The 55,707-nt window shown below is 63.6% G+C and carries 54 protein-coding genes and 1 tRNA gene (2 of these 55 running past the window's edge); 23 read left to right on the forward strand and 32 right to left on the reverse strand.

Annotation, left to right across the window (positions count from 1 at the left end; translation table 11 throughout):
• The 3 genes in view from O0880_RS24745 to O0880_RS24755 are tightly spaced (at most 5 nt apart) and all read right to left on the reverse strand, a layout consistent with a single transcriptional unit that may run on beyond the window.
• On the reverse strand, window positions 1-483 hold the 5' portion of the coding sequence (locus O0880_RS24745; RefSeq protein WP_071324632.1) for a metallophosphoesterase. Its footprint begins 336 nt before the window's first position; 483 of the gene's 819 nt are visible here — the first part of the coding sequence; it begins with the start codon at window positions 481-483; its stop codon lies beyond the left edge, outside the window.
• Between the two features lie 3 nt (window positions 484-486).
• Window positions 487-1,413: a diacylglycerol kinase family protein gene (locus O0880_RS24750; protein WP_289889360.1), complete on the reverse strand. Its 927-nt coding sequence runs from the start codon at window positions 1,411-1,413 to the stop codon at window positions 487-489.
• Window positions 1,414-1,418: 5 nt separating this feature from the next.
• Complete coding sequence (locus O0880_RS24755; RefSeq protein WP_289889224.1) at window positions 1,419-2,135, reverse strand: phosphatase PAP2 family protein; 717 nt, start codon at window positions 2,133-2,135, stop codon at window positions 1,419-1,421.
• Window positions 2,136-2,305: 170 nt separating this feature from the next.
• Between O0880_RS24755 and O0880_RS24760 the strand changes: the two genes are divergently transcribed.
• Window positions 2,306-2,530: a hypothetical protein gene (locus O0880_RS24760; RefSeq protein WP_010396348.1), complete on the forward strand. Its 225-nt coding sequence runs from the start codon at window positions 2,306-2,308 to the stop codon at window positions 2,528-2,530.
• A gap of 210 nt (window positions 2,531-2,740) precedes the next feature.
• Here O0880_RS24760 and O0880_RS24765 read toward each other — a convergent pair whose 3' ends face one another.
• From O0880_RS24765 to O0880_RS24780, 4 genes are all read right to left on the reverse strand, one after another.
• Window positions 2,741-3,865 carry an AI-2E family transporter gene (locus O0880_RS24765; RefSeq protein WP_289889225.1) on the reverse strand — a complete coding sequence of 375 codons (1,125 nt, stop codon included), beginning with the start codon at window positions 3,863-3,865 and terminating at the stop codon, window positions 2,741-2,743.
• Window positions 3,866-3,957: 92 nt separating this feature from the next.
• Window positions 3,958-5,148, reverse strand: coding sequence for a DUF1501 domain-containing protein (locus tag O0880_RS24770; protein WP_289889226.1), 1,191 nt, complete (start codon window positions 5,146-5,148; stop codon window positions 3,958-3,960).
• A gap of 131 nt (window positions 5,149-5,279) precedes the next feature.
• Complete coding sequence (locus O0880_RS24775; protein ID WP_289889227.1) at window positions 5,280-6,809, reverse strand: DUF1800 domain-containing protein; 1,530 nt, start codon at window positions 6,807-6,809, stop codon at window positions 5,280-5,282.
• A 99-nt stretch (window positions 6,810-6,908) separates the two neighbouring features.
• The gene (locus O0880_RS24780) at window positions 6,909-7,811 is read right to left on the reverse strand and encodes a LysR family transcriptional regulator (RefSeq protein ID WP_071324635.1); all 903 of its coding nucleotides are present in this window, start codon (window positions 7,809-7,811) and stop codon (window positions 6,909-6,911) included.
• A gap of 105 nt (window positions 7,812-7,916) precedes the next feature.
• Here O0880_RS24780 and O0880_RS24785 point away from each other — a divergent pair, with 105 nt between their 5' ends.
• On the forward strand, window positions 7,917-8,933 hold the full coding sequence (locus tag O0880_RS24785; protein ID WP_289889228.1) for a zinc-binding alcohol dehydrogenase family protein: 1,017 nt from the start codon (window positions 7,917-7,919) through the stop codon (window positions 8,931-8,933).
• Here the strand turns inward: O0880_RS24785 and O0880_RS24790 are convergent, their stop codons facing one another.
• Window positions 8,934-10,202 (reverse strand): glycerate kinase, encoded by a 1,269-nt coding sequence (locus O0880_RS24790; protein WP_289889229.1) that lies wholly within the window; start codon window positions 10,200-10,202, stop codon window positions 8,934-8,936.
• Between the two features lie 113 nt (window positions 10,203-10,315).
• Between O0880_RS24790 and O0880_RS24795 the strand changes: the two genes are divergently transcribed.
• Entirely contained in the window at window positions 10,316-10,669 is a 354-nt protein-coding gene (locus tag O0880_RS24795; RefSeq protein WP_071324638.1) for a YnfA family protein, read from the forward strand.
• A 6-nt stretch (window positions 10,670-10,675) separates the two neighbouring features.
• On the opposite strand, the gene O0880_RS24800 is transcribed toward O0880_RS24795, so the two are convergent.
• Both O0880_RS24800 and O0880_RS24805 read right to left on the reverse strand, forming a co-directional pair.
• Window positions 10,676-11,077, reverse strand: coding sequence for a TerB family tellurite resistance protein (locus tag O0880_RS24800; protein WP_071324639.1), 402 nt, complete (start codon window positions 11,075-11,077; stop codon window positions 10,676-10,678).
• A 66-nt stretch (window positions 11,078-11,143) separates the two neighbouring features.
• Window positions 11,144-12,106, reverse strand: coding sequence for a TerC family protein (locus O0880_RS24805; RefSeq protein ID WP_071324640.1), 963 nt, complete (start codon window positions 12,104-12,106; stop codon window positions 11,144-11,146).
• 157 nt (window positions 12,107-12,263) lie between these two features.
• On the opposite strand from O0880_RS24805, the gene nhaR reads away from it, so the two are divergent.
• Window positions 12,264-13,163, forward strand: coding sequence for a transcriptional activator NhaR (nhaR, locus tag O0880_RS24810; RefSeq protein ID WP_071324641.1), 900 nt, complete (start codon window positions 12,264-12,266; stop codon window positions 13,161-13,163).
• Window positions 13,164-13,166: 3 nt separating this feature from the next.
• Here nhaR and O0880_RS24815 read toward each other — a convergent pair whose 3' ends face one another.
• A complete protein-coding gene (locus O0880_RS24815) occupies window positions 13,167-14,180 on the reverse strand; it encodes a zinc-binding alcohol dehydrogenase family protein (protein ID WP_289889230.1) in 1,014 nt (337 codons plus the stop codon).
• Window positions 14,181-14,278: 98 nt separating this feature from the next.
• Between O0880_RS24815 and O0880_RS24820 the strand changes: the two genes are divergently transcribed.
• Together O0880_RS24820 and O0880_RS24825 are read left to right on the forward strand one after the other, a co-directional pair.
• The gene (locus tag O0880_RS24820) at window positions 14,279-15,202 is read left to right on the forward strand and encodes a LysR family transcriptional regulator (RefSeq protein ID WP_289889231.1); all 924 of its coding nucleotides are present in this window, start codon (window positions 14,279-14,281) and stop codon (window positions 15,200-15,202) included.
• An 86-nt stretch (window positions 15,203-15,288) separates the two neighbouring features.
• Complete coding sequence (locus tag O0880_RS24825; RefSeq protein ID WP_071324644.1) at window positions 15,289-16,623, forward strand: chloride channel protein; 1,335 nt, start codon at window positions 15,289-15,291, stop codon at window positions 16,621-16,623.
• Here O0880_RS24825 and O0880_RS24830 read toward each other — a convergent pair.
• The 5 genes from O0880_RS24830 to O0880_RS24850 all read right to left on the reverse strand — a co-directional run bounded on the left by O0880_RS24830 (window position 16,613) and on the right by O0880_RS24850 (window position 21,844).
• Window positions 16,613-17,107 (reverse strand): MarR family transcriptional regulator, encoded by a 495-nt coding sequence (locus O0880_RS24830; RefSeq protein WP_071324645.1) that lies wholly within the window; start codon window positions 17,105-17,107, stop codon window positions 16,613-16,615. The genes O0880_RS24825 and O0880_RS24830 overlap by 11 nt on opposite strands.
• A gap of 70 nt (window positions 17,108-17,177) precedes the next feature.
• Window positions 17,178-18,329 carry a toxin-antitoxin system YwqK family antitoxin gene (locus tag O0880_RS24835; RefSeq protein ID WP_289889232.1) on the reverse strand — a complete coding sequence of 384 codons (1,152 nt, stop codon included), beginning with the start codon at window positions 18,327-18,329 and terminating at the stop codon, window positions 17,178-17,180.
• Window positions 18,330-18,486: 157 nt separating this feature from the next.
• Window positions 18,487-20,322, reverse strand: a complete 1,836-nt coding sequence (gene msbA, locus O0880_RS24840; RefSeq protein ID WP_289889233.1) for a lipid A export permease/ATP-binding protein MsbA — start codon at window positions 20,320-20,322, stop codon at window positions 18,487-18,489.
• Between the two features lie 117 nt (window positions 20,323-20,439).
• Complete coding sequence (locus O0880_RS24845) at window positions 20,440-20,823, reverse strand: hypothetical protein (RefSeq protein WP_289889234.1); 384 nt, start codon at window positions 20,821-20,823, stop codon at window positions 20,440-20,442.
• Between the two features lie 58 nt (window positions 20,824-20,881).
• Entirely contained in the window at window positions 20,882-21,844 is a 963-nt protein-coding gene (locus O0880_RS24850; RefSeq protein ID WP_289889235.1) for a Dyp-type peroxidase, read from the reverse strand.
• Between the two features lie 192 nt (window positions 21,845-22,036).
• On the opposite strand from O0880_RS24850, the gene O0880_RS24855 reads away from it, so the two are divergent.
• Window positions 22,037-23,458 (forward strand): PLP-dependent aminotransferase family protein, encoded by a 1,422-nt coding sequence (locus O0880_RS24855; RefSeq protein WP_289889236.1) that lies wholly within the window; start codon window positions 22,037-22,039, stop codon window positions 23,456-23,458.
• A 14-nt stretch (window positions 23,459-23,472) separates the two neighbouring features.
• On the opposite strand, the gene moaA is transcribed toward O0880_RS24855, so the two are convergent.
• Together moaA and O0880_RS24865 are read right to left on the reverse strand one after the other, a co-directional pair.
• Entirely contained in the window at window positions 23,473-24,489 is a 1,017-nt protein-coding gene (gene moaA, locus O0880_RS24860) for a GTP 3',8-cyclase MoaA (RefSeq protein ID WP_289889361.1), read from the reverse strand.
• A gap of 223 nt (window positions 24,490-24,712) precedes the next feature.
• Window positions 24,713-24,991, reverse strand: coding sequence for a helix-turn-helix domain-containing protein (locus O0880_RS24865; RefSeq protein WP_289889237.1), 279 nt, complete (start codon window positions 24,989-24,991; stop codon window positions 24,713-24,715).
• Between the two features lie 197 nt (window positions 24,992-25,188).
• Here O0880_RS24865 and O0880_RS24870 point away from each other — a divergent pair, with 197 nt between their 5' ends.
• The 7 genes from O0880_RS24870 to O0880_RS24900 all read left to right on the forward strand — a co-directional run bounded on the left by O0880_RS24870 (window position 25,189) and on the right by O0880_RS24900 (window position 34,378).
• Window positions 25,189-27,501: an FdhF/YdeP family oxidoreductase gene (locus O0880_RS24870; protein ID WP_289889238.1), complete on the forward strand. Its 2,313-nt coding sequence runs from the start codon at window positions 25,189-25,191 to the stop codon at window positions 27,499-27,501.
• 13 nt (window positions 27,502-27,514) lie between these two features.
• Window positions 27,515-28,912 (forward strand): cytochrome ubiquinol oxidase subunit I, encoded by a 1,398-nt coding sequence (locus O0880_RS24875; protein ID WP_289889239.1) that lies wholly within the window; start codon window positions 27,515-27,517, stop codon window positions 28,910-28,912.
• Between the two features lie 30 nt (window positions 28,913-28,942).
• Window positions 28,943-29,923: a cytochrome d ubiquinol oxidase subunit II gene (locus O0880_RS24880; RefSeq protein WP_289889240.1), complete on the forward strand. Its 981-nt coding sequence runs from the start codon at window positions 28,943-28,945 to the stop codon at window positions 29,921-29,923.
• 13 nt (window positions 29,924-29,936) lie between these two features.
• A complete protein-coding gene (locus tag O0880_RS24885; protein WP_289889241.1) occupies window positions 29,937-30,857 on the forward strand; it encodes a bestrophin family ion channel in 921 nt (306 codons plus the stop codon).
• A 12-nt stretch (window positions 30,858-30,869) separates the two neighbouring features.
• On the forward strand, window positions 30,870-31,715 hold the full coding sequence (gene fdhD / locus O0880_RS24890) for a formate dehydrogenase accessory sulfurtransferase FdhD (RefSeq protein WP_289889242.1): 846 nt from the start codon (window positions 30,870-30,872) through the stop codon (window positions 31,713-31,715).
• Window positions 31,716-31,853: 138 nt separating this feature from the next.
• Window positions 31,854-33,347 (forward strand): amidohydrolase family protein, encoded by a 1,494-nt coding sequence (locus tag O0880_RS24895; protein WP_289889243.1) that lies wholly within the window; start codon window positions 31,854-31,856, stop codon window positions 33,345-33,347.
• 59 nt (window positions 33,348-33,406) lie between these two features.
• Complete coding sequence (locus O0880_RS24900) at window positions 33,407-34,378, forward strand: ribonuclease Z (RefSeq protein WP_289889244.1); 972 nt, start codon at window positions 33,407-33,409, stop codon at window positions 34,376-34,378.
• 19 nt (window positions 34,379-34,397) lie between these two features.
• On the opposite strand, the gene O0880_RS24905 is transcribed toward O0880_RS24900, so the two are convergent.
• Window positions 34,398-35,348, reverse strand: a complete 951-nt coding sequence (locus O0880_RS24905; RefSeq protein WP_289889245.1) for a hypothetical protein — start codon at window positions 35,346-35,348, stop codon at window positions 34,398-34,400.
• The gene (locus O0880_RS24910) at window positions 35,317-35,973 is read right to left on the reverse strand and encodes a tetratricopeptide repeat protein (RefSeq protein ID WP_289889246.1); all 657 of its coding nucleotides are present in this window, start codon (window positions 35,971-35,973) and stop codon (window positions 35,317-35,319) included. Before O0880_RS24910 ends, O0880_RS24905 begins: the two co-directional genes overlap by 32 nt.
• A 164-nt stretch (window positions 35,974-36,137) precedes the next feature.
• Here O0880_RS24910 and O0880_RS24915 point away from each other — a divergent pair, with 164 nt between their 5' ends.
• The gene (locus O0880_RS24915) at window positions 36,138-36,797 is read left to right on the forward strand and encodes a hypothetical protein (RefSeq protein WP_289889248.1); all 660 of its coding nucleotides are present in this window, start codon (window positions 36,138-36,140) and stop codon (window positions 36,795-36,797) included.
• 34 nt (window positions 36,798-36,831) lie between these two features.
• Entirely contained in the window at window positions 36,832-37,302 is a 471-nt protein-coding gene (locus tag O0880_RS24920) for a GNAT family N-acetyltransferase (protein ID WP_289889249.1), read from the forward strand.
• A gap of 3 nt (window positions 37,303-37,305) precedes the next feature.
• Here the strand turns inward: O0880_RS24920 and O0880_RS24925 are convergent, their stop codons facing one another.
• Window positions 37,306-37,923, reverse strand: coding sequence for a TetR/AcrR family transcriptional regulator (locus tag O0880_RS24925; RefSeq protein ID WP_289889250.1), 618 nt, complete (start codon window positions 37,921-37,923; stop codon window positions 37,306-37,308).
• A gap of 248 nt (window positions 37,924-38,171) precedes the next feature.
• On the opposite strand from O0880_RS24925, the gene O0880_RS24930 reads away from it, so the two are divergent.
• The gene (locus O0880_RS24930; protein WP_198043991.1) at window positions 38,172-39,317 is read left to right on the forward strand and encodes an MFS transporter; all 1,146 of its coding nucleotides are present in this window, start codon (window positions 38,172-38,174) and stop codon (window positions 39,315-39,317) included.
• Between the two features lie 10 nt (window positions 39,318-39,327).
• On the opposite strand, the gene O0880_RS24935 is transcribed toward O0880_RS24930, so the two are convergent.
• The 5 genes from O0880_RS24935 to O0880_RS24955 all read right to left on the reverse strand — a co-directional run bounded on the left by O0880_RS24935 (window position 39,328) and on the right by O0880_RS24955 (window position 41,977).
• On the reverse strand, window positions 39,328-39,822 hold the full coding sequence (locus O0880_RS24935) for a prolyl-tRNA synthetase associated domain-containing protein (protein WP_289889252.1): 495 nt from the start codon (window positions 39,820-39,822) through the stop codon (window positions 39,328-39,330).
• Window positions 39,823-39,893: 71 nt separating this feature from the next.
• Complete coding sequence (locus O0880_RS24940) at window positions 39,894-40,097, reverse strand: DUF3079 domain-containing protein (RefSeq protein WP_289889362.1); 204 nt, start codon at window positions 40,095-40,097, stop codon at window positions 39,894-39,896.
• 142 nt (window positions 40,098-40,239) lie between these two features.
• Window positions 40,240-40,698 (reverse strand): hypothetical protein, encoded by a 459-nt coding sequence (locus O0880_RS24945; protein ID WP_232250939.1) that lies wholly within the window; start codon window positions 40,696-40,698, stop codon window positions 40,240-40,242.
• A 141-nt stretch (window positions 40,699-40,839) separates the two neighbouring features.
• Complete coding sequence (locus tag O0880_RS24950) at window positions 40,840-41,274, reverse strand: GNAT family N-acetyltransferase (RefSeq protein WP_289889254.1); 435 nt, start codon at window positions 41,272-41,274, stop codon at window positions 40,840-40,842.
• Between the two features lie 241 nt (window positions 41,275-41,515).
• Window positions 41,516-41,977: a GNAT family N-acetyltransferase gene (locus O0880_RS24955; RefSeq protein WP_289889255.1), complete on the reverse strand. Its 462-nt coding sequence runs from the start codon at window positions 41,975-41,977 to the stop codon at window positions 41,516-41,518.
• A gap of 369 nt (window positions 41,978-42,346) precedes the next feature.
• Here O0880_RS24955 and O0880_RS24960 point away from each other — a divergent pair, with 369 nt between their 5' ends.
• From O0880_RS24960 to O0880_RS24970, 3 genes are all read left to right on the forward strand, one after another.
• Window positions 42,347-42,712 (forward strand): hypothetical protein, encoded by a 366-nt coding sequence (locus tag O0880_RS24960; RefSeq protein ID WP_289889256.1) that lies wholly within the window; start codon window positions 42,347-42,349, stop codon window positions 42,710-42,712.
• 327 nt (window positions 42,713-43,039) lie between these two features.
• Entirely contained in the window at window positions 43,040-43,333 is a 294-nt protein-coding gene (locus tag O0880_RS24965; RefSeq protein WP_289889257.1) for a hypothetical protein, read from the forward strand.
• A gap of 37 nt (window positions 43,334-43,370) precedes the next feature.
• Window positions 43,371-43,718, forward strand: coding sequence for a hypothetical protein (locus tag O0880_RS24970; protein ID WP_289889258.1), 348 nt, complete (start codon window positions 43,371-43,373; stop codon window positions 43,716-43,718).
• 231 nt (window positions 43,719-43,949) lie between these two features.
• On the opposite strand, the gene O0880_RS24975 is transcribed toward O0880_RS24970, so the two are convergent.
• On the reverse strand, window positions 43,950-44,816 hold the full coding sequence (locus O0880_RS24975) for a helix-turn-helix domain-containing protein (RefSeq protein WP_289889259.1): 867 nt from the start codon (window positions 44,814-44,816) through the stop codon (window positions 43,950-43,952).
• Window positions 44,817-44,905: 89 nt separating this feature from the next.
• Here O0880_RS24975 and O0880_RS24980 point away from each other — a divergent pair, with 89 nt between their 5' ends.
• Complete coding sequence (locus O0880_RS24980) at window positions 44,906-46,336, forward strand: cytochrome P450 (RefSeq protein WP_289889260.1); 1,431 nt, start codon at window positions 44,906-44,908, stop codon at window positions 46,334-46,336.
• A gap of 482 nt (window positions 46,337-46,818) precedes the next feature.
• Window positions 46,819-46,959: a hypothetical protein gene (locus O0880_RS24985; RefSeq protein WP_289889261.1), complete on the forward strand. Its 141-nt coding sequence runs from the start codon at window positions 46,819-46,821 to the stop codon at window positions 46,957-46,959.
• A gap of 1,014 nt (window positions 46,960-47,973) precedes the next feature.
• On the opposite strand, the gene O0880_RS24990 is transcribed toward O0880_RS24985, so the two are convergent.
• From O0880_RS24990 to O0880_RS25010, 5 genes are all read right to left on the reverse strand, one after another.
• A tRNA-Ser gene (locus O0880_RS24990) sits at window positions 47,974-48,063 on the reverse strand.
• A gap of 160 nt (window positions 48,064-48,223) precedes the next feature.
• A complete protein-coding gene (locus O0880_RS24995) occupies window positions 48,224-50,269 on the reverse strand; it encodes a bifunctional diguanylate cyclase/phosphodiesterase (RefSeq protein ID WP_289889262.1) in 2,046 nt (681 codons plus the stop codon).
• A gap of 1 nt (window position 50,270) precedes the next feature.
• Entirely contained in the window at window positions 50,271-51,338 is a 1,068-nt protein-coding gene (locus O0880_RS25000) for an HDOD domain-containing protein (RefSeq protein ID WP_354669905.1), read from the reverse strand.
• Window positions 51,339-51,676: 338 nt separating this feature from the next.
• Window positions 51,677-52,312 (reverse strand): response regulator transcription factor, encoded by a 636-nt coding sequence (locus O0880_RS25005; RefSeq protein ID WP_071324683.1) that lies wholly within the window; start codon window positions 52,310-52,312, stop codon window positions 51,677-51,679.
• An 8-nt stretch (window positions 52,313-52,320) separates the two neighbouring features.
• On the reverse strand, window positions 52,321-53,691 hold the full coding sequence (locus tag O0880_RS25010; RefSeq protein ID WP_289889268.1) for a cache domain-containing protein: 1,371 nt from the start codon (window positions 53,689-53,691) through the stop codon (window positions 52,321-52,323).
• 247 nt (window positions 53,692-53,938) lie between these two features.
• On the opposite strand from O0880_RS25010, the gene O0880_RS25015 reads away from it, so the two are divergent.
• Window positions 53,939-55,707 carry the 5' portion of a carbon starvation CstA family protein gene (locus O0880_RS25015; RefSeq protein WP_071324685.1) on the forward strand. Its footprint extends 292 nt past the window's final position, so 1,769 of the gene's 2,061 nt are visible here — the first part of the coding sequence; the start codon lies at window positions 53,939-53,941; its stop codon lies beyond the right edge, outside the window.

Genomic DNA, 55,707 nt, shown 5'->3' on the forward strand with positions numbered 1-55,707 from the left:
GTCATCGAAATGCTCGGGCAAGTCAAACGGATGATGCGTGACGATGATGCGCGTCAACCCGGGCGGCAAGCTGCCCAGGCGCCGGCGCAGGAAATCGATCTGTTCGTGGCTGATGCGGCCATCCTTGAACGTCAGCGAGCGGGCCGTGTTGATGCCCAGCACGGCGATTTCCTCGTCGATATATTCAGGCGTCAAGTCGTCCGTCACATGGCGCCGGTACTTGACCAGCGGCGTGAGGAAACGGGAAAAGACGTTGTAGAGCGGCACGTCATGGTTGCCCGGCACCACGATCTGCGGCCCCGGCAAGCTGTCGAGAAATTGCCGTGCTTCCTGGAACTGGGCGCTGCGCGCGCGCTGCGTCAGGTCGCCCGAGACCACCACCACGTCCGGTTCCAGGCGCTCGACCAGCGCGCGCAAGGGCGCCAGCAAGGCCGCATCGACCCTGCCGAAATGCAAATCCGATAAGTGCACGAGGGTGCGCATGGGCTACTCCCTGGCCGGGGCCGTGACAGGCGTGGGTGCCGGCACCAGCACCTGCAGCGCGGCGGGATGGATACGGTAATGCAGCGGCGTGTTCATGATGGTCACCTCGCCATCGGTGGCCACGCGCAAGCGCCTGTGCCTGGTCGCAATTTCCAGGTCGGTGGCCGTCAGCACGTCAAAATCCTTGGCCTGCGACAACTTGCCGAACAGCGCATGCAAGGCCAGCTTCAGCAAGCCCAGGCGGCCGGGACGCTGCGCCACGTACAGGCTCAGCTGGCCGCCATCGAGCCGCTCGCGCTCGCCGATATTCAAGCCTTCCATCAGGTATTCATTATTGCCGATGAAGACGAAGGGCGTGCGCCGCGCATGCACGGCATCGTTGAGTTTCAATTGCACGCTGAGAAACGGATAGCGGCGCAAGGCCGCCACCAGGGCCCAGCTGAAGGCCAGCCACTTGCCGCGGCCCAGCCGGCGCTGCTGCTTTTCACGGTCGCGCACGATGTCGGGATACAGGCCGAGGCTGGAATTGTTCAGGAAGATGCGGCCATTGACCTCGCCCACGTCGACCTTGTGCGGCACGCCCTGCGCCACGTTGGCGATGGCCGCATCGAGGTCCAAGGGAATGTTCAAGTCCTTGGCAAAATGGTTCAAGGTCCCCAGCGGCAAGACGCCGAACGGCGTGCCGCTGCCGGTGACGACGGAGGCGACGGCATTGATGGTGCCGTCGCCTCCGCCGGCCACGACGACAGGCGCGCCATCGCGCAAGGCTTGCCCGGCCGTGGCGATCATCTCGGCGCCGCTGGCGGCCAGCGTGATGGCGGCATCGAGCCCCACGGCCGCAAATTTCGCTTCGAGCTGCTGCGCCCAGTCGGGCGCGTAGCCGCAACCGGCTCCCGCATTGATGATGACGGCAATCTTGGACAGGACAATTCCCCTTATTTGGTGAGCCGGATATGCCGGCGGCGGCGCAGGGTCGACACGCCGGCGATGCAGATGGCCAGCCAGCCATAGCTTTCCGCCATCGCCGCCAGCACGTCGCTCAGGTAATGCGCGCCCAGGTAAATGCGGCTGAAACCCACCAGCGCCGCCATGAAAAAGGCGCCCAGCGCGATGGCGATGCGCTTGCCCCACGCACCCGGCGCCGTCTGGCAAATCAGGTAGGCGCCCAGCAAGCCGTACAGCGCCGTCGAGGTCGCCGTGTGGCCGCTGGGGAAGCTGTACGTGCTGAGGGCCGTCTGCAGCAGGGGCTCGTCAAAGCTGGGCCGCGCGCGGACAAAAATGTACTTTAGCAGCAGGTTCAAAAACATGACGCCCGGCATGGTAATCACCAGGGTAAACAGCCAGTAGGTGGCGCCCTTTCGGTACAGATACCAGCCCAGCAAGGTGGCCAGGGTGATGGCGCCGATCACGCCATGCAGGTGCGTGACGACCAGCAGGCCAGCGGTGATCCACGGCACCGCGTGCTGGTTGAACCATTGCGCCACCTGCAGGTCGATCACCGTGATCTGCTGCATGCCCATGACGGCTTCGGCGATCTCGTGGAAGACCACGATGGCCACCAGCATCAGGGCCACGCCCACCGTCATATGCAGGCCCAGCTCGCCTTCGGGCGACAGTCTGGCCTCGACGAAGCGGCGCAGTTTCGTGGTCACGCCCATGTCATTTTTCTCTTGCAAACTGCTTACTCCTCAAATCAGGCGCGGTGATCAAAAAAACCACACCAGTAAAAAAATACTGTTTATTCATACAGTAGCTGTGTATTCATACAGTAGTTATGCTATTCTGATGACTCGTTCAACACATCTCCCTCAAAGGAATTGTCATGGCAACATTGAATAGCGGTTTTGGCTCACGGTTCGGCCTGGAATACGCCCCAAGCTCTTTCCTCGTCCGCATGGGCAAGCGCGAAATCCTCGTCTGCCGCGACTTCCGCAAGCGCTACTACACCGTCAATCCCTTGATCGAGTGCGGTACGGGCATCGAGCCGGGCTATGTTGAAGTGCTGCTGATGCGCCGCTGGTTGTTGATCTTATCTAAAGCGCATTAAATACGCCTTAAAATCGACTGCGCGGCGCGATGCGCGGCCTGCGATGCCCGCTGTCTGCAAGTACAGCTGCGTTTCCTGGCCACAACAGGCTGCCGCCCTCCACGATTTTTTCGGCGTATTCCGGGGCTTTCAACAACCTTTTGAAAGCCTCGCCCGGCCACGCCGGAGACGCCCCGGTACCGGCCAGCGGCAACGCTGGCCGACCCCTCATTACTGTGTGCGTTCCGGTGCGGCCGGGCTGGCAGGTGTATCAGCAAGTGCGCTGGCAGGTGCGCTGCCAGCAGGCGCCTCGCCAAACACATTCGCTTCATACCACAGGGTGACGAACAGCACCATCACGACGGGGCCGATGAACAGGCCCACGAGGCCCAGGGTTTCCACGCCGCCCAGGATGCCGAACAGCACGGCCAGGAAGGGCAAGCGGGTAGCGTTGCCGATCATGCCAGGCCGCACGAAATGGTCGGCCACGAACAGCACGATGGTGCCCCATGCGGCCACGCCGATGGCGGCGCCCACATTGCCCTGGAACACCAGCACGGCGGCGGCGCACAGGTAAGCCAGCGGCGCGCCAAACGGGATGATGGCCAGGATGCCGGTGGCGAACGCCCACAGGGCCGGCGACGGCAAGCCGGCGATGGCGTAGGCAATGCCGATCAGCACGCCTTCGGCCAGCCCCACCAGCACCAGGCCGTTGACGGTGGCGCGTATGGCCGTGGGAATCTTTTGCGCATAGCGGCCCCACCGTTCAGGACGCAGGAAATGGCTGCCGACGGCCGTGATCTGGCGCGTCAGCGCTTCGCCATCCTTGTAAAAGAAAAACAGGCACAGGAAGGCCAGGCCAAAGTCGACGAGGCGATGGAACACGTCCGCGCCGAGGATTTTCAGCATGTCGCGCGCGGAATGAAAACCGCCCACGGCGCTGCCCGCAAAGAAGTGGCTGAGGCCGTGCGGCTGGCTCAGGGTGGCTTGCCACCAGTCGCCGATGGCGCCGCCGGCCAGCGGAATATGCGCCACCCAGTCCGGCACGGGCAAGCCGTCGGCATTCGCATGGACGATGAAATTGGCCAGCACGGGCACTTCGCGCGCGGCCTGCGCCACGCCGAACAGCACGGGGATGATGAAGATGCAGGCAAACGCCAGGGTCAGCGCGGCGGCCGCGACGATGGTGCGCTGCCCCAGCGCCGCGCGCACGCGCAGGTACAGGGGCCAGGTGGCCACGCACAGGATGCCGGCCCACACGAGCGGCAAAAAGAACCGCTGCATGACGAACGCCGTCACGGCGATCAATGCCAGGGAAAAGCCTGCGCTGAGCATATCGCGCTGGGTATCGGTCATACCACTCCATTCGTGCCGCGCACCGGGAACGGTGACGGGGCTTGGCTACGCGCCAGTTGCGCAGGCGTAGCGTAACACGGAGATTCGCTGAGTCACACGAGTCCCAGCTCCGCCGGCTTGACGCCGGCAAACACGTGCTCGAGTTGCGCCGGCGTCAAGCCGAAGGTGCGGCGCAGCAAGCCTCCCAGCACGGCGCGGTATTCGTTCAGCACGGGCATGTCGCGGTTCTGGAACAGCGTCGCCTGCGAAATGGCCACTTGTTCGCCCGCCACCTGCCTGCCGTTGATGCCGCCGCCCAGCACCCAGAACACGCTGCCGTGGCCGTGGTCCGTGCCACGGTTGCCATTTTCGCGGAAGGTGCGGCCAAATTCGCTGACGACGACGACCACGGTCTTGCGCCAGGCGCCGCCCATTTCCTGCGCAAACGCGGCCAGGCCACGCCCCAGCTCGTCGAAGCGCCCCGCTAGGTAGCCATTCGCGCCGCCCTGCCCCACGTGCGTATCCCAGCCGCCCACGTCGACGAAGCCGAGGTTGTATTTGTCCTTCATCAAGCGGGCGATGCGCTGCGCTTCAAGCTCAAAACCCTTGGTGCTGATGGCGTTGCGGTTGGCCGCCTGCATCTCTCCCGTCAATTCCTTCGTCACGTCGTCGCGCACGACAAAGCCCGCGCTGACCGGTTGCTGCAGGGGCGTGCCCCGGTACATGGCGGCGATGATCTGGCTTTGACGCGCATCAATGCCGGACTTGCCCACAGAGCGCAGCGCCATGTTCGGCACTTGCACGCCGCCCTGTAAAATCAGCGGCAGCTGGTCCGTGAAGGCGATGGCATGGCTGGCCTTGTCGCCGTTCAGGCTTTGCGCCAGCCGGTTCAAAAAGCCCGAGCGGAAGTCGCGGCGCTGATTGATTTCTTGCCCCAGCTCTATCGTATCCTGCGTCTCGAAATGGCTGCGCGTTAAATCCGTCGTGCCGGCAAACGGGATGAAGGCCGCCTCGCCGCCTTGAAACAGCGGATAGACGGTCTCGCGCAGCGATGGATGCAGGGCCCAGTCTCCGTTCAGGGCCAGCGCGCCATTTTCCGCGCCAGGCTTCGCGATGGCGATATTCGGCCGCGCCGCATAGTAAAAATCGCTGCCGACCGGCACCAGCAAGTTGTTCGCATCATAGCCGCCGCGCAGGAACACGAACAGCAGCTTCGCATCCGTGGCGGGCGCGGCCAGCAGGCTACCCGCATGGGACAGCAGGGGCGCGGCGGCCAGGGCTTTCAACAGGTCACGACGGTTCATGGCGACTCCTTTCAGTAGTCAAAACCGCAGCGAGCGGCAGTGCCTTGTGGCCAGGAAGCGCAGCTGTGCTTTGGCACAGTGAGCATCGCAGGCCGCAAGTCGCGACGCGCAGCGGGTTTTGGCAGGCGTTTTCAACGGTGCATCATCTCTGGCGAGGACAAGAGGAAAGTATTCCACTCCTGCGGCGAGGCGGCCTGTTCCAGGGCCTGACGCGTGGCGGGGCTCAGGGTCGCTTGCAGCGACTGGTAATACAGGGCGCTGGCCAGTTGCGGAAACGCGACTTTTTCCTGCGGCTGCGGGCCATCCGTCTTGAACAGGCCGGCGCTGCCCGAACCGATGGTGCGGGCGATATCGAAGCGCGTCGTCATCTGGCCGGGGCTGGCCCAGGACGCATCGGCCAGCGGATAGCCGTCCGGCGTCTGGCGCCCGTACAGGGGCTGGCCCATGCGCGACAGCCAGTTCAGCATCGGTCCCGCATTCAGGATGGGCTTGTCGTCATAGCTGAGGCGCACGGCCGACACCACATAATGCATGGGGTCCTTGAATTTCTTCCCCAGCGACAGCCTGAATTCGGGACTGGCAAACAGGGTCTGCAGCACGTCGGCGATCATGCCGTCGCTCTGCTCGAACGTGGCGGCCATGCGCGCCACCAGCGCTTCGGGCGGATTGTCGCCGACGAAATACTGGGCCAGCTTGCCGCTGATAAAGCGCGCCGTGGCGGGGCTGCGGCTCAGGCGGTCCAGCGCTTCATCGAGCTCGGCCAGCCCCCTGCCCTTCACGGTATGCCCCAGGAATTGCTTGTCGCCGTAATCGTGGCGGTTCGGATTGAACTCGAACAAGCCGCGGCGCACGTACTGCGATTGCAGCGCCGGCTTCACTTTCGGCGCCTCCGTGCCCAGGTTCACGCCCACCCCGGTCAGGATGCGCGCCAGTTCCTGGACATCGGCCTGGCTGTAGCCGCCATTCACGCCCAGGGTATGCAGCTCCATCAGCTCGCGCGCATAATTTTCATTGATGCGCTTGACGGCATTGGCTTCATTGTCCAGATAGCGCAGCATGGCCGGATGGTGGACGGTGGCGCCCAGCAAGTCGCGGAATTTCCCCAGAGCATGCGGCGCGATGGCGTTCGCTTCGTAATCGCCGACCATGGCGCGCAAGTTGTGCTTGCCCTGGTGCACGCTGAAATGGTTGAGCCAGAACCAGCTCAGCTGCTGCTGCAACTGGTTAGTCGAATACACGTCGAGCAGCAGCGAGCGCGTGGCCGCCTCGCGCGCCAGGCGGTTCAGTTCCTGCTGATAATCCTTTTGCGCCTGCTGCTTCGCCGCGTCGTCCGGCACGGCGGCCGCATCCCTGCGCTTCTGCTCCATGGCCATGACCAGTTGGTCGAGCGGCACCTGGCTGATGCTCATGGCGTCGATCTGCGCCTGGATGGCGGGCGGCAGGCTGGCCTTGCCTGGATGCAATTGTCCCTGCAGGTAGCGCGGCCAGCCCTCCTTTTGCAGCTGGCGCACGCTGCCCGCATTCACGCCCCAGCTGGCACGCTCGAGCATGGCGATGCCTTGCGCGGCATGCTCGGGCGGGGCGACAGGCGCGGTCGCGGCGCAGCCCGCCAGCAAGAGCAGGGAAATGACGGTCGTTGGCAGCAGTCGATGGTGGAACATGGCGATCCTTCAAGCGATGTCAAGCAGAATGCATGAGGGTACGCCCAGGTTGACCTGCGCATGATTGCCATTTGCAACGAGTTGTAATGAAGCATGTATTTATGCCAAGGCTGCGCACTGTTCCCGCAAGAAATCGCGCAACTGCAGCACCAGCGGCGTCGCCTGCGCCCGGTGCATGCAGACGAGGTGCAGGGGCGTGGCTTCGCCCGCCACCTCGGGCAACAGCACCTGCAGGCGGCCGGCGGCCAGGTCGGCGGACAGGTCCAGCCGCGATTTATAGGCGATGCCCAGGCCCGCCACGGCCCAGCGGCGCACCAGGTCGGCATCGTCGGCGCTGCGGTTGCCGCGCACCTGTACCGTCACCTGCTCGCGCTGCGGCAGGCGGTAAAACGTCCAGCGGTCGTGCAAGCCATCCTCGAGCGCAAAACACAGGCAATTGTGCTGCGACAAGTCTTCCAGCGCCAGCAGGGGGCCGTGCGCGCGCAGGTAATCGGGCGAGGCGACCAGCACGCGGTCGTTGGCCGGCGCGATGGGCATGGCGATCCTCGTCGAATCGTCCTGCTGGCCATAGCGCAGGGCAATATCGACTTGCTGGCGCACCATGTCGGCCACCCGGTCGCTGACGCTGAGCTGGTACTGCAGCTTCGGATGGCGCGACTGGAACTCATCCAGCCAGCCCAGCATCAGGTTGCGGCCGAGATCGGATGGCATGGCAATTTTCAAAGTTCCGCCGAAACTGTCCTTGCCGGCCAGCAGTGCGTCATGGCCCGCGCGCAGCAGGCGCAAGGCTTCCCGCGCATGTTCGAGGTATTGCGCGCCTTCGGCCGTCAGGCTCAGCGAACGCGTCGTGCGGGCCAGCAGGCGCAGGCCCAATTCCCCTTCCAGGCGCTTGACGGCGGCGCTGGCCAGCGCGGGCGAGATGCCGAGCTCGCGCGCGGCGGCCGACAGGCTGCCCCGGTCGGCCGTGCGCACAAACACCTGCAAGTCATCGAGTCGCAGCAATTTTCAGCATTCCTTTGAAAGTGTTTCGGTACGCGCCCTCTTTTTCTCGGGCGGGAAAGCCACCATCATACGTCATCCCCTGTTCACTCTTAGTCAAGGACACCCATGAAAGCCATCGCCTACCGTCACAGCCTGCCCATCGCGGATGCCGACGCCCTGCTCGACATCGAGCTGCCCACGCCCGTCGCCACGGGCCGCGACCTGCTCGTCGCCGTGCACGCCATTTCCGTCAATCCCGTCGACACCAAGGTGCGCAAGAATCGCCAGCCGAAAGAGGGCCAGGCGGAAGTGCTGGGCTGGGATGCGGCCGGCGTCGTCACGGCCGTGGGCCCGGACGTCACCCTGTTCCAGGTCGGCGACAAGGTCTGGTATGCGGGCGCCATCAACCGCCCCGGCAGCAACAGCCAGTTCCAGCTGGTCGACGAGCGCATCGTGGGCCACATGCCGGCCAGCCTCGATTTCGCCCCCGCCGCCGCCCTGCCGCTGACGGCGATCACGGCCTGGGAATTGCTGTTCGACCGCCTGCAGATCAGCCGCGACAAGAATCTCGGCGGCAAGTCGCTGCTGGTGATCGGCGCGGCCGGCGGCGTCGGTTCCGTGCTGGTGCAGCTGGCGCGGCAGCTGACGGGAGTGACCATCATCGGCACGGCGTCGCGCCCGGAAACGACGGACTGGGTCAGGGAACTGGGCGCCCACCACGTGATCGACCACAGCCTGCCGCTGGCCGCCGAAATCACGCGCCTCGGCTTGCCGCCCGTCGACTATGTGATCAGCCTGAACCAGACCGACAAGCACTTCGAGCAGATCGTCGAGCTGATCGCGCCACAAGGCAAGTTCGCCCTGATCGACGACCCCGAGCATATCGACGTGCGCAAGTTCAAGGGCAAGAGCGTGTCCCTGCACTGGGAACTGATGTTTACCCGTTCCCTGTTCCAGACGGCCGACATGATCCAGCAACATGAATTGCTCGAGGAACTGGCGCAGCTGGTGGACGCGGGCGTCATCAAGACCACCCTGGCCGAGCGCTTCGGCACCATCAACGCGGCCAACCTGAAGCGCGCGCATGCCCTGCTGGAAAGCAACACGGCGAAAGGCAAGATTGTGCTGGAAAATTTCCAGTAATCAGGTAATCAGGATGGCCCGGAAATCGTTGACATTCGTCAAGGTCGGGCCCGTGATCACGGAGTCTCCCAGCGCCTGGAAGAAGCCGTGGCCATCGTTGTTGTCCAGGCTGTCGCGGGGATGGATGCCCAGCGCCCAGGCGCGCCGCAGGGTATCGGGGGCGAGATAAGCGCCGGCGATGTCTTCCTGGCCGTCGACGCCATCGGTATCGCCGGCCAGCGCGTGGATTCCCTCCGGCCCTTCCAGCGCGATGCCCAGCGCCAGCAAAAATTCCACGTTGCGCCCGCCGCGGCCGTTGCCGCGCACGGTCACCGTCGTTTCGCCGCCCGACAGCAAGACGCAGGGGGCGGGAAACGGCTGGCCCCGCAAGGCCGTCTGGCGCGCGATGCCGGCCATCACCGTGCCCACGTCGCGCGCCTCGCCTTCCAGGCTGTCGCCCAGTATATACGGCGTGACGCCGGCCGCGCGCGCCACGCTAGCTGCCGCTTCGAGCGCCATCTGCGGCGTGGCGATCAGGGTCGTTCGCGTGCGCGCCAGGCGCGGATCAGCGGGTTTCACGGATTCGCCACGTCCGCTCTCCAGCGCTTTTTGTATGCTGTCCGGCAAGACCAGGCCATAGCGGCGCACGATGGCCAGCGCGTCCGCGCAGCTCGTGGCGTCGCCCACCGTGGGACCGGACGCGATATCGCCTAGCTTGTCGCCGGGCACGTCCGAAATCGCCAAAGTGATGACTTGCGCCGGGTGGCAGGCGGCAGCGAGGCGCCCGCCCTTGATGGCCGACAAGTGGCGGCGCACGCAATTCATTTCGCCGATGGTCGCGCCGGACGCCAGCAGCGCGCGGTTCAGCGCTTGCTTGTCGGCCAAAGTGATGCCGTCCAGCGGCAGGGCCAGCAGGGACGAGCCGCCGCCCGAGATCAGGCACAGCACCGTGTCATCAGGCTGCAAGTTGGCCACCAGATCGAGCATGCGCCGCGCGGCCGCCATGCCGGCCGCATCCGGCACGGGATGCGATGCTTCCACAATGTCGATGCGCGCGCACGGCACAGCATAGCCGTAGCGCGTGACGACGAGGCCCGACAGCGGCCCCGGCCAGTGCTGCTCGACGGCCTGGGCCATGGCGGCAGACGCCTTGCCGGCGCCGATGACGATCAGGCGTCCCTTCGGGACGGGCGGCAGATGGGGTGGCACGCAGTGCGACGGCTGCGCCGCCTCGACGGCGGCATGGAACATGGCTTGCAGCAAGGCGCGCGGCGCTGGGGTCGTCGTCATTTTGTCTCCTCGGGGTGCGAACCCGATCATAGCAGTGCCGGCGCCGTCCGCGCCAGCGGCTGCCAGATTGCCTGGCAGCTACAATGACGGCTTGACCACATCACAGGAATACCATGAACGACGCCATCGAATGGACCAGCCTGGCCCGCACCTTCGGCCTGTTTACCGTCACGGCCGTGGCGGAACTGCTGGGCTGCTACCTGCCCATGCTGTGGCTAAGCAACAAGGGCAGCGCCTGGCTGCTGTTGCCGGCCGCCATCAGCCTGCTGATCTTCGTGTGGCTGCTGACCCTGCATCCAGCCGCCAGCGGCAGAGTCTACGCCACGTATGGCGCCATCTATATCGCCACGGCCCTGGGCTGGCTGTGGCTGGTGGACGGCATCACGCCGGCCTGGACCGACATCGCCGGCGTGGGCCTGGCCCTGGCCGGCGCCGCCGTCATTGCCATGGGACACAAGACGGCGTAAGACCCATCAGGCGGCATGGCGGCGGAAGTTCGTTTCCGCCGACCAGGCCGCACCGGCGCGCGACAGCAGCACGGCTTCGCCATCGGCCAGCCAGTCGTCGGCGTCGGCGATCTTCCACATGGCGTGCAGCAGCTTGCGGCGCAGGTCCGGGTCGCTGATTTCTTCCAGCAGGCTGTCGATCACGCCATGGCCCAGCTGGATGGCGCCATGCACGGTCGAGGTCAGCATGTCGTCGCACAGGTCTTGCAGCAGTTGCTGGAAGGCGGCAGGCTCCAGGTCGATATGCTCGAGGATCTTGCTGCTGTGCAGGGCCTGCAATTCCGAGCTGTCGAGGTTGCCATCGACGATCATCATCAGGGCCAGGATGCGTCCCGCTGCCTGGGGACTGTTTACCGAATACGTACGCATGATTCCATTCTTTCATTGTGAGTTAAGAGGCGCGCCACCGCCATGCGGGGCGCGCGGTACTGCGGTTTACTTTTTATCGCCAGGCTTGATGAACACGCTGGCCACGCAGCTGGCGACGATCAGCACGGCCACCACCAGCAACGATGCTTCGACGGGCACGTGGTACCACGGCATGATCAGCATTTTCGAGCCGATGAACACCAGCACCATCGCCAGGCCATACTTGAGCATATGGAAGCGGTCAGCCACGTCCACCAGCAGGAAGTACAGGGCCCGCAAGCCCATGATGGCGAACAGGTTCGACGTGAACACGATGAACGGATCCGTCGTGATGGCAAAGATGGCCGGGATCGAATCGACGGCGAAAATCAGGTCCGTCACCTCGATCAGGATCAGCACGAGGAACAGCGGCGTGACATAGCGCAAACCGCCCTTGGCCACGAAGAAACGTTCGCCGTGGTCGCCATCGGCCACCCGCAAGTGGCGGCGGGCAAAGCGCAGCACCGGGTTGTTCGCCACGTCCGGCTCGGCATCGGCCGCCACCAGCATGCGCATGCCGGTAATCAACAGGAAGGCGCCAAACAGGTACAGCACCCAGCTGAACTCGCTCACCACCCATGCGCCGGCCAGTATCATCACGGCACGCATGACGATGGCGCCCAGCACGCCGTAGATCAGGACCCGGCGCTGGTACTGGAGCGGCACCTGGAAGGCGCTGAAGATCAGCAGGAAGACGAAGACGTTGTCGACCGACAGCGCTTTCTCGATCAGGTAGCCGGAAAAGAATTCCAGCGCCTTCTGGTTCGCCACCTCGGCGCCGGCCGTGCCGTTCAGATACCACCACAGGCCGCCGTTGAACAGCATGGCCAGGCTGACCCATACCAGCGACCACGTGGCCGCTTCCTTGACGCCGACCTTGTGCGCCTTGTTGCCGCCGAAGACGAACAGGTCCAGCGCCAGCATCAGCAGCACGAAGACGATGAAACCGGCCCACATGGGGGCCGTGGCAATGCTTTCCAGGCCGTTCATCGTTGGCCTCCGCTACAGTCTCTGCCTGTATTCCAGCACATGGTGTTCTCCTTGCATGAATGAAGCAGTCATCATATGCCGAATCAAAACATCGAACAAATCGAATATAATTTACGAATACATCGAAAAATTCGATGTATCAATACAAGGATCCGCGATGTCCGCACTCAACTTCAAGCATTTGCGTTACTTCTGGATGGTGGCCAAGACGGGCAGCATCGCCCGCGCGGCCGAGCAGCTGCACCTGACGCCGCAGTCGATTTCCGGCCAGCTCGGCGACTTCGCCGACAGCCTGGGCGTGGAACTGTTCCGCCGCAGCGGGCGCAAGCTGGAATTGACGGACACGGGCAGGCGCATCCTCAGCCATGCGGAAGAAATCTTCAGCGCCGGCGATGAATTGCTCGAGATCGTGCGCGACCAGTCGCGCACGGCGACGACCACGTTCCGCGTCGGCTGCGCCGATTCCGTGTCGAAGCTGATCGCCTGCCGCCTCGTCGAACCGGCGCTGGGCCTGGCCGAGCCGCTGCGCATGATTTGCCGCGAGGGCCGGCTGGCCAGCCTGCTGGCGGACCTGGCCGTGCACCGGCTGGACCTGATCATCGCCGACCGCCCCATGCCGTCCCACCTGAGCGTGCGCGGCTTCAATCACCTGCTTGGCGAAAGCGGCATGACCGTGTTCGGCACGCCGGCCCTGGCCGCCACCCTGGAAGGCGGCTTCCCCCAGTGCCTGAACCGCGCCCCGCTGCTGCTGCCGGGCGAAGACTTCGCCATCTACGGCCGCCTGCTGCAGTGGCTCGGCGAAAACAATCTGCACCCGCGCATCGTCGGCGAGTTCGACGACAGCGCCATGATGCAGGCCTTCGGCCAGTCCGGCGCCGGCCTGTTCTTCGCCCCCACCGTGATCGCGCCCCAGGTGTGCGAACAGCATGGCGTGGTGGCGCTGGGCCGGGTCGACAGCCTCGTCGAACAAGTGTATGCGATCACCACGGAGCGGCGCCTGAGCCACCCGGCCACCATCGCCATCAGCCAGAGCGCGCGGCACGAACTGTTCGTGTGAGTCCTACTCGTCGCTGAGCACCACCTTGCCCGCCTGCCCGCCCCGCTCCAGCAGCGCATGGGCCTGGCGCAAGGTGGCCGCATCGATGGGCGAGAAGCGCCGCCGCACGGTGTGGCGCAGCACGCCCTCGTCGATCAGCGCCGCCACGCGGTGCAGGATGCGCTGCTGCTCCAGCATGTCGGCCGTGCCGTACAGGGGCCGCGTAAACACCATTTCCCAGTGCAGCGGCACGCTCTTGCCCTTCAGCGGCGCCGCATCGAACACAGCGTGGTCGTCGATGACGGCCAGCTTGCCGTGCGGCGCGATGAGTTCCACCAGTGCCGCGCAGTGCCGTGCCGTGTGCGACAGGGCGGCAACGTGCGCGACCGGCGCCACGTTCAATGCCGCCACCTGCGCCGGCAAGGGCAGCGTGTGGTCGATCACGTGGTGCGCCCCCATGGCGCGGCACCACTCCATGCTGTCGCCGCGCGACGCCGTGGCGATCACCGTCAGGCCCGTCAGCCGGCGCGCCAGCTGGATCAGCATGGAACCGACGCCGCCCGCGCCACCGAGCACCAGCAGGCTGCCGCGCGGCTGCCTGTCGCCAGGCGCGATGGCAAAGCGCTCGAACAGCAGCTGCCACGCCGTCAGCGCCGCCAGCGGCACGCCGGCCGCCTGGGCAAAATCCAGGGTCGCCGGCATGCGCCCCGCGATGCGCTCGTCGACCAGGTGATAGTCGGCGTTCGCGCCCGCGCGGTCGAACGAGCCCGCGTAATACACGGCCTGCCCGGGCGCGAACAGGGTCACGGCGCTGCCCACCGCATGCACGACGCCGGCCGCATCCCAGCCCAGGGTGACGACGCCGTCCGGCACCGGCACCAGCCCGGCGCGCACCTTGACATCGAGCGGGTTGACGCCGACGGCGCGCACACGCACCAGCACGTCGCGCGGGCCGGGCACGGGCATTGCGCCCGTCGTGTCGAACAGGCCATGCTCGTCGTCCACGCCGCTGCCCTTGCTGAAACCGATCATCTTCATTGCATGCTCCTGCAAATTAAAACCGCATGGTAGGCAATCGCGTCACAAAGAAAAATATGCTTCAATACGTTTCACTACTGACCAAACTGTCATGAATCATGAAGATTGAACCCAACGACAAGCTGTCCGGCGTGGCCCTGTTCGTGCAACTGGCGCAGGCGGGCAGCTTTGTCGCCGCCGCGCGCCAGGCCGGCGTCTCGCCATCGGCCGTCAGCAAGAGCCTGGCCCGCCTCGAACACCGGCTGGGCGCGCGCCTGTTCCAGCGCAGCACGCGCCAGCTGAGCCTGACGGCCGAGGGCAAGCTGTTCCTCGCGCGCAGCGAGACCATCCTGGCGGAAATGCAGGCCGCCCAGGAGGAACTGACGGGCAATCTGGCGCCGCAGGGAAGGCTGCGGCTGGGCTTGCCGGAACTGGGCGGCCTGTTCCTGCCCGCGCTGGCCGATTTCGCCGCGCGCTATCCGGCCATCGCGCTCGAGCTGGATTTTTCCGACGCGCTGGCCGATGTCGTCGGCGACGGCTTCGACGCCGTCATCCGCATTGGCGCGCCGCGCGATTCGCGCCTGGCCGCGCGCAAGCTGGGCCAGTTCCGCTCCTGCCTCGTGGCCTCCCCCGCCTACCTGGCGCGCCACGGCACGCCGCAGCATCCCCTTGAGCTGCAACAGCATGCTTGTCTGCACTACCGCTTCCGCCACAGCGGCAAGGTCGAACCATGGCAGCTGCGTCAGGACGATGGCGAGGCAGCGCCGGACTTGCCGCAGTCCATGATCTGCAACAACGTCGAAGCGCGCCGGCACTTCGCCCGGCAAGGCCTGGGCATCGCCTGGCTGCCCGACTTTTATGTGCGCAGCGCCATCGATGACGGTAGCCTGGCCGAGGTGCTGGCCGGGTACGCCATCGTCGGCCATCCGGCCCATAGTTGCTGGCTGCTGTGGCCATCCGGGCCGCACCTGGCGCCGAAGGTGCGGGCGCTCGTCGATTTCCTGGCCGCAGCGGCCATTCTGTCGCCTGCTGCCCACAAATAAGGCACGCGAAATACATTTGAACAAATACATCTATATAATGGGAGGTCTCCCCGACGCCCTGCGCGCCCCTTCCTGGACTTGCCGCAATGAAGCACTTGCACGACATCCCCTCTGCCTTCAAGCATGAATTTGCCAACCCGCGCCTGTGGTGGTCGCGCGCCGTCGTCGTCGGCATGGCCGCCATCGCGGGCCTCGTCGTCGTCGGCTTTACGTGGCTGGCGGAGGAAGCGCTCGAGCTGTTCCTGTTCTTGAATGGCAAGGCCTGGTGGTTCGCCCTGCTGTGGACGCCGGCCTGCGCCGCCCTGCTCGTCTGGCTGACGCGCCGTTACGCGATGGGGGCGGCCGGCTCCGGCATTCCGCAAGTGATGGCCACGCTGGACCCGGCCGTGGCAGCGGAGCAGCGTTCGCTGTTTGTGTCCCTGAAACTCAGCGCCGCGAAGATAGGCCTGACGGCGGGCGGCTTGCTGGGCGGACTGTCGCTGGGGCGCGAAGGGCCTTCCGTGCAGATCGCCGCCGGCGTGATGCTGGCCGCGCGCCGCTGGCTGCCGCGCCATTCCCAGGTGAGCGCCCATTCGCTGCTGGTGGCCGGCGGCGCGGCCGGCATCGCGGCCGCCTTCAATACGCCGCTGGCCGGCGTCATGTTCGCCATCGAGGAACTGTCGCGCTCGCCGGAGCAGCGCAACAGCGGCCTGATCGTGGCAGGCATCGTACTGGCTGGCATGATGGCCGTTTCCATCCACGGCAACGCCACCCATTTCGGCATCATCCATCCGGGCCCCATCGGCCTGGCGCTGGCCCTGCCCGGCTTGCTGGTGACCCTGGTGGCGGGCGTGGCCGGCGGCCTGTTCGCGCGGCTGCTGCTGGCGTCCGCCCGCGGCAACCCGCTGGGCAGGCTGTCCGCCTGGCGCACGAGCCGGCCCGTGCTGTTCGCCGCCGTCTGCGGCCTGGCTGTGGCGGCCATCGGCATCGCCAGCCACGGCGCCACGTTCGGCAGCGGCACCGTGGCCACGCGCGCCATGCTCGACGGCGCCAGCGAGGCCACGCCCGCCTTTGTTGCCTTCAAGTACGTGGCCACGTGGCTGACCGTCTGGTCGGGCGTGCCGGCCGGCATCTTCGCCCCCTCGCTGGCCATCGGCGCCGGTATCGGGCATGACATTGCGCAACTGCTGCACTACCCGCACGCGCCGGCCCTGATCGCGCTGGGCATGGTGGGTTTCCTGGCCGCCGCCACGCAGGCGCCGCTGACGGCCTTCATCATTGTCATGGAAATGGTCGACGGCCACGGCATGGTGCTGAGCCTGATGGCTTGCGCCGTCGTGGCCAGCACGGTGTCGCGCGTGCTCAGCGAGCCGCTGTACGGCGCGCTGGCGCAGCTGCAGCTGCAACGGCTGCCGCAAGCCAGCCGGGACGCTACATCGTAAACGGAAACGGCTGCAGTCCCGCCTTGCGGTCGTCGGGAGCGACCACGGCCAGCAAGGCGTTCAAGCCCTGGTTCAGGTGCGCCAGGCTGTCGGCGTCGAGCTGGCCCAGCGCGCTGGGCAGCAAGCCCCGCGCCGGCTGCGGCGCGCCGGCGATGACGGCCTGGCCCTCGGCCGTCAGGGTCAGGGTCACGACGCGCTGGTCGGGCTGGTCGCGCGCCTTGCGCACATAGCTTTTCTTCACCAGCGCGTCGACGAGGTTGCTGGCCGTCGTCTGGTGGATGGACATCTTGACGGCCAGTTCGCCCATGCGCAGGCCTGGCCGCTCCAGCAGTTCCTGCATCACCCATAATTGCGCGCCCGACACGCCGCACTGCTTCTCGATCTGCGCCGAATGCCGCTGCGCCGCGCGCATGACGACGCGCATGTTTTGCAAGGCCAGGCTTTGCGCCTTGGCCAGCGCCGATACTTCCGCTTCCACCACCATTGCCTCCAGTTATCAGATCCGGCATCGCGCCTGCTGGCGGACCGGAATCCCTACATGATACCTGCATCGGCTAGCGCGCTCCCACTTCCGCCTGGCCGACAGGCAGTAACTGCCCAGCCTGCCAAGCCTGCTCCTGCACCAGCCTGCCATTCCTGTCCCAGTGGCGCTCGATGCCGTGCTTCTTGCCGTGTTCATAGGGCACGATCTGCTGCAGGCTGCCATCGGTGTGCCAGATTTGCAGCAGGCCGTGGCGCTGGCCCGCGACAAACGGGGTCACGCTGGCGCGCACGCCGTTTGCATGCCAATCGGTCGTATCGCCGTGGTCGCGCCCCTGTGCGTCTTTCTGCCACGCAAAATTGGGCCGGCCATTCGGGGCCCATGTTTGCAAGCTGAGCACGGCGCCCTTCCGGTACAGCGTTTTGTTCGACACGACGCCATTGTCATGGCTTTCAAACGACCAGCCGTCGGGCTGGTCGTGCACCCAGACGGTCATCGCCAGCACGCTGCCGTCCTGGGCATACCGGACAAACTCGCCCTCGCGCTTGCCATCGACGAAGCGTCCGCGCCGGTGTAGCTTGCCGTCCGCATAAAACAATTCCTGCACGCCATGCATCTTGCCATTGCGTTGATACGAGCGGCTGCTGACGGCCCCATTCGCGCCATACGACACATGCTCGCCATCGGCCATCTCGTCGCCGTGATACAGCGTGCGGTTCATCAGCTGGCCATTCTCGTGATACGTTTCCGAGATGCTGTCGCGCCCGTTCGGCAGCGGCGTGACCTTTTGCTGCACCTGGCCATTCTCGAAGTACACGCAGCCGCCGAGCAGCTCCTCGCCCTGGGCATTGAAGTAGGTCTCGCGCAGCAGCTGGCCACTCTCGTAGTAATACTTGCGAAAACGCACGAACTTGATCTGGCTCAGGTCCAGGTCGGTGGCATAGGTTTCAAAGGCCGGCACGCCCGGCGTGTCGGGAAATTCGAGCCGCACATGCCAGGCGCCCAGCGCCTCGTCGCGCACGGGCGGCGTGCGCAGCGCGTACGCGGCGCGGCGCTGATTACTCGGTACGAAATTTTCATCCAGATACATGGTCTGTTCTTCCTCTTGCGCCTGATCGGACGCCGTCGCCGGCAATGCTGTCTGCGCCTGCCCCATCAACGGCAAGGCCGTGCTCATGCCCAGCGCGGCGGCCAGCAGCCAGCGCATCGTCTGTCGGTTCTTCATGTTGCTCCATTACTCATATTGCCTTGCGGCTGCCATCATAAAGGCAAGCGCCGTTCGCCACGGGCACGATTGCCGCTCCCGACAAAAAAAAGCCGGAACCGACCTGCTGGTCCGGTTCCGGCCTCGGGACTGGCTGGCGCGGCAGGCGCGCCGCCCGTCAAGCCACGCCGTCCTTGACGGGCGACAACTGGCTCGCATGCAGGCGCGCATACGCGCCGCCCTGCTGCAGCAAGGCCGCATGGCTGCCCGATTCCACCAGCCGCCCGCCCTGCATGACGACGATGCGGTCGGCGCTTTCGATGGTCGACAATCGGTGGGCGATGACGATGGTGGTACGGTTGCGCATCAGCACTTCCAGCGCCGCCTGCACCGAACGTTCCGACTCCGTGTCCAGCGCGCTGGTGGCCTCGTCGAGCAGCAAGATGGGCGCATCCTTGTACAGCGCGCGCGCGATCGCCAGGCGCTGGCGCTGTCCGCCCGACAGGCGCGAACCGTTCTGGCCCGCCTGCGTGGCGTAGCCTTGCGGCAGCTGCATGATGAAGTCGTGCGCATAGGCGGCGCGCGCCGACGCTTCGATCCTGTCCTGGTCCGGCGCCGGGTCGCCATAGGCGATATTCGCCGCCATCGTGTCGTTGAACAGGATCACGTCCTGGCTGACGAGGGCGAACTGGCGCCGCAGGGCCAGCAAGGCGTAGTCGCGCAAGTCGACGCCGTCGAGCAGGATCTGGCCGCCGCTGACGTCATAGAAGCGCGGCAGCAGGCCCAGCAAGGTGGTCTTGCCGCCGCCCGAGCCGCCCACCAGGGCCACCGTTTCGCCAGCGCGGATATCGAGCGAGATATTGCTCAGGGCCGTGGGCGCATCGGGATCGTCGCTGTTGTAGCGGAAGTCCACGTTCCGCAGCGCCAGGTTGCCCTGCACCGTGGCCGGCGCGATGCTGCCCGGGTCCGGTTCCAGCGGCGTGTCGATCAGGCTGAACACGGATTCGGCCGCCGCCAGGCCACGCTGCAGCGGCTCATTGATCTTGGTCAAGTTCTTGATCGGCGACTGCATCGCCATCAGCGCGCCCATGAAGGCGACGAAGGCGCCCGGCGTGATGGCGCCGCTTTGCGCGCGCAGCATGGCGAAATAAATCACGGAGGACAGGGTAATGCCGACCAGCATCATGATGAAGCCGGAATTCATGGCCGAGGTGGCCGCGTGCTTGACGGCCAACTGGCGGTTGCGCTTGACAACGTCGACGAAGCGCGCCTGCTCATAATCCTGCCCGCCGAATATTTTCACGACGCGCTGGCCGCCGATGCTTTCGTCGAGCACGGAAGTCAGCTCGCCCACGGCTTGCTGCGAACTCTTGCTCAGGTGGCGCATGCGCCGTCCCGCCAGGGTCACCACCAGGGCCACGATGGGCATCGACGCCATGCAGAACAGGGCCAGCTTGACGTCTATGCTGAACAGCAAGATCAGGTAGCCGATGGTGGCGACGGAATCGCGCACCATCACGTTGAGCACGTTCAAGCCCGCCTGCGACACCTGGCTGGCGTCGAAGGCCACGCGCGACTGCGTCAGGCTGGTGGTGGTGGTGTCGAAAAAGCGGCTGGGCAGGCGCATGATGGTGGCGAACATCTTTTCGCGCAGGTCGGCCTGCACCCGGCTCGATAGCCATACGGAACCGTAATCGCCGGCAAAGCTCGACACCATGCGCAGCACGGCCAGGCCCAGGATGGTGGCGGGTATCACCCAGATATCCACCTGCCCCGCCTGTGCCGGCAGGAAGCGGTCGACCCAGCCCTGCAACATGCCCATCACGCCGGACACGGGCGCCACCTGTGCACTGGCCGTGTCGCGCATGGCGTCGACGACGTTTTGCAATTGCCGGATCAATAACACATCGGTGGCGGACGCCACGCCCACGGCCAGCAGGGTGCCGGCTACGATGGCGCCATAGCGGCGGAACTGGCTGGCCAGGCGGAAAAACAGGAGGCGACTTTGCTGCATGCGGGGGAAAGATGAAGGTAAAACGTGATTCTAACCGCTGTGTAGCTTGCCTATGAGAAAGTCGCCGCCCTGCCGGGAAAATACACGGCAGGGTGTGGCGCAATCAAAACAAGGGCATCAGACCTTCGCCACTTTCCACGCCTCGGTGCCGCTCTTGCACACTTTCAGCTTCAGGGTCTGTTCCTGGCCCTTGGCGCTCAAGGCTACCTGCACCTTGCGGCATACCTGGGCATCGGTCTTTTCCGTGTCGCTGGCCGTGATGTCGGCGCGGATGCGCACGGAATTGCGCAAGCCTTCATTGCTCCATGGCGTCGTTTCGCCATCCTTTTTCTCGTTCAGCACGGCCGTCACGGCCTTGACGAACACGGGCTTGTCATTCTTGTTCAGATACGCCATCGGCGTGTCGGCGAGAAAGCCCAGGCCGACGGCCGAGGCGCCGGCGCTGACGACGACGCTGCCGACGATCAGGGCGGACAGCAGTTTTTTGGTAGGGATACGCATCGGAAGACTCCTGTGGGGTGACTGGTCAATAATTGGCGATTGTACCGGCAACGGCAGCTTAACCGGGATCCGCAGGCGAAACACCCATCTTCAACAGGGCGTCGATGGCGGGCACGAAATAGATGGCCGACGACAGCGCCGTGGAAAAATCGAGCAGCCGGTCCGTCCTGGCGACGCCGTCGTCGCCGACGCCATACATTTGCCGCAACATGCCCATGGTCACCGTGATGTCCTTGCAAAAACCGACAAACATGATGCCCGCTTCCGTGGCATTGCCGTAATTGGCATTGCGGCGCACGATATCGACTTCCTCGCCGTTGCGCCGGAACTGGTTGCGCCCCACATGGCTATCCTCGGGCTGCGGCGACAATTCGTGGCTGCCGGCCTTGGTGCGGCCCCACACCTGTTCGGCCGCGTGCACGGGCAAGGCGCGCAGGCGCTCCACGTCCATCCGCCATTTCTGGAGCAGCACGGTGGAACCGCCCGCCCCCTGGTCGCCGTCGGCAATGATGGCCACGCCATTGGCGCGAAACGGATTCGGATTGGCGACGCCGTCGGCAAAGCCGTCGAACGTCACATTGTTATGGTACGGGAAACACACCTGCTCGCTGGCCAGGTCGGCGTAAGGACCGAGCAACGTCACGGCCGCGCGCATGCTGTCATACAGGGTGGCCGCGTTCGATTGCGTGATCCACACCCACAGGTCGTGCTGGGTGGCGGGCGCGCGCATGCCGTTGATGCCGACGAGATCGTCGGCAAACGAGTGCAGATTGTCCGGCAGGCAGGCCGCGGACGCGGCGCGCCACAGCTCGGGCTTGAATCCCAGCACGATGTTGGCCGTGCCGCCCGTCAATTGATGATGGCGGTTCAGGGTGGGGTCGGCGATGCCCGTCGTGCCCGCGTCCCACAAGGCGCCCAGGGCCTTGAACAAGGATCCCATGGCGACGCCCGCCTTCAGCGTGAACTGCAAATGCACTTCGTCGCGCGCGACGATGGACAACATGCTCTGTGGAATAGCCATGGCCAGTGTTTCCCTTTCATTCTGTCTATCGATCTTAAACCAGGAAGCGGCAAATGCCCGTTTCATTTCGGCAACATGCGATGCCATGCAGCCGCCTCACCCCCGCCAGCGTCGACAAAAAGCCATTCCCGGCCATGATTTGGCAGATAATGCAATGACGTAGAGCAAGAATACAAACACGGATACCACTGCATGAAACTGTATGAAAAGCTCGTTGGCGACATCGAACAACTGGTGGCCAAGGGCGTGCTGCTGCCCGGCGTACGCATTCCCTCGGTGCGCCAGACCAGCCAGCAGCACAAGCTGAGCATCACCACCGTGCTGCGCGCCTACGTCAAGCTGGAAAGCATGGGCGTGATCGAAAGCCGGCCCCAGTCCGGCTACTTCGTGCGCCAGCGCGCCAGCGACGCGGCCACGCCGGCCATGTGCATGCAGGCGTCGCATCCCAGCCCCGTGCCGGCCGAAGTGCACGTCAGCCGCCTGGTGCTGTCGACGCTGCGCTCGATCGGCCTGAACGACGCCATCCCGCTCGGTTCACCCTACCCCGACCCGTCGCTGTTTCCCTGGGAACGCATCAACCAGTATGCGGGCAGCGTGGCGCGCCGCAACCGCGCCTGGAGCGTGACGGACGACCTGCCGCCGGGCAACCCGCAACTGATACGCGAAATCGCCCGCCGCTACCTGGAAAACGGCCTGGCCGTCGATCCGGATGAAATCATCGTCACCGTGGGCGCCACGGAAGCGATCAACCTGTGCCTGCAAGCCGTGGCCAGGCCGGGCGACACCATCGCCGTCGAGTCGCCCACCTTCTATGCCATGCTGATGGCCGTCGAGCGGCTGGGCATGAAAGTGGTGGAAGTGTCCACCGACCCGTATGAAGGCATCAGCATCGAGGCGCTGGCCGACATCATGGCCCAGCAGCCGATCGCCGCCGTCATGGTGATGCCGAACTTCCAGAACCCGCTCGGTTTCCAGATGTCCGACCAGCGCAAGCTGGCCCTGTACCAGCTGCTGGAGCGGCACGACGTGCCCGCCATCGAGAACGGCGTCTACAACGAACTGTATTTCGGCGACGCCCACCCCTCGTCGCTGAAATCGTTCGACCGCAAGGGCCTGGTGCTGCACTGCGCCTCGTTTTCCAAGAGCCTGAGCGCGGCGCACCGCGTGGGCTGGGCGCTGGCCGGACGCTACCGCGGCAAGGTCGAGGAACTGAAATTCCTCAACACGCTGACCACCTCGTCGTTTCCGCAGCTGGCCATCGCCGAATACCTGCAAAACGATGGCTACGAACAGCACCTGCGCCGCGTGCGCAAGGCCTATGCCCAGCAGGCGCGCATCATGGCGGCCGCCGTGCAGCGCTTCTTTCCTGCCGGTACCAAGATCTCGCACCCGCAGGGCGGCTATGTGCTGTGGGTGGAATTGCCCGGTAATGTGGATTCCATGCAACTGTACCGGCGCGCGCTGGAATGCCGGATCACGGTGGGGCCGGGCCGCATGTTTTCCGTCAGTCATGCCTACAAGCATTGCATCCGCCTCAATTACAGCTATCCGTGGAGCGTGGGCGTCGAGCAAGCGATCATCCTGCTGGGCAAGCTCATCACCGAATTCCTGTAGCCGTTCCCGCGCCGTCAGCCGCCCACCAGCGACATGCGCACGGTGCGATACTGCTTGCGCTCGCCGAGCTGGGCCAGGGCGCCGCGCACTTCCGAATAGCGGTCGCCGCGGCGCTGCCAGTGCTGGCGCAGCACGGCTTCCAGCCCTGGTGCGGAGTCAAGCTGGGGCCGCAGGTCGACGCCATCGTGGGCGAACAGGCACAGGAACATCTTGCCGTCCGACGATACGCGCACCCTGCTGCAATCGCCGCAGAACGGCTGCGACACGCTGGAAATGAAACCCACTTCGCCGCCGCCGTCGCGGTAGTGAAAGCGGCTGGCCGTCTCGTGCGACACGGGTTTGCCGTCCGCCTGCGCGAGCAGCGGGAACTCGGCTTCGATCAGCGCGCGCGCCTCGTCCGAAGTGACGACATGCGTGCGCGACCAGGCACCGATGCCGCCCACATCCATGAATTCGATCAGGCGCAGCACCACGCCCGTATGGCGGAAATGGCGCGCCAGCGGCAGGATCTGGCTGTCGTTGACGCCTTTTTGCACGACCATGTTGACCTTCACGGGGTTCAGGCCCACGGCTTGCGCTGCCTCAATACCGTGCAGCACTTTCTCGACGGGAAAATCGACGCCGTTCATGCGCTGGAAAATGCCATTGTCCAGGCTATCGAGGCTGACCGTGACGCGCGCCAGACCCGCATCCTTGAGCGCGCGCGCCTTGGCCGCCAGCAAGCTGCCATTCGTCGTCAGCGCCACCGTCACGGCGCGGCCATCCGGCGTGGCCAGGCGCGCCAGGCGTTCGATCAGCTGCTCGAGGTTCTTGCGCAACAACGGCTCGCCGCCCGTGATGCGGATCTTGTCCACGCCGAGGCGCACGAAGGCGCGCGCCATGGTCTCGATCTGTGCGAAGGACAGGCGTTCGCTCGATGGCAGGAAGGGATAGTCGCTGGGGTACAGCTCGGCCGGCATGCAATAGGTGCAGCGAAAATTGCACTGGTCGATCACGGAAATGCGCAAGTCCGTCAATGGGCGGCCCAGCATGTCCACGCACGGTTCAAACGGTGCATGGACCGGCCCTGCGGCAAACTCGTCGGCGGCCAGCGGCATGCCGGGCTGCCAGATCGCCTGTTGCGGATACCATATGGTGTTCATTTGTGCCCCCTGCTTATTCAATCGTCAGCGTCCAGCATAAGGCCGATGGCGATCCATCAGGAGGTACAGTCCGGCACTCGGCGATAGAGTACAGACGCGCCGGATGGGGCCGCTATGGCGCGGGCGGCGCGGCAAATACCGTGGCGCACAGTTGCGCGCCCGCCGCGCTCAGGGAAGCGCTGCCGCCGCCATGCTCGGCCGTGGCCACCACCGCCAGTCCCGCGCTGGACAGTGCATTGAGCTGGCGCAACAATGTGCTCATCTGTACTCCCGCCCGCTTGGCCAGCTTGGCCAGCGACCACGGCTTTTCCGGCGCGTCCTGGCGCGCTTGCCACAACAGCGCCAGCAACGCCACCAGCGCCTCGTCGATTCCCGCATTTTCCTGTTGCATCTTCTTCCTCGCGCAAGACCGGGCGCGCACGCTGCACTGCCCTCGCCTGCATCATAAATCAGGGACAGTGCCGGCGCGACGCAAATCGCCCGCGCCCCATCTGTACTCTGTTTTTTTGCCCGGAACTGTGCGCCTACGGGGCAGCGCGCCGCCCCTACCATGTGACTGTCCCATCGCATATCACCAGGAGAGTCATCATGAGCAAGCCAAAGTCCGACGCGCGCATCGCGCCCTACACCCATGCCGCGGCCGGCTGGGGTGCCCTCAAGTACGTGGCCATCAACCTGTTCAAGGAAAAAGTCAGCGCGGGCAACTACCGCTCGCTGTTCGAGCAAAACCAGCCCGATGGTTTCGACTGTCCCGGCTGCGCCTGGCCCGACCGCGAACACGCGTCGACGTTCGAATTCTGCGAAAACGGCGTCAAGGCCGTGGCCGCCGAATCGACGAGCAAGCGCGTGCGCCCCGAGTTCTTCCAGGAGCACACCGTCACGCAGCTGATGGAACAGTCGGACTATGCGCTGGAACAACATGGCCGCCTGACGGACCCCATGGTGTACGACGCTGCCAGCGACAAATACCAGGCCATTGCCTGGGACGATGCCTTTGCCCTGGTGGCGCACCACCTGCACGCGCTGGACGACCCCAACCAGGCCGCCTTCTACACGTCGGGGCGCGCCAGCAACGAGGCGGCCTTCCTGTATCAACTCTTCGTGCGCGCCTACGGCACGAATAACTTCCCCGATTGCTCCAACCTGTGCCACGAAGCGACGAGCCGCGGCTTGCCGGAAACGGTGGGCATCGGCAAGGGCACGGTGCTGCTCGACGATTTCGAGCATGCGGACACCCTGCTGCTGTTCGGCCAGAACCCGGCCACCAACCACCCGCGCATGCTGGGCGAGCTGCGCGAAGCGTCGCGCCGCGGCGCCGTCATCGTTTCCATCAATCCGCTGCACGAGCGGGGCCTGGAGCGCTTCACGAGCCCGCAGCATCCGCTGGAAATGCTGACGGGCGGCAGCACGAACATTTGCTCGCTGTTCATCTGCCCCACCCTGGGCGGCGACTTCGCGCTGATCAAGGCCATGGCCAAGCGCGTGATCGAGCTCGATGACGACGCCGTCGCCCACGGCCAGGAGCGCGTGCTCGACTGCGCTTTCATCGCCGAGCACACGAGCGGCTTCGACGCCTTTGCCGCCGACCTGCGCGCCGAAAGCTGGGACTTGCTGCTGGCCGAATCGGGCGTGGCGCGCGACAAGATCGAGGAATTGACGCAGATCTATGTGAAGGGCAAGGCCGTCATCGCCACCTGGGGCATGGGCGTGACGCAGCACAAGAATTCGCTGGCCACCGTGCAAATCCTGTCGAACTTGATGATGATGCGCGGCAATATCGGCAAGCGCGGCGCGGGACTGTGCCCCGTGCGCGGCCATTCGAACGTGCAGGGCGACCGCACCATGGGCATCGAGGAACAGCCGACCAAGGAATTCCTCGACCGCCTGGGCCTCGTCTTCAACTTCGAACCGCCGCGCCACCACGGCTACGACGCCGTCGGCACCATCGAGGCGATGCTGGAAAAGAAAGTCAAAGTGTTCGTCGCGCTCGGCGGCAATTTCTCGATGGCCACGCCGGACACGCCGCGCACCTGGGATGCGCTGCGCTCGTGCGACCTGACCGTGCACATCGCCACCAAGCTCAACCGCAGCCACCTCGTGCACGGCAAGGATGCGCTGATTTTGCCCACCCTGGGCCGCACGGAAATCGACGTGCAGGCGGGCGTGGCGCAGGGCGTCACGGTGGAAGATTCGATGAGCATGGTGCACATCTCGTTCGGCATGAACCAGCCCGCCTCGCCCAATTTGCGCTCGGAAATCGCCATCGTGGCCGGCATGGCGCAAGCGACCCTGGGCAGCGCGAAGATCGACTGGCTGCGCTACTCGGGCAACTATGCGCTGCTGCGCGATTCCATCGAACAGGTCTTCGACGACTTTTTCGACTACAACTTGCGCGTGGCAAAGCCCGGCGGCTTCCACCTGGAAATCGCCTCGCGCGAACGCGTGTGGAAGACGGCCAGCGGCAAGGCGCAATTCCTCGTCAACGCCGTGGAACAGGACACGCCGATCCACCGTGCGCGCCAGCAATATGGCGAGCGCCTGATGGTGCTGATGACCACGCGCTCGCACGACCAGTACAACACGACGATCTACGCCATGGACGACCGCTACCGCGGCGTGTTCGGCCAGCGCCGCGTGGTCTTCATCAACAAGGACGACCTGACCATGCTGGGCTTTGCGGCCGGCGACTGGGTCGACCTGATCGGCGTGTGGCATGACGGCATAGCACGCCGGGCCGACCGCTTCCTGCTGGTCGAGTACGACATCCCGCGCGGCTGCATCGGCGCCTACTACCCGGAAACCAATCCGCTGGTGCCGCTCGACAGCGTGGGCCACGGTTCGCGCACGCCGACCTTCAAATCCATCCCCGTGCTGCTGGCGCCTTCGGCCGCCATCAGCTGAACAGGAGATCGCCATGTGCGGTTTCGATACGCTGGACCTGTCGCGCGCGCAATTCGCGATGACGGCCATCTTCCACATCCTGTGGCCCATATTGACGATCAGCCTGTCGCTGTTCCTGTTCGTCGTCGAGGCGCTGTGGCTGCGCACCAGCGGCCCTGTGTACTACCGCCACGCGCGCTTCTGGAGCAAGCTGCTGGTGCTGAACTTTGCCGTCGGCGTCGTCAGCGGCATCCCCCTGGAATTCCAGTTCGGCACCAACTGGGCGCCGTTTTCGCACCACTCGGGCCAGTTCATCGGCAACATCCTCGGCTTCGAGGGCGCCATGGCCTTCATGCTGGAAGCGGGCTTCATCGGCATCATGATGTTCGGCTGGGGCCGCGTACCGAAGGGCGTGCACCTGTTTGCCACCGGCATGGTGGCGCTCGGTTCCAGCATTTCCTCGTTCTGGATCATGGTCGCCAATTCCTGGATGCAGACGCCGGCCGGCGTGCGCGTGGTCGACGGCAAGATCATCGTCACCGATTACGTGGCCGCCATCTTCAACCCGGACATGGCCTGGGCCGTGGGCCACATGTGGGTGGCCGCCGTGGAAACGGGCTTGTTCGTCATCGCCGGCATTTCCGCCTGGTATATGTTCAAGCGCCGCGAACCGGCCTTCTTCGCCCGCTCGTTCAAGCTGGCCCTGATGTTGCTGCTCGTCATCGCGCCGCTGCAGGTGTGGCTGGGCGACTCCAGCGGCGTCGACGTCTTCCAGACCCAGCCCGCCAAGGGCGCGGCCATCGAAGGCCACTGGCACACGAACCGCGATGGCGAGGGCGCGGCCTGGTCGCTGCTGGCCTGGCCCAACCAGGCGGAGCAAAAGAACGACTGGTCGCTGGAAGTGCCCGGCATGCTCAGCGTGATCGCCACGCATAGCGCCACGGGCAAGATCACGGGCCTGGCCGACATCACCCGCGCAGACCAGCCGCCCATGCTGCCGCTGCTGTACTACGCGTTCCGCGCCATGGCCGGCATCGGCATGTGGTTCGTGCTGCTGGCGTTCTGGACGGTAGTGGTGTGGCGCAAGGCGGGCGGACGGGTGGAAGCATTTTTGCGCAACCGCAAGCTGCTGCTGGCCTGGGTACTGACCATCCCGCTGCCCTACATCGCCGTCGAATGCGGCTGGATCGTGCGCGAAGTGGGACGCCAGCCGTGGGTCGTCTACGGTCTGCTGCGCACGCGCGACGCCGTCTCGGACGTGGCCGCCCCCGCCGTGGCCGGCAGCATGCTGATGTTCTGCGTGTTTTACCTGGTGCTGTTCGTCACCTTCTTTGTGTTCGCCAAGAAATGGCTGCGCAAGGGCCCCGACGTGACGCTGCCGCCGCCGGATGCCGCCCATGCCGTCGGCGCCCTGCTGAAGACCACGTACTGAGATGCGCCCCCATCAACCAAGGAGTGTGTAATGGATATGAATTCTCAAGCCACGCTGGGCAATGCCTGGTTCGGCCTCATCGGCCTGATGCTGGTGTTTTACGTCGTCACGGACGGCTTCGACCTGGGCGTGGGCATCCTCAGCCTGTTCACGCGCCGCGAGCAGGAACGCAACCTGATCTTCCAGTCGATCGAACACGTGTGGGACGCCAACGAAACCTGGCTGGTGGTGGTGGGCGGCGCCCTGTTCGGCGCCTTTCCCGGCGCCTACGCCACCTTGCTCGAGGCACTGTACATCCCCATCATGCTGCTGATCGCCAGCCTGATCCTGCGCGGCGCCTCGATCGAATTTCGCCATGCGGCCGGCAACAAGCGGCTGTGGGACCTCGCCTTTGGCGTGGGCAGCCTGCTGGCGGCCGTGGCGCAGGGCGTGGTGCTGGGCGAAGTCATCACGGGCTTGCAGCCGGGCTGGCTGAGCGGCATCTTCACGGCGTGCACGGCGGCGGGCGTGGTGGCCGGCAATTGCCTGCTGGGCAGCACGTATCTGATCAAGAAGACGGGCGGCCAGCTGGAAGCGGCGGCGCGCCGCTACGCGACGGCCAGCGTGCTGGCCACGGTGGCGGCGGCCATCGTGCTGTCGGCCGGCACCATGGTCTTCAGCGCCATCGGCCATGAACGCTGGGCGCAGCCGGGCGTGTTCGGCGTGCTGCTGTCGCTGGCCGCCGTCGCCGCCAGCGCCTTTATTTACATCCTGTGGGCCGTGCACGTGAATGGCGTACGCGGGCCGTTCCGCGGCGCCATCGTGCTGTTCCTGTCTTCGTTCGCGGGCCTGGCCATCAGCTTCTTCCCCGACCTGGTGCCGGGCAAGCTGACGATTGCGGCCGCCGCGTCCGATGAACCGACCCTGATCTTCATGCTGATCGGCATGGGTTCCATGCTGCCGATCATGATCGGCTACAACCTGTTCCAATACTACGTCTTCGAGGGCAAAGTCGTGCCCCGCAAGCATTGAGCGATATCACATCATGATCATCCGGCCCACCACCAACTGGTTCCGCATGCTGTTCGTCTGGGATGGCTCGGTGCTGCAAACCATCATTCCGCAGTTGCTGCTGATGCTGGTGATCAGTTCGCTTGCCCTGCTGACGGACGGTCGCATCTTCGGCGTCAAGATTCCGCTCGACACGGCGCCCTTTCCCATGGTCGGCATCAGCCTGGCGATCTTCCTCGGCTTTCGCAACAACGCCAGCTATGCGCGCTTCGCCGAGGCGCGGCATATCTGGGGGCAATTGCTGATCGCCGCGCGGGCCCTCGCTTCGCAGGCGATCACGTATCTGCCACGGCAAACGAGCGGCCTCGACCACGAGTTGCTGCTGAACCGGCTGATCGCCTTCGTCTACGCGCTCAAGCACCAGCTGCGCCAGACGGACCCGCAGCACGACCTGGCGCGCTACCTGCCGGCCGAGGAAGTGCAGCGGCTGCAAGGCATGCAATACCAGCCCGTCGCCGTGCTGCATGCGGTGCGCGCCATGCTGCACGAAGCCGTGCAGCGCCAGCCGGGCCAGCCGCAGCTGCTGTGGATGCTCGACACCCAGCTCAACGACCTGGCCGCCACCGTGGCCGGCTGCGAGCGCATCAAGAACACGCCGATACCGTATCCGTATGGCGTGCTGGTGCACCGCACCGTGTACATGTACTGCTTTTTACTGCCGCTGGGCCTGGTGGACGCCATCGGCGTGGCCACGCCCCTCATTTCCGTCTTTGTCGCCTACACCCTGTTTGCGCTGGAAGCCATCGCGCAGCAGATCGCCGAACCGTTCGGCCTGGCGCCCAACTGCCTGGCCCTCAACGCCATGACGCGCGAAACGGAACGCTCCTTGCGGGAACTCAACGGCGACGCCCTGCCGCCGTCGCTGCGGCCCTGCCCACGCTATCAGATCGATTAACGGGAGAACAGTATGGAATGCGACATCACCACCACCGAGCGCGACGGTTACCTGGAAGTGCCCATCGTGCGCCATCAGGGAGGCGTGGCCACGGCCGGCCGCGACGTAGTGGCCGAGGAATATCCTGTGGCCCTCGTCTACAACGGCATCGCCCACGCCGTGATGATGGCGACGCCGCGCGACCTCGAGGAATTCGCCGTCGGCTTTACCTTGACCGAAGGCATCGTCGGCAGCGTGCGCGACATCTACGACCTCGATGTGTGTTGCGGCGAGGACAGCGCGGAAGTGCGGCTGACCATTGCGCAGCCGGATTTGATCAAGCTCAAGGGACGCCGCCGCGCGCTGGCCGGGCGCACCGGCTGCGGCGTGTGCGGCATCGAAAGCCTGGCCCTGCTGGACCTGGTGCCGGAAAAGATCACGCGGCCCCTGCCGCCGCTGGTCGCCAGCAGCGCCATCATCGGGCGCGCCGCGCGCGAGCTGCTGCCCTGCCAGGAGCTGATGCACAAGACGGGCGGCGTGCATGCGGCCGCCTGGTGCACGGCCGAGGGCGCCATCGTGAAGGTGTTCGAGGACGTGGGCCGGCATAACGGCCTGGACAAGCTGATCGGTTACCTGGCCCTGCACCGCATCGCCATGCATGACGGCTTCGTTTTCCTGTCGAGCCGCGCCAGCTATGAACTGGTGCGCAAGTCGGCGCGCATGCATATCCCGCTCGTCGCCACCATCTCGGCGCCCACCTCGCTGGCCATCCGCATCGCGCGCCAGGCCGGCATGCAGCTGGCCAGCTTTTGCCGCCGCGACGGCTTTGTCGAGTACACGGCGGGCGACGGGGAAAATAACGGCCAGCATGCACCTTGAGTGGCCCATGCTACATTCTTTGCCGTAAAGCAAGTGCACGCTTGACTTGATGCCGCCAGCCGCTTCCAATGGTCATGGTTTCCACATTAACCTTGCCCGTGCCAGCGCACGGCGCGGCAGCGATGAAAGGATGGCGCGATGGCCCAGGCACAGCAACAGCATCTGGCGGACACCTGGCAGACGGGCGGCATGAAACCGCGCGCCTGCGACTGCGGCGGCACCGTGTTTACCATCCTGCACCAGCGGGTGATGGCGGACATGCGGCGCCGGCAATTTCTCGGCGGCGCGGCCGCCATGCTGGCGCCGTTCATCGGCCTGTCCGCCGGCCATGCCAGCGCCCAGCAGCCGCAAGTGCAGGAACGTTCCTTGCTGCTGACCAATCTGCGCCTGTTCGACGGCACGGGCAAGGCGCCCCGCTCCGGCATCCACGTGCTGGTCACGGGGCCAACCATTACCGCCCTGCTGCCGGCCGGCGAAAAGGTCGAGGGCGCGCGAGTGATCGATTGCCAGGGCAAGCTGGTGATGCCGGGCCTGATCGACGCCCACTGGCACACCATGCTGGCCGCCATCAACCAGGTGACGGCCATGACGTCCGATGTCGGCTATCTGTACCTGGTGGCGGCACAGGAAGCGCGGCGCACCCTGCTGCGCGGCTTTACTGCCGTGCGCGATCCGGGCGGCCCCGCGTTTGCATTGCAGCGCGCCATCGATGAAGGCATCGTCGACGGCCCGCGCATCTTCCCGTCCGGCGCCATGATTTCGCAAACCTCGGGCCACGGCGACTTCCGCCTGCGCTCGGACATCCCGCGCGCGGCGAATGCGCCGCTGGGCATGGCGGAAACGGCGGGCATGGCCATGATTGCCGATGGCGAGGCGGAAGTGCTGCGCCGCGTGCGCGAACAGCTGATGCTGGGCGCGACGCAGATCAAGATGATGGCGGGCGGCGGCGTCGCGTCCATGTACGACCCGCTCGACAGCACGCAGTATTCGGAGCGCGAACTGCGCGCCGGCGTGGAAGCGGCCGCCGACTGGGGCACCTACGTGATGACCCACGTCTACACGCCGAAAGGCATACAGCGCGCCATCCGCGCTGGCGTGCGCAGCATCGAGCACGGCCAGCTGGCCGACGAGGAATCCGCCCGCATGATGCGCGACACCGGCACATGGTGGAGCTTGCAGCCCTTCCTGCAAGACGCGGACGCGAATGTGTATCCCGATGCGGCGCGCAAGGCCAGCCAGAGCATCGTATCCGAAGGCACGGTGAAGGCGTATGCGCTGGCGCAAAAGTACGGCATCAAGACGGGCTGGGGCACGGACATCCTGTTCAACGCGAAAAACACGCCCACACAGGGGCGCCAGCTGGCCAAGCTCACGCGCTTTTATGATCCGCTCACCCTGCTGGCCCAGGCGACTGGACAGAATGGCGAATTGCTGGCCCTGTCCGGACAGCGCTCGCCCTACCCCGGCACCTTGGGCCGTCTGGCCGCGGGCGCCCTGGCCGACTTGCTGGTGGCCGATGGCGATCCGACGAAAAACCTCGATTTCCTCGCGCAGCCGGAAGAAAACCTGCTGCTGATCATGAAAAACGGACGCATCTACAAGGATGGGCTCAGCCCCCCACTGACGGGCTGAGGGGCTGGCGCACCGGCAAGTACGTTGGCAAGCACGGCTGCTTGCCGCATAATGCGCCCATGTTCAAACTGACCTTTCTCGGCACCTCTTCCGGCGTGCCCACGCGCTACCGCAACGTCACGTCGCTGGCCCTGCAAACGACGCACAACCGCGACTGGTGGATGATCGATTGCGGCGAAGCGACGCAGCACCGGCTGCAGCGCATCCCCCTGTCCGTGCACGACCTGGTGGGCATCTGCATCACCCATGTGCATGGCGACCACAGTTATGGGCTGCCGGGCCTGCTGGCCAGCGCCTCGATGACGGGGCGCACCAAGCCGCTGCTGCTGATCGCCCCGGCCGCCATCAAGGCGTGGATCGACGCCACCCTGCTGCACACGGAACTGTTCCTGACGTATCCGCTGATCCACATCGACGTGGACAGCGCGCCAGTCGTGCACCAGGAAGCGGGCTTGCGCATCGAGCGCCACGCGCTGTCGCACCGCGCACCCAGCGTCGCTTATCGTTTTGCGCTGGAAACGAGCAAATGGAAACTGGACAAGGCCGCCCTGCAGGCGGCGGGCGTGGCGCCCGGTCCGGCCTGGGGCCTGCTGCAGGCGGGCCACGATGCGCGGCTCGACGACGGCACGCTAGTGTCGGCGGCAACGTTCCGCCAGCTGGAAACGCAGCGCGCCACGGTGGTGATCGGCGGCGACAACGACACGCCAGCGTTGCTGGCGGAGGCTTGCACGGGCGCGCAATTGCTCGTGCATGAAGCCACCTACACGGAAGCGATGCTGCAGAAAGTGGGGCCCGGCCCCACGCACAGTTCCGTGCAGCGCGTGGCGCAGTTTGCCGAGTCGAACGGCTTGCCGAACCTGATCCTCACGCACTTCAGCGCCCGCTACCACAACCCGGCCGGCATGGCCGAGCTGGAAGCGGAAGCGCGGCTCCATTATTCCGGCCAGCTGTTTTTGGCGCGCGACTTCGACAGCTATGAACTCGATGCGGCGGGCGTGCTCGGCAAGCTGGATACGCCGCACGGCAAATAAGCGGCGCGGGCCACGGAGACTACTCCGCGTCCGTGCGTTCGGCCGCCTTCCCCGCCGCCGCATTGACGGCCACCGCCGTGGCATTCACGGAAGTCGTGGCGGTGGTCACGCTTTTTGTCACCATGCGCGTGTAATCGGCCACATTCACGCCCGCCTGCGTGGTATAGCCGCTCACATGCTGGCCGACTCTCACCTTGTTCACCGAGAAACCCGATTTGAGCATCCGGCCCAGCGAGGCGATCACGATGGCCAGCAGGGGCAGCGATGCGAACAGCAGCAGCAATTCGCTGAATGGATCGCTTTTGCGCGACAGCCACGCCGTCAGAAAAAGACAGAACACGCCATATGCGAGCGGGCTATACAGGGGATGGTGGATTTCCGGCGCCAGCGCGGCGATAAACACGACGAGTATCAAGGCCGCCTTGAATGCGATGGGCAGCAATACCTGCAATGCCGCCAATACGCTGGTCAATGCATACAATATCAGCAAGACGTCGGCGATCCAGCCGACGACGGGAATGAAAGCGCACAGCATCAATATCCCGATCAGCAGCAATGATCCCGCGATGCCTTCCAGGATGGCGACCCGATTCCGGTACAAATGCGCCACCAGCGATAGCAGACAGGTTGCAACGGCCGTAATGGCGGCCAATGGCAGCCGGTCTTCCTTGCCCGCCGCGTAATACAGCAAGGCATAGGGAAAAACCAGCAGCATTAATATCGAGAGCCGGAAACCGCCCGCTTTCTTCAGCACAGTCATATGATCCATCTTATATATAGTAAGCGGCACGGTAGCAATGCGCGAAGCCGGCCTTGCCGGCTTGTTGTTCGTGACCAGGCAATTCCTATATTGTAATTCTAAAAATTTCTCAAAGGAAATATTTATTGGATAATAAGTGGGTTTCCGGGGAATTGAATAACCTTGCGGCAATAATGAATTAATGCGGATCGGTGCCGTATTGCGCCGCATAGTCGGCGGCCAGCGCGCGCGCCGCGTGCTGCTGCGATGGCGTGAGTATTTCCAGTAACTGGTCGCGGTTCTTGATCGATTGCGCGCTGCCCGCCTCGGCCGGCATGGCGATCCACGCGTACGCCTGCACATAGTCGAGTTCCACGCCCTGTCCTTGCGCATACAGCAAGCCATATTCATTCTGCGCCGACAGTGAACCGGCCTCGGCCGCCTGCTTGTACCAGAAGGCCGCCTCGGCATAGTCTTGTGGCACGTCGACGCCCTTGCGGTATGCCTGCGCCAGGTTGAATTGCGACTGGCCATCGCCCGCCTCCGCCGCCTGGCGTCCATACGCGAGCGACTGCGCCATGTCTTGCGGCACGCCATCGCCGCTCGCATACATCAGGGCCAGGTTGGCCAGCGATGGCGGAAAGCCCGCCTGCGCGGCAGCCGTGAACAGTTCCACGGCTTTCCCCAGGTCCTGTTCCACGCCATGGCCCTGGTAATACAGGCTGGCCAGCAGATGCTGGCCGGCTGGATCGCCGGTTTTTGCCGCGGCGTCGAATTGGCGGAACGCTTCCGCATGATTGCCATCGTTATAAGCGAGGATGCCCGCTTCATTAAAGGATGCAGCAGAGACGGTCATAAAGACTCCTGGAATGGGGAATGTCGGGCATTGTACACAGCAGCGTGGCAGCGGAATGCACGATAGGGTATGGTGTGGCGCCGGGCCGGAATCATGCAGTATGATCTTTCACCGCCCGATGCAATCCGGCGTTTTATCGAATCACCCTGCCATGAATCCTGTCCATGAAACTGATCGCCCTGCTTTTATCCTTGATTGCCACGTCGGCTTACTGCGGAACGCTGCATCTGGAGAAAGCCGCGACGGGCAAGGTGCGTCAAAGCGTGCAGATTCGTTATGCGGACCACGATGAAGTGCAGCGTTATCGCGTCAATATCCAAGGCGCGTGGATAAAGGGCAGTTGCAGCAGCGGCGGCATGGGCAATTTGCAGGCCTTGCTACTGGATATGAATTTTGACGGCAATGCCGACCTGTGGGTCACTGGCTACACGGATAGCCAGGGGCGCATACGCTGCTCCGATGTGTGGCTATGGGATACGAAAGCGGGGAAATACCGCTTCGACAAACCATTATCGGCCATACCGAATCTGGAAATCAGCATACCCGCACGGCAAATTGAAGGCGGCATTGGCAATTGCGGCTGCGCGGCGCAATGCTTTTATGAAGACAGGTATGCGTGGCGGGCAAATATATTAACGACCATCGCCCGGCGCGAACAGGATTGCGAACGCTATCGGGAATATCGCTTGAATGAAAACAATGACCTGGCACTCATCAAGGATGAAATCATCGATACCGGCAAGCCAGATCGACGGGGAAGTGAAAACAATACCTTGTATGACTGGCGAAACCATGCGCAGACCATGCGGAAATCCGGGGAATGATTTTACCGGACCATCATCAACAATTAAACCAGACATGACGACACATCGAACATCCATTACCTTTCATGCCGCCAATGCGGACGACGCAGCCGCGTTCATCGAATTGCGCGGCAAGACCCGGCAAAACGCCGTTTCCCAGGAACGCCTGGCGGAAGTGGGCATTACGGCCGACTCCTGGGCGGAGATGATGCGCTCGGGGAACTTGCCCGGCCACGTCTGCCATCGCGACGGCCAGCTGGCCGGTTATTGCTTTGGCGACCGCGACACGGGCGAAATCGTCGTCCTGGCGCTGCTGCCGGACTGCGAGGGCCTGGGAATAGGCAAGACCTTGCTGGCACGGGTCATGGCGGAGCTGCGCGCGCAAGGCCACGCACGGCTGTTCCTCGGCTGCTCCAACGATCCATCCTCGCGCTCGTATGGCTTTTACCGCTACCTGGGCTGGAAGGCGACGGGGGAAACGGACAAGTATGGCGACGACGTGCTGGAATTCCGCTTTGCCGCCTAGCGTCTAGCCAGGTACGCGGTTGGCATCCCACAGCCGCATCAGCTGGCTGATCGCCACATCGAACACGGGGTAGCCGATGCCGTCGCGCGCCTGGATGGACAGGCCCGACAGGAAAGCATCGAAGACGGCCGCGAACGAGGCCGCGTCCATCTCCGCCGGCAATTCGCCGCAGGCGATAGCGCGCCCGACGCAGCGCACGAAACCGGCGCGCGTGCGCGCGCGCGACTGCGTAAGCGGCGCGGCCACGGCCGCATGCTCGGCCGTCGGCGCGCTCATGCAGCCGAGCGCCACCATGCAGCCGGGCGGATGCCCCGGCTCCGACTGCATGCTTGCCGACTGGCGCAAGGCCAGCTCGACCGCCTGCCGTGGCGCCAAGCCATCGTCCCACAAACATTCCGTCACGCGCGCGTACGTGTCCAGGTAGCACTGCGCCGCCTCGCGGAACAGCGCTTCCTTCGAGCCGAACGCCGCATAAAAGCTGGGCGCGGAAATGCCGCCGCCCAGACCCGCCTTGAGCTGGCTCAAGGAAGTCGATTCGTAGCCCTGCTGCCAGAATAAAAACATCGCCTGTTCGATCGCCTGCTGCCGGTCAAACGTGCGCGGCCGTCCCATTTGCGCCATTCCCCACTCCTTTTCCTTAGCCACATACATACTACTCGATACAGAAGTCGTTGACAACGCGTCCCCGCTTCGCCTATATTTGTACCGAACGATACATATGTACCGCCATCACGGTCATGGGCATGCCTGCGCCCGGCCGCCTCGTAAAATCTCTAAGGATATTTGCCTTGAATCACGCCACTCTCACCGCCGGAGCCAGCCATGCGCCGGCCGACCGCCTTCCCGTCTCGGGCCTGCTGGCCCTGGCCATGACGGGTTTTATCTGCATCGTCACGGAAACCTTGCCCGCCGGCCTGTTACCGCACATCAGCGCCGGGCTGGACATCAGTGCCGCGCTGGCCGGGCAGATGGTCACCGCCTACGCGCTCGGCTCGCTGCTGGCGGCCATTCCCCTGACCATCGCCACGCGCGGCTGGCGCCGCCGCAACGTGCTGCTGCTGACCATCATCGGCTTTCTCGTGTTCAATACCGTCACGGCGCTGTCGTCGCACTACTGGCTGACACTGGCGGCGCGCTTCTTTGCCGGCATGGCGGCCGGGCTGGCCTGGAGCTTGCTGGCGGGCTACGCGCGGCGCATGGTGGCGCCGCAGCAGCAAGGCCGCGCCCTGGCGCTGGCCATGGTGGGCGCACCCGTCGCCCTCTCGCTGGGCGTGCCGCTGGGCACCCTGCTCGGCTCGCTCGTCGGCTGGCGCGCCGCATTCTGGATCATTTCCGCGCTGACCCTGGCCCTGATCGCCTGGGTGCTGGCGAAGGTACCGGACTATCCGGGCCAGTCCGCGCATGAACGCATGCCCTTGCGCCGCGTCTTCACGACGCCGGGCGTGCGCCCCGTGCTGGCCGTCGTCATCGCCTGGATGCTCGCGCACAACATTCTCTACACCTATATCGCTCCGTTCGTGGCGCCAGCCGGATTGACGGCGCGCATCGACCTGGTGCTGCTCGTCTTCGGCGCCGCGGCCATGGCCGGCATCTGGATCACGGGCAAGCTGGTCGAGCGCCACCTGCGCGCCACCGTGCTGGCCAGCCTGGCCACCTTTGCCGCGACAGCCCTCGTGCTGGGTGTCGCGTCGCACTTGCCTGCCGTCATCTATGTCGGCATGACCGTCTGGGGCCTGAGCTTTGGCGGCGCGGCCACCCTGCTGCAAACGGCGCTGGCCGATACGGCTGGCAGCGGCGCCGACGTGGCGCTGTCGATGAACGTGGTGGCGTGGAATGGCGCCATCGCGGCGGCCGGCGTCGTCGGTGGCGCCTTGCTGGAAACGTGGGGGGCGAGCGCCTTTCCCTGGGCCATGGCGAGCTTGCTGGCCTTGGCCTTCCTGATCGCCTGGTCGGCCCGCGCGCACGGCTTCCGACCGGGGCGGCGCAGCGGCGGCGCGCCCGTGGCCGGGCATTGAGGCGGCGCCTTTAATTAGTCGCCGGCACCGTCACGATGCGGGGGAGATGTCCCGTATGCGCGAGGAAACGGCGCAGGGCGGCATGCGACAGCGCCACCGTGGCCGTGTTACGCAGCGGATGGGCTTGCATGTATGCGGCATCCCACACGGCCTGGTCGAGCACCAGCTCCACCGCATGCGCGTTATCGTGCAGCAATGCGAACAGGCTGACGGCACCGGGCGCGATGCCCAGGTGCTGCAGCAGGCGCTCGGGCGAAGCCATGCTGAGCTTACTGGCCGGCAACAACTTTCCCAGCACCGCCAGGTCGATGCACTTGTCGAAGGGCACGATGACGAGAAAATGCCGGCGGCCCTTGTCGTCGCGCACGAACAGGTTCTTCACCATCAGGCCGGGCATGGCCGGCACATGGATGAGCGCTTCGTCTATCGTATGCACGGCCGGATGCTCGACGATTCGATAGTCGCCGGCGCTGCTTGCCAGCCAGCGGGACAGGAATTCTTGCATTGCCATTTCAATCAACTCGAACAAGTGCGCGATGGACGATTGTAGCGGGTCGCTGCACCGTTCGCCTGCCATCACCGTTCTGGCTTGATCTCCGCTTCCTCCTTGTCGGCCGCCGCCAGCCCCCAGTCATTCCAGCCTTCGCCAAACAGCTCGACCGGATGCTGCGTGCGCTCGGAACCATTCCCGCAGCGCATGGTGTCCGGCGGGCAATACTTGTCGCAACCCCAGCAGATGCGCTCGGGGTTCTTCGGATGCAGGGGAAACGGTTTGGCCATGGGGAGGGGCGACGAGGTCGATGAAAGTATCTCGACAACTGTAGGCCGGGCGCCGGGGGCGGTCAAACGAATTTCGATGGAGAATTTTTCCGGGATCAATTCCAGGCAAATCGGTGGCATGCAAATGGTATGGCGACCGATCTCACTCCCTGCCCCGGCTGCCGGAAATGGCCACGTCCAGCACGGTTCGCGCATAGTGAATGCCGCCATCGGCAGCCGGCTGCGCCTTCAACTCGTCCAGCACGTAGCGAATCGCCACCGTGGCGCCGGCGATGAACAGCTTGCTATCCCGCTTGTGGTTCGTGTAGATGCTTTCCTCGACCGTCGAGCCATCGTCGAGGCGCAAGGTAATGCTGTTGACTTCATCGCCGCGGCGGCTGTCCTGGCCCGCGAAGTAGCTTCGTTCGATGATGCCCGTCACCGTTTGCGTCTGGATGCGCCCGGTGCGAATGCTTTCCCACCATGCGTCGGAGGCGAACAGGCCATGGCTGCCTTTCAGGCCGAAACGGGGTTTGCCAGGGTCGAGGGTGAGGGCTTGGGTCTTGGCGATGCGGGTCGGGTCTTTTGCCAGCGCATCGGTGAGGGTATAGACAGTTTGCATGAAGGTGCAGGATCTCTTGAAAGCGGTCAGCATAGCGTATGCGACGACGATGCCGGGTTTGAAGGCGCCGCCTGCGCCCCGCATCCTCATCGTATTCCACCCGGATTTTCAAGGCCGGGATCGCGTGCACATCCCTTCCTCTCAACGCTTGCGCCTGACGACGTAGGCATTGCCAGCCAGTTCAAAATCGAGCGTCGGATAGTAGGACATGGCATCGGGGGCGGCAAGCAGTATCAAGGATACTTCGTCGCCGATGATTGCCTGGGTGCGTTTGACCAGCTCCTTGCCTATGCCCAAACCCTGGTATTGCCTGTTGACGGCCAGGTCCGAGAGATAGCAGCAATACGCATAGTCGGTCAGCGAGCGAGACAACCCTACCAGCTCATTATTTACCCATGCCGACAGCAAGAGGCAAGGCGCGGCGAACATGCGCGCAATTCTCGGGAGATTGTCGGTCGGCCGCTTGATTCCAGATTGATCGAAGACCCGGACGACATCCACGGGATCAAGAGGAAAGTTATGACGATATTCGACAGTGATATTTTTCATTGGTTCAAAGGTGAAGGCCGCACGCATGGCATTTTGCGTCGAGGATCTGAGCGCAGGGGATTTCTCCGGACATTGCTCGTTTCCGCATATTCATAGTAGTTACGAGGATAAGGGAATATCCCCCGATGCGATAGTATAAGCAGCGGCGCTCTCAGCATGTGGATGCATGCGACATGCGCGAGAGTTCCGCATCTTTCGATACCAACAAGCTGTTTTTACTTCAATTTATATCCGAGTAGCAGGCCTGTAACCGCCATGCATCTGACGCTCATTCAACCGCCAGGAACTTCAGGAAGCGCTGGCCTTCATACTCCAACTCGCCATCGAATGCGAAGCCGATTCTTGCAAGTCCACGCCTGCGAGTGCGGCTGGGCGGCAACAGGATACTGACCGGGCCAATGCCCAGCTCTTTCCGGCGATGCATGAAATGGCGCACCAGCGCGGGGCCATGTCCCCAGAATCGAGGGAGCAATACGAGTGCGAGATCAGCTTCGCCCTCTTCCTTCTGGAAGCCGCCCCAGCCAGCAAAAGCGCCATCAATCCGGATCGACCACGGCCCATAGCCATTCGCGTGCCACTGCGCATCCTTGCCTTTCGCCCATTCCATCACAGCGTGCTCCGTCCAGCTGTCGCTAGCGAGCGGCATGTGGCGGATGACATCCCGGTGGTTTAATAGCGCGCGCCATTCTTCGCCGGGAATATCGGAGAGCGCGTGGAAGGTGAAGGTCATGGCCGTCTTGTCAGTTTAAGGAGCATGGGATGAACTGGGGCTCAACGCCATTAGAGCACGTAGCGCCCTCATTATCGTGCCACGAAAAGTACTTCATCACCAGTGAAGAGCAAGGGCGATGGACTCGGGATTGCTGGCCGTAGACGGGATTGGCGCAGCCGGGACAGTTCCGCCCTCGCGGCGTGCGCAAGCGTATGGCGGGAAAGTCAGATGGGGAGCGATAATCCTGCCAGCAAACGATCAAGCTGTCGGCAGGCTGTGTGAGAATGTACGAACTGGAAATGTGGAACCCGCCATATTTCCATCTGAGATGGAATAGACTTGGCAAGGATGGCAAATATGTTGCTACCGTTACGATGGAATAAACGCGTGTACCCCTCCCTTATTGCCTCCCTTTTTCTTGTTGCCGGTATCTCATCGGCATTAGCGAGCACGCTACACGAGGATCGGACGCGAGGTGACATACATGGCTTGTTTGAGATCAGGGATGCTGCTGTGAAATTTATTGCAGCAGAAAATCTCAAAAATGGAACAGGGTGGCAGGCTCTGGAGCCGAACCGGAAAATTCTGGTTGCCAAATGCGCGCTACCTTTACGTGTGAAATGGGTTCCGAAGAGCCATGGCCTGTCCGGAGCTCATGTTGCCGTGATCTGTTCCAGGACCGTCAAGCCCGCGCCGCTAGATAAATGGGAAGTATTCGTGCCAATCGTCAAGGGACCGCTCGCGCATACATGATGGCATCGCGGCCATGATCGAGCGCACGCGATTTCCACGCTTCCTCATCCGATACTGGCCGTCGGTGCCCTGTCGAATGGCGATGCAAGACAAGAAACGCCAAGCCACTTGCGCCTGGTTGTCGCGCAAAGCGGAGCAGCTGCAGCCTGCAGGCTTTTTGCTGGGACAAATCCTGTTCGCTCACAAGGGAAGTATCGGGCCAGCCGAGATACTGGTCCGGGTCGAGTATCATTATTCTCCGCTTTTCGTCATCGGGCTAGGGGCAACGCCGCATGAGCGAAGGTCCATCGGCATGTATCGCCAGCATCGAAGTCGACAGCAGCAAACTTGCTGCCGGAATTCCCCTCTCCCGGCGATGGCGGCCGGCATCCCATCGGCACGCCCGATGCGCCAGGGAAGCGCTCGTCCAGTCTCATGGCAAGGTCCACAGAAATGGTCTACGTGAGCAATGCAGAACTGCTTGCGCTCAACAAAATGCTGTTCGATTTGATCGCCACGAAGCGCGGCATAGCGCGACAACAAAGTGCGCCGCACGTCGTCGAGCCGCGCGCACGAAAAAATCGCTCAAGGCATGTCAAATGGCAGAAAAATATACTTCATTTCATAAAAGCAATAAAGTAAAATTATTATTTATGAAATTTATTGGAATATAGCGATTATGAAATTTTCCTCGAAACTATCTAAAATAAGCATTTGCCTGCTTTTCTCCATGTTGAGCGGCAGCGCATTAGCTGGCTGGACCACGGCCAAGATATCATCCATCGTGGTCTATGAAGATGGCGATGTCGTTTATATCATTCCCGAAGGAGGCGTAAAGGATGCCCCTGCATGTCACGGTTCCAACGGCGACTACCTCTCATTTTCCTTAAAGCGTCCGCGTGCAAAAGAATATTACGCCGGCTTGCTTGCTGCCTATCTTGCCGGAAAAACTGTCAAGTTAAGAGGCGCAGATGTCTGCAAGGATCAATCGTTTTCTGAAACTCTCATGTATTTCGAGCTCACTTAAATTCAGCTGCGGCGGCCACGTCCGACACGGCCCTTCGCATCTCACACGCAGGGCCTGCAGGCGCCCTGCTCGCTTCCGCCAGGCAATAAAAACCGCCCGAAGGCGGTTTCATTATTTCTTGGTGGAGCGGTGCAATACGAATAGCTAAGCCATATGCGGCTTTAACGAACTTTCAAGAGCCGTAGCTACTAAACTACCTACCTACGGACAAGCTTGCCGATGCATCGCCTGTCAGACCCATATGCGGTACAACCAATAGCTCTCATCCGACTGTGCAAGTGTAATCAACTCGCGCGGGCTTGCGCCGACCAATTCGCGTGCATCACGCGACAGATGAGCCTGATCCGCATAGCCCGAACGGGCCGCCACGTCGGACAGCGACGTTTTCCCCTGCTGCTGCTCGCGCGTCGCAGCCACTAACGATTCCTCGGCCCGCGCCAGGCGGCGCAGCATACGCAAGGGATGCCCTGTCCACGTCCGGACACGACGCTCCACCATCCGTGCGCTGCGTCCCGCGCCTGCCGTTGCGGCCCGCAGGGCGAGCGCCTGCAGCCAGTCGTGGATCGGCGCCCACAATGCGCCCTCGGAGCCTCGCTCCAGGCGCCATCGCGGCTCCAGCCAGTCTTCCAGCACGGCGATGCGAGCCTCATCGTCCGCAGCCATCAGCAAGGGCGCCGACAATGCCCGCCATTCTTCACCGAGCGCAGCGCCAAGCTCGGCCATATTGTTGATCTGGGCGGACATGTCCATCGCGGTCAGCCTATGCAGCGCATCAGCAAAGAACAGCACCGTAATCGTGTGCACGGGGCCGGGATTGGCAGTAATGCACGGCTGCGTGCGCGGGCCGGAAAAGACCGCGTCACCGGGGCCTGCTTCCTCGCCGGTGGCCGGCTCCACCAATGTGGCGCTTCCCTCGATCATCCATGTAATGGCGCAGAACGGCGTCGCGGGAAAGCGATTAAGACGCTGTGCCGGCGGCAACGGAGCAGAACCGATGGTGCTGCGTACCAGCCAGGCCCGTACGCAGGAAGCCAGCGCCACGCGGGGGGCAACGAGGCGTGCAACAGTCGGCGGATAGATGGCATCAGGTGGCGTCATGAAAGCATTGTAGCGTGTCGCAAACGTTCAAGACTTGCTTGACTGGCCAAACGATACTGCCTGCATCACATGCCAACCGAGGGAGCCTCATGAATACCGCCGCCATGCCCATTTCACGCGAGATCGCCGATTTGCCTGCTCCACCCACTCTGCCGTTTCTCGGCAATGCGCACCAGCTCAACCCACGGAACATCCACCAGACCATGGAAAAATGGAGCGGGAGCTACGGTCCGATATTCCGGGCAAGGATAGGGAGCCGACAGGTGGTGGTGCTGTCTGACAGCGCCGTAATCAGCCAGGTACTGCGTGCGCGGCCCGACACCTTCCGCCGCCCCGCCGTGACGGCCGACATCTCGGCCGAACTGGGCGGCGCGCCCGGTCTGCTGCTGGCCGAGGGCGATGAATGGCTAACGCAGCGCCGCATGGTGATGCACAGCTTTTCGCCATCCATGGTCAAAGCGTATTTTGTGCGTCTGCGTCAAGTGGGCCTGCGACTGGCGCAGCGCTGGAGCACTGCAGCACAAGCGCAGCAGGAGATGGATCTTTCTGGTGACCTCAAACGCTACACGGTCGATGTGATTGCCGGTCTCGCCTTTGGTGAAGACGTCAATACGCTGCTCAACGGCGACGACAAGCTGCAGGAAGACGTCAGCGAAGTGATGGCCGGGGTGGCCCGCCGCTCGCTGATGCCCTTCCCTTACTGGCGCTGGCTGCGGCTTCCCGCAGACCGGCGCCTGGAACGCAGCGTACGCGCACTGCAGGCGGCGACGGACGGTTTCATCGCCCAGGCACGCGAGGCGCTTGCGGCAGATTCTGCTCTGCGCGCCCAGCCCGTCAACATGCTGCAGGCCATGCTGTTGGCGGCCGAGAAACCAGGCAGCGGCGTCAATCATGCCGTCATTTCTGGCAATGTCTCCACCATGCTGCTGGGCGGCCAGGAAACGACTGCCAGCGCGCTGGCATGGCTGATATGGCTGCTGTGGCGGAATCCGACGGCATTGAAACAGGCGCAACAGGAAGTGCTGAGCAAGGTATCCGATACCCGCACGATGACGCCCGAACAGATGGATAGCCTCGACTATGTGGAAGCATGTGCGCTTGAAGCCATGCGCCTGAAGCCGCCCGCGCCATTCTTGCCGCTGCAGGCGCTGTGCGAGACCACCGTATTGGATGTGCGCCTGCCGGCGAACACCCTGCTGTGGTGCGTATTGCGGCACGACAGCGTGGCCGAGGCTTTCATTCCCGACGCACAGCGTTTCAACCCGGAGCGTTGGCTTGGTGACGATGGCGCTGCCCGCCGGTTGTCTCTACCGTTTGGGGCCGGGCCAAGAATGTGCCCAGGGCGCTACCTGGCACTGATGGAAATCAAAGTAGCGATGGTAACGCTGCTGGCCAACTTCGATGTGAGTCAAGTTCGACCACTGACTGGTGCCGCCCCCAATGAAGTGATGGGTTTCACGATGATGCCAACGCCGCTGGCGATCACCTTGCGCCAGCGCGAATCGGCGGTCATGGACTGACCGCGCTTGGACGGGGCTATTTTTTGTGGAGTAAGTTATCTCTAGCGTGGCGGTAAACCGCTCCACCGCTCCAATGCCATGAGGTAGGTATACGACCAAGCAGAATGCATAAAGCGCCGTCAAAAAGGCATGGGATCGCATTATAGAAATGCGCGACATCATCCGCGAAAACAGCGAGGAGCCTTGGATGCCTGAGAAGAATGAGGCCAGTCACGGCGATAAAACAGTATGAAGCTATACGCTGGCACATTCATTAGATTAGTTTATGACCAGATGGGACCTGCTAGCTGGCGCACTGATTCACAGCTCAATTATTTTTGTCAGGGCACGATACCTTCTGGCTAAATGGGCGCCATTAGTGGGGGTAATACCTTACGCGTTTTCGATGAAATCGTGAAAAAACTGATACTATATCCAAATGCGGAACATATTGCCAATTTGGCAATTTACTCCACCTATTAGGTAACTACGGAGATAATGAAATGAACGCATTTGTGGAAGGCTTCATTAAGGGCGCACGGGAGACTCCTCGAGGCTTCTTCTCGCCGGCGGTCGCAATTTGGCATTTGCTGGAGAAGATGTTTAAGTTCACCGCCTCAGTGATCGCTTCCAAGAAAAATTAGTTTTCTCGAAGCAGTCTGCCTTCGGTAGGCTGCTTCCCAAGACCACTCCCCTGGAAAAGATGTGAACGACGGCTCGCACACCAATAAATTGGTTTCGAACTAGCGTATCGAAATCGCCATCACTAATATCCAGATCACCAGCATCTACCCAGCGCTCGAAAAAGTCAGTACATGAACTGATACCGTCAGCAATCATTGGGGTCTACGCAAGCAGTAGCCGGCGCAGAAGCGGCATAAACCTGCGCCACCCAATCCGCTCAGCGGCTGCTTTCGCCCCGGTGCAGCCGTTCAGAAACGTTCAATCTGACGCACTTTCTCCTGACAAATCAAACGCTCTGCTATACGGTCGGCCAAGTCGGGTTTGATTATTATCATCCATTTTTGAAACGACGACGCTCTAACCTTAAGCACATAGATTGCCCATGCGCACATTGGTGCAGGCACGACCAACTCAAAGAAGTATCGCCCTTGGTCGTCTTCCACCAAGGTATAAACGAAATTCTGTCTGCGTATTTCCTTCATTCACCCCTCTTATTTGGCGTCTCGGCGAAGAGTCTTTATTCGTTGGGCGACAAAGTAGCGGTCCCTGCCCGGTGGAAGTGTCCGCCCTTGGCCGGAAGCAGCATCAGTTTGTCGTTACACGTACTGGGGCGGTCAATGCGCGCAAGACATTTGATCGAATGAAATAACCGGAGCAACAAGCGAGAATATACTGAAGCACCAGAGCAGAGCGATAAATGCGAGCGCCCGCCTGACTGGACGGCCGACAAAGCGGCCAAGAGCGCACTCAGAAAATACACGATACTCAACGTATAGCGCACAAAACGAGACCCCTTACGGGCTTTAGAAAAACCGCATGATACCTACATTTCCGCCTACGCGTGATTCTGTGGGAAGGTTTTGGGATGGTTCCGAATCTGTGACTCGGAGGGATGAAAATCAAGCTAAGTCGTTGATTTTAAATGAAATTCGGTGGAATATAGGTTGAGTATACTCACGAATTTTTTATGTACTTGGCGGAAGCGGTGAGATTCGAACTCACGAACAGTTTAACCCGTCGCTAGTTTTCAAGACTAGTGCCTTCAACCACTCGGCCACGCTTCCAGATGCCAGCATTATACATAAAGGTCAGTGGCTTACCAATGGCTAGCACTCTCGGGGGCTTATTTCCCCCAGCGGCAAGGACTGGGGACGTACCGGCGGGGATGAGCCCGGCTCTTCAGCCAAGGATTCAATACCTGTGCAGGCATGCAGAGCAACAGCCTTACACGCCCCAGTTTTCCCGCAGCGCCGTCTCGAACTCCCGCGCCGGCAGCGGGCGCGAGAACAAATAGCCCTGCACTTCATCGCAACCCGAACTCTTCAAAAACTCCAGCTGCTCCGCCGTTTCCACGCCTTCCGCGATCACCTTGTGGTGCAGCTGCTGGGCGATGCTGATGATGGTGCTGGCGATGGCGCAGTCGCTGGCGTCGGTGGGGATGCCGGTGGTGAACGAACGGTCGATCTTTAACGTGTCGATGGGGAAACGCTTGAGGTAGGACAAGCTCGAGTAGCCGGTGCCGAAGTCGTCCAGCGACAGGGCCACGCCCAGCGCCGTGATGCGGTCCATGATGCCGATCACGCGCTCGATGTTGTGCATCAGCGTGCTTTCCGTGATTTCCAGTTCCAGCCAGGCCGCTTCCAGGCCATAGCGGGCCAGGGTCGCCGCCACCCTCGCCGGCAGGGCCGCCGTGAATTCGCGGGCGGAAACGTTGACGGCCAGGCGGATCGGCGGCAGGCCGGCCAGTTTCCACGCTTGCGCCTGGGCACAAGCCGCTTCCAGCACCCATTCGCCCACTTGCACCACCAGGCCCGTCGATTCGGCCAGGGGGATGAATTCGGCGGGCGGGATCATGCCGTGCTGCGGGTGATGCCAGCGCACCAGCGCTTCGGCGCCGATGATGCGGCCGCTGGCCAGCGCGTATTTCGGCTGGTAGTGCAGCAGCAGTTGCTGCTCCGACAGGGCCTGGCGCAAGCCCGTTTCCAGGCGCATGCGCGCCTGCATGCCCAGATTCATGTCCTGGCTGTAGAAAGCCACGCTTTCCGCTTCGCCGCCACTGTCCTGCTTGGCGCGGTACATGGCGATGTCGGCCAGGCGCAGCAGGGTTTCCGCATCCTGTCCGTCCTGCGGATACACGCTGATGCCGATGCTGGCGCCCACGCGCAGGTCGTGGCCCTCGATCAGGAACGGCTCCACCAGCGACGCCAGCAGCTTTTGCGACACCATGCTCGCTTCAAAGTGCTGGCCGATGTCGAACAGGCCGACGGCGAATTCGTCGCCGCCCAGGCGCGCCACCAAGTCCTGGTCGCGCAGTGCCTGCCGGAAACGCAGCGAGACTTGCCGCAGCAATTCATCGCCGATGCGCCGGCCCAGGGTGTCGTTGATCAGTTTAAAACGGTTCAGGTCGATGAACAGCACGCAGCCGAGCATCTTGCTGCGCTGCGCCACGCTCAGGGCCTGGTCGACCAGCTTGGCCAGCAGGGTGCGGTTAGGCAGGCTCGTCAGCGGGTCGTAATACGCGAGGTGGTGCAAGCGCTCTTCGGCCAGCTTGCGCTCGGTGATGTCCGTCAGGTAGGCGATCAGTCCGATGCGCTTGTCGTCCATGTCGTGCAGCGGCGACAGGGACAGGCTGGCCCAGAAGATCTCGCCCGACTTCTTTCGGCGGCGCACCTCCATCAGGCGCCCTCCCTGCTCCAGGAAGGCGTCGTGGAAACCCGTGTCTTCCTCGTCATACAGGAACAGGATGTTGCGCCCCACGGCTTCCACCGAGGAATAGCCGAACAGGCGCTCGGCGCCCTTGTTCCAGCTGGTGATGTAGCCCGTCAAGTCCATCGTCAGCACGGATTCGTGCAACTGGTCGAGGATTTGCGTCTGCTGCGCCAGCAAGGCTTCGACTTGCGCGTAGGCATGGGTCGAGCGTTGCGCCAGCGTATGTACTTGCAGCACGCCCGCCGTCAGGGATGCCAGGCTGGCCAGGTGGCGGCGGTCGGCGTCGTTGTACAGGCTGCGCCCGGCCACGGCGAAATGGCCGAAGCAATGGCCGTCAAAACTGATTTCCTGCAGCAAGGCGGGCGTATCGCGCGCAAAAGGCGCTGGCGGCGGGCCGCCATCGGCGCTGGCCGAAGGCAGGAACTGGCAATACGGGCTGGCCATCACGGCGCTGGCAATGCGCCCCAGTTCGGCCACCAGCGCCTGGCCACGCAAACGCACGACGGCGTCGCACAGGGCGGCGCTGTCACTGAGGTAATCCGACACCGGAAGCACGGTCATGCTAGAGGTTCCGGCTGACCTGGATGGCCCACTGGTACGCCTGTAGCAGGCTGCGCCAATAAGTTTCTCCATCGATGCCGGCGCGGTGCAAGCCCTCGGGCGGCGGCGCCGGACATTCGACCAGCGCCAGCAAGGTGCCCAGTTCGCCATTGCGCTCAAGCAAGGCGGCACTGACTTCGGGCGCCAGGTTCAGGGTGGCGATGATGTCCTGCATCGGCATGCCCAGCAGGATGTCGAGCAGCGAAAACACGCCGGCCATGAAGGCCAGGTCCTGCGCGTCGCGGTCGCCGCCGCGCAACTGGCACAGCGCTTCCATCTGCGCCGCGCGCACGGCCGCCAGCGGCAACAGCGCATGGATCTTGCCATCGTCCTGCTGGCGCGCATACAGCAGCAGTTGCAGCCAGCGCTGCAGCTGGCGCCGGCCCAGCAGGGTGATGGCCTGGCTGAAACTGGTAATCGGCGCCGTGAAACCGAAGGCGGCCGAGTTGACCAGTTTCAACAAATGATAGCTGAGCGATGGATCTTGCTTGAGCGGCACTTCCAGCTCATGCGCGTCAGCGTCGCGGGCCAGCAAGCCCAGCAGCGCCAGCAGGCGCTTGCGCGAGGTGGCGTCCTCCGGCTCGCTTTGCTGGCGCGCATGATGCAAGGCGTAGTCGCCGGCAAACCAGCTGACGCCGAGATCTTGCAATGCTGCAAGCTTCTGCGCATCGCCGATGTTGTAGGCCAGGTGCGGCCCCGGCAGCGACAGCAATTGATGCAGGCCCGGCAGTTCGCCGGCCGCGTCGATGCTCAGCGCGCGCGCCTCGACCTGCGCCGCCGTCACGGGACCGGCGCTGGCGCCGTCGAGGATGATGCGGTAGCCGGCATCGCGCCATTGCTGGCATTTCTTCTGGATTTGCTTGTCGCCGGCAAACGTGGCCGGCAAGCGGAAGATGGTGCGTTGCGGCGCCAGTTGCGCCAGCACGGCCTCGTCCACACCATGCGGGTCGGCCAGGGGAATGATGCAGTCGAGCGGCGCCAGGAAGGCATACGCATCGGCAGTGGCCAGCGCTGCGGTCAGCGCCGTCATTAGCGGCGCCGTCGATGGCTGCGGTACATGCAAGGTGACAGCGACCCACTCATTATGAGCATTGGCAACTGCTTGTAATCCCACCAATGGAAACAGGTTTGATTCAGATGCTGACATCGGTATCTCAGTGTGGGTAGGGCGCCATAGTAAATAAACTGACCAGCATTGGCAACCCTGGCCCGGCAGGGATGCCATTTCGACAGCAAGAATCATTCTATCCGAATCTCACCCACGAAACAGTTTAATATTGGCAATAAATGTTCAAAAAAAACATTCCCCCGCGAGACCCGCCTGTCATGCGGGTTTGAAAAAAATACACTGCTACGCGCAGGCAGCAATCAAGCGCCGCCGCCATCGAACTGCGCGTGCTCGACCGCGTATTTGATCAGTTCAGCCTGGCCTTCGATACCGAGCTTGCGCTTGATGTTCAGCCGGTGCGTCTCCACCGTGCGCACGCTCAGGTCGAGGTCGCGGGCGATCTGCTTGTTCGACTGGCCCGCCGCGATGTGCTGCAGCACCTGCTGCTCGCGCGTGGTGAGGAAGGAGTCGTGCACTTGCGGGCGCGACAGCTGGCGCGCCAGGGCCGCGCTGTAATAAATGCCGCCGGACATCACCGTCTCGATGGCGAACACAATATCTTTCCCTGGAGCATCTTTGAGCACATAGCCGCGCGCGCCCGCCTGCAGCGCCTGCGACACGTATTCGAGCTTGTCGTGCATGGACAGGATCAGCACGGCGATCTGCGGAAACGCCTGCTTGAACAGCGCGGTCGCCTCGATGCCATTCGTGCCGCGCATGTTGATATCCATCAATACCAGGTCCACCTGGTGCGCGCGCGCCTGGGCCAGCGCCTCGTCGGCGCCGCCCGCCTCGGCCACCACGTCGAAATGCGCCACCGCTTCCAGGCGCGCGCGCAAGCCGTCGCGCACGAGGGGGTGGTCGTCCACCAGCAGGATCTTGATCGTTTCGGTCATGGTATGTATCAGTGTGTTGGGGGAAAGTCCAGCCGCGCCAGCACCAGGGTGCCGGCCGGCGAGGACGTGATGTGCAGGCTGCCGCCGATGGCTTCCATGCGTTCCGTCATGTTGCGCAAGCCGATGCCGCGCTGCGGATGCAGGGCGATGCCGTCGAAGTCGAAACCGCCGCCATTGTCGCGGATGCGCAGCTCCACCCCCTTGCCCGCTTCGTGCAGGCTCACTTCCACGCCGCTGGCGTGGGCATGGCGCTCGCAATTGGTCAGCGCTTCCTGGGCAATGCGGAACAGCACGGTATTGACCATGTCGGGCAAGCCTTCGCCCGCGGTCGGCGGACTGGCCGCGAAACTGGCCTGGGCGCTGCTGCTGTCGTTAAATTCGTGCACCAGGTGGTCGAGCGCGGCGGCCAGGCCCAGGTCGTCGAGGATGGCCGGGCGCAGGTTGTGCGAAATGCGCCGCACCTCGCCCAGCACCTTGTTGAGTTGCTCGGCGGCACGCTCGAACGTGGCGGGCGCTTTTTCCTTCTGTTCATGATTGCCGGCCAGGCGCGCGATGCCGGCCTCGATCTGCAGCTTGATCGACACCAGCCACTGGCTGATGCCGTCATGCAAGTCGCGCGACAGCCGCGCCCGCTCCTCTTCCTGCGACTCCACCACGCGCTGCGCCAGCACTTTCAGCTTGGCATCGGCCACGCGCAGCTCGCGCAAGTTCAGCGCCAGGCCGGAGCCGGCCACCAGCAAGGCGCCGAGGATGGCGATGGCGGCGATCAGTTCCATGGTCGAGCGGATATTGCGCGACTGCTGGGCGTCCACCTTGGCCAGCGCCTGGTCCACATCGTCCATATAGATGCCGGTGCCCATCATCCAGCCCCATTCCGGCATCAAAATCACATAGCCGAGCTTGGGCGCGGACTTGTTCGTCGACGGCTTGATCCAGTTGTAGCGTTCGAAACCGCCGCCGCTGTTCGCCCGCTGCATCAGGCGCTGGATGGTCAGGTTGCCCTCGGCGTCGCGCAATTCCCACAGGTTCTGTCCCACCAGCTCGGGCTGGCGCGGGTGCATCAGCGACTTGCCCTGCAAATCGTAGATGAAGAAATAGCCGTCGTCGCCATAGCTGAGCGAGGCGAGGATGCGCTTGGCTTCCTCTTGCGTGGCGGCGTCCTTGCGCCCCGACTGGTACAGCGAGGCGATGGAATGGCTGGCCAGCGTCACGTAATGCTTGAGTTCGGCCTCCTTGCTGGCCAGGTAGGCTTGCTGGATGGTGGCGCGCTGCTGCTCGGCCAGCGTGATGGCCTGGTGCCGCACGGCAAACGCGATCGCGCACATGGCCAGGATCAGCGGCGTGATGGCCAGGAAGATGACTTTCTGTCTGAGTTTCATGGCCTGGCGCGCTCCGGCGTCGTCGATGCTGGTGGAAATCCGTGATTTTACGTCGCGGCGCCGTGTTTGATCTGCGTAGTAATACTGAGCGTTACTGCGTAGTGCTGCGCTTGCGGCAATTATACGATTCCTGAATACTCGCCATAAGCTGCCGATACAGCAAAAGCAACATCAACCTGGCGACGACCAGGAGCGGCGGCACACCATCATCGCACGGCACAGCGCCCGTCAAATCTCTGGAGGAAGCATGAACCGCATTTTCAAACAGCTCGGCTGGGCAGCGCTTGCGCTGGCAGGCGCCGGGTCCCTGGGCGTCGTCGCCCTGCAACGTGGCGAGCCGATCAGTGCGATCTGGATCGTCGTCGCCGCCATCTGCGTCTACCTGATCGCCTACCGCTTCTACAGCCTGTTCATTGCCGACAAGGTGCTGGGCCTGGATGCCCGCCGCATGACACCCGCCTTCAAGCACAACGATGGCCTCGACCACGTGCCGACGAATAAATATGTGCTGTTCGGCCACCACTTCGCGGCAATTGCCGGCGCCGGCCCCCTGGTCGGCCCCGTGCTGGCCGCGCAGATGGGCTATCTGCCCGGCATGCTGTGGATTTTGGCCGGCGTCGTGTTTGCCGGCGCCGTGCAGGATTTCATCGTGCTCTTCATCTCCATGCGCCGCGACGGCCGCTCGCTGGGCGACCTGATCAAGGCTGAACTGGGCGAGATTCCCGGCATGATCGCCCTGCTGGGCTGCTTCATGATCATGGTCATCATCCTGGCCGTGCTGGCCTTGATCGTCGTCAAGGCGCTGACCGGTTCCCCATGGGGCAGCTTCACCGTCATGGCGACGATTCCCATCGCCCTGTTCATGGGCGTGTATTCGCGCTTCATCCGCGTCGGCCGCATCGGCGAAATTTCCATCATCGGCTTCGTGCTGCTGATGCTGGCCATCATCGGCGGCCAGTACGTGCAGGAACACGCCGTGCTCGGTCCGATGTTCACCTTCACGGGCACGGAACTGACGTGGATGCTGATCGGCTACGGCTTCATCGCTTCCGTGCTGCCCGTGTGGCTGCTGCTGGCGCCGCGCGACTACCTGTCGACCTTCCTGAAGATCGGCACCATCCTCGGCCTGGCCATCGGCATCATCGTCGTCGCGCCTTACCTGAAAATGCCGGCCATGACCAAGTTCATCGACGGCTCCGGCCCTGTCTGGTCAGGCAATCTGTTCCCCTTCCTGTTCATTACCATCGCCTGCGGCGCCGTGTCCGGCTTCCACGCGCTGATTTCCTCGGGCACCACGCCGAAGATGATCGAAAACGAAAGCCATGCCCGCTTCATCGGCTATGGCGCCATGCTGATGGAATCGTTTGTCGCCATCATGGCCCTGGTGGCCGCCTCGACCATCGAGCCCGGCATCTATTTCGCCATGAACAGCCCGGCCGCCCTGATCGGCACCACGGCGGAATCGGCCGCACAGGCGATCTCGCAATGGGGCTTCTATGTGACGCCGGAAATGCTGACGCAGACGGCGAAGGATGTTGGCGAGCACAGCATCATCTCGCGCGCCGGCGGCGCGCCGACCCTGGCCGTCGGCATGGCGCAGATCCTCTCCGGCGCCATCGGCGGCAAGGCCATGATGGCCTTCTGGTACCACTTCGCGATTCTGTTCGAAGCGCTGTTCATCCTGACGGCCGTCGATGCGGGCACGCGTGCCGGCCGCTTCATGCTGCAGGATTTGCTGGGCAGCTTCGTGCCTAGCCTGAAACAGACGGAAAACGTCATCGCCAACCTGCTGGCCACGGGCCTGTGCGTGGCGGCCTGGGGCTACTTCCTGTACCAGGGCGTGGTCGATCCGCTGGGCGGCATCAATACCCTGTGGCCGCTGTTCGGCATCGCCAACCAGATGCTGGCCGCCATCGCGCTGATCCTCGGCACCTGCGTGCTGTTCAAGATGAAACGGGGCCAGTACGCGTGGGTGACGATCCTGCCGACCATCTGGCTGCTGCTGTGCACGCTGAC

It is taken from the genome of Janthinobacterium sp. SUN118, assembly GCF_030397695.1.
GTDB lineage: Bacteria > Pseudomonadota > Gammaproteobacteria > Burkholderiales > Burkholderiaceae_D > Janthinobacterium.

Coding starts and splice junctions, on each gene's coding strand:
- O0880_RS24760 (WP_010396348.1), top strand. CDS start 2,306: ATGGCAACATTGAATAGCGGTTTTGGCTCACGGTTCGGCCTGGAATAC.
- O0880_RS24765 (WP_289889225.1), bottom strand. CDS start 3,865: ATGACCGATACCCAGCGCGATATGCTCAGCGCAGGCTTTTCCCTGGCA.
- O0880_RS24770 (WP_289889226.1), bottom strand. CDS start 5,148: ATGAACCGTCGTGACCTGTTGAAAGCCCTGGCCGCCGCGCCCCTGCTG.
- O0880_RS24775 (WP_289889227.1), bottom strand. CDS start 6,809: ATGTTCCACCATCGACTGCTGCCAACGACCGTCATTTCCCTGCTCTTG.
- O0880_RS24785 (WP_289889228.1), top strand. CDS start 7,917: ATGAAAGCCATCGCCTACCGTCACAGCCTGCCCATCGCGGATGCCGAC.
- O0880_RS24790 (WP_289889229.1), bottom strand. CDS start 10,202: ATGACGACGACCCCAGCGCCGCGCGCCTTGCTGCAAGCCATGTTCCAT.
- O0880_RS24795 (WP_071324638.1), top strand. CDS start 10,316: ATGAACGACGCCATCGAATGGACCAGCCTGGCCCGCACCTTCGGCCTG.
- O0880_RS24800 (WP_071324639.1), bottom strand. CDS start 11,077: ATGCGTACGTATTCGGTAAACAGTCCCCAGGCAGCGGGACGCATCCTG.
- O0880_RS24805 (WP_071324640.1), bottom strand. CDS start 12,106: ATGAACGGCCTGGAAAGCATTGCCACGGCCCCCATGTGGGCCGGTTTC.
- nhaR (WP_071324641.1), top strand. CDS start 12,264: ATGTCCGCACTCAACTTCAAGCATTTGCGTTACTTCTGGATGGTGGCC.
- O0880_RS24815 (WP_289889230.1), bottom strand. CDS start 14,180: ATGAAGATGATCGGTTTCAGCAAGGGCAGCGGCGTGGACGACGAGCAT.
- O0880_RS24820 (WP_289889231.1), top strand. CDS start 14,279: ATGAAGATTGAACCCAACGACAAGCTGTCCGGCGTGGCCCTGTTCGTG.
- O0880_RS24825 (WP_071324644.1), top strand. CDS start 15,289: ATGAAGCACTTGCACGACATCCCCTCTGCCTTCAAGCATGAATTTGCC.
- O0880_RS24830 (WP_071324645.1), bottom strand. CDS start 17,107: ATGGTGGTGGAAGCGGAAGTATCGGCGCTGGCCAAGGCGCAAAGCCTG.
- O0880_RS24835 (WP_289889232.1), bottom strand. CDS start 18,329: ATGAAGAACCGACAGACGATGCGCTGGCTGCTGGCCGCCGCGCTGGGC.
- msbA (WP_289889233.1), bottom strand. CDS start 20,322: ATGCAGCAAAGTCGCCTCCTGTTTTTCCGCCTGGCCAGCCAGTTCCGC.
- O0880_RS24845 (WP_289889234.1), bottom strand. CDS start 20,823: ATGCGTATCCCTACCAAAAAACTGCTGTCCGCCCTGATCGTCGGCAGC.
- O0880_RS24850 (WP_289889235.1), bottom strand. CDS start 21,844: ATGGCTATTCCACAGAGCATGTTGTCCATCGTCGCGCGCGACGAAGTG.
- O0880_RS24855 (WP_289889236.1), top strand. CDS start 22,037: ATGAAACTGTATGAAAAGCTCGTTGGCGACATCGAACAACTGGTGGCC.
- moaA (WP_289889361.1), bottom strand. CDS start 24,489: ATGCTGGGCCGCCCATTGACGGACTTGCGCATTTCCGTGATCGACCAG.
- O0880_RS24865 (WP_289889237.1), bottom strand. CDS start 24,991: ATGCAACAGGAAAATGCGGGAATCGACGAGGCGCTGGTGGCGTTGCTG.
- O0880_RS24870 (WP_289889238.1), top strand. CDS start 25,189: ATGAGCAAGCCAAAGTCCGACGCGCGCATCGCGCCCTACACCCATGCC.
- O0880_RS24875 (WP_289889239.1), top strand. CDS start 27,515: ATGTGCGGTTTCGATACGCTGGACCTGTCGCGCGCGCAATTCGCGATG.
- O0880_RS24880 (WP_289889240.1), top strand. CDS start 28,943: ATGGATATGAATTCTCAAGCCACGCTGGGCAATGCCTGGTTCGGCCTC.
- O0880_RS24885 (WP_289889241.1), top strand. CDS start 29,937: ATGATCATCCGGCCCACCACCAACTGGTTCCGCATGCTGTTCGTCTGG.
- fdhD (WP_289889242.1), top strand. CDS start 30,870: ATGGAATGCGACATCACCACCACCGAGCGCGACGGTTACCTGGAAGTG.
- O0880_RS24895 (WP_289889243.1), top strand. CDS start 31,854: ATGGCCCAGGCACAGCAACAGCATCTGGCGGACACCTGGCAGACGGGC.
- O0880_RS24900 (WP_289889244.1), top strand. CDS start 33,407: ATGTTCAAACTGACCTTTCTCGGCACCTCTTCCGGCGTGCCCACGCGC.
- O0880_RS24905 (WP_289889245.1), bottom strand. CDS start 35,348: ATGCGGCGCAATACGGCACCGATCCGCATTAATTCATTATTGCCGCAA.
- O0880_RS24910 (WP_289889246.1), bottom strand. CDS start 35,973: ATGACCGTCTCTGCTGCATCCTTTAATGAAGCGGGCATCCTCGCTTAT.
- O0880_RS24915 (WP_289889248.1), top strand. CDS start 36,138: ATGAAACTGATCGCCCTGCTTTTATCCTTGATTGCCACGTCGGCTTAC.
- O0880_RS24920 (WP_289889249.1), top strand. CDS start 36,832: ATGACGACACATCGAACATCCATTACCTTTCATGCCGCCAATGCGGAC.
- O0880_RS24925 (WP_289889250.1), bottom strand. CDS start 37,923: ATGGCGCAAATGGGACGGCCGCGCACGTTTGACCGGCAGCAGGCGATC.
- O0880_RS24930 (WP_198043991.1), top strand. CDS start 38,172: ATGACGGGTTTTATCTGCATCGTCACGGAAACCTTGCCCGCCGGCCTG.
- O0880_RS24935 (WP_289889252.1), bottom strand. CDS start 39,822: ATGCAAGAATTCCTGTCCCGCTGGCTGGCAAGCAGCGCCGGCGACTAT.
- O0880_RS24940 (WP_289889362.1), bottom strand. CDS start 40,097: ATGGCCAAACCGTTTCCCCTGCATCCGAAGAACCCCGAGCGCATCTGC.
- O0880_RS24945 (WP_232250939.1), bottom strand. CDS start 40,698: ATGCAAACTGTCTATACCCTCACCGATGCGCTGGCAAAAGACCCGACC.
- O0880_RS24950 (WP_289889254.1), bottom strand. CDS start 41,274: ATGCGTGCGGCCTTCACCTTTGAACCAATGAAAAATATCACTGTCGAA.
- O0880_RS24955 (WP_289889255.1), bottom strand. CDS start 41,977: ATGACCTTCACCTTCCACGCGCTCTCCGATATTCCCGGCGAAGAATGG.
- O0880_RS24970 (WP_289889258.1), top strand. CDS start 43,371: ATGAAATTTTCCTCGAAACTATCTAAAATAAGCATTTGCCTGCTTTTC.
- O0880_RS24975 (WP_289889259.1), bottom strand. CDS start 44,816: ATGACGCCACCTGATGCCATCTATCCGCCGACTGTTGCACGCCTCGTT.
- O0880_RS24980 (WP_289889260.1), top strand. CDS start 44,906: ATGAATACCGCCGCCATGCCCATTTCACGCGAGATCGCCGATTTGCCT.
- O0880_RS24985 (WP_289889261.1), top strand. CDS start 46,819: ATGAACGCATTTGTGGAAGGCTTCATTAAGGGCGCACGGGAGACTCCT.
- O0880_RS24995 (WP_289889262.1), bottom strand. CDS start 50,269: ATGACCGTGCTTCCGGTGTCGGATTACCTCAGTGACAGCGCCGCCCTG.
- O0880_RS25000 (WP_354669905.1), bottom strand. CDS start 51,338: ATGACGGCGCTGACCGCAGCGCTGGCCACTGCCGATGCGTATGCCTTC.
- O0880_RS25005 (WP_071324683.1), bottom strand. CDS start 52,312: ATGACCGAAACGATCAAGATCCTGCTGGTGGACGACCACCCCCTCGTG.
- O0880_RS25010 (WP_289889268.1), bottom strand. CDS start 53,691: ATGAAACTCAGACAGAAAGTCATCTTCCTGGCCATCACGCCGCTGATC.